Genomic DNA, 54,707 nt, shown 5'->3' with positions numbered 1-54,707 from the left:
AGCCCCAAGCTGCGGGCGGTGCAGACCGCTGAGCTGCTGATCCCCCTGCTGGAGAAGGGCCAAACCCGGGTTACCCCCCACCTGGCCGAACCACCGGGCGAAGCCCTGCTCGAGGAGCTGGAAGGCTCCTCGGTGGCCCTGGTGGGGCACGAGCCCTGGCTGGGCAGCCTGTGCGCCTGGCTGCTGGTTGGAAGCCCCCAGGGGGATGCCTTTCCCTTCAAGAAGGGGGGGGTGGCCCACCTGGAGGGCCACCCCAGACCAGGACAGATGCGGCTTTTGGGCTTCTGGCCACCCCGGCTGCTGCGTAAGCTGGCCTGAGCGGCCTACCCCAGCCTGAAAGGGCTTCGCTGGCCGGCCAGGGCAATCTCCCGAGCCTCCGCAGGCGCCCAGGAAAGCCCGAGCACCGCTTGGTAGGCTCGCAAAGCTCGCTCGCGCTGGCCCAGGGCGTCGGCAAGCTGGCCGTAGCGGGCCAAGGCGTAGCCCGGTAGGTAGGCCGGGTGGTTGAAATCTGTGTGCAGGAGCTCCTCCAGGAGGGTAAAGGCGTCCTCCAGTTGACCCGCCGCCAGGTAAATCTGGGCTGCGCAGTAGAGCGCCTCAGGCTCCCTCACCGCCTGAAGCCCTTCCAGCAAAAGGCCCCAGTCGTCCGATTCGCTAAGCCGCCAAGCCCGGTCCAGCAGGCTGCGCCAGCGCTCGAGCTCCGTAGGGGTGTGGGCCTGGGGAAAGCGGTACGAGCCCTCCGGTAAGGCCTCCACCAGCAGGGGGTAGTCCAGGACGTCCACCAGCACCACCGATCTCTCCCCACGGAGCGGGATGCGCTTGGCTACCTCGCGCATCCTGAGCGACCGAAAGCCAGTGGCAGGCCCCTCCCCAAAAAGCTCCACATACCCCTGGTGGTGGGCCCGCAAAGCCTCTATGGTGCCCCCCTGGGCCAACCGCTCCGGGGTCATCGGTTCGGTGAGGAGCGCTCGCAAGGCCTCCTCTAGGGGAGAGGCCCGCCGCAAAAACTCCTGGCCGCGCGGGTACTGCTCCAGGGCTTGGCGGAACTCCAAGGCCTGACGGCGTAGGTGCTCAGCCTCATCCAAGGCCACCACGGGCAGGCCTACCCTTTCCGCCCAGGGCAAGACGTGAAAGAATGAAAGCTCGTTCTGGTCGCGCCAGCGCTGCGCGCCCAGCTCTTGCGAGCTGTAGGAAGCCAGGTACAGGGTTTCGGGCTGATAAAGCCGCGTCAACTCTAAGACGGTCACCCCATTGTAGCGCGGGTGCAGGATGTGAAAGGGGCCCAGGGTGGGAACGAGCAAAACCGACACGCCCGGTATTCTAGACCTTCGCGACAAAAGCTACCGTCTGGCGATGCTCAATGGCTGGCTGGTGCTGCTTGGCGACGCCTTTTTCAACGGCTCCATTGTGCTGGCCTCGTTTGCAGCCAAACTGGGGGCAGCTAACTGGGTGGTGGGGCTGTTGCCGGCTTTGCTCACCGCAGGTTCCATGGTTCCACAGGTTTTTCTGGCCCCCTACGTGGCCCGGCTGCCCGTGAAAGTGGTGCTCTACCGGCGAATGGCCACCCTGCGGGTGGCCAGCCTGGCCCTGGTGGCCATAGGAGGTTTCTTACTGGGCAATCGGCCCGACCTTCTGCTTTGGGTTTTTGTGGTGGGGCTTGGCCTAAACGGCCTCTTCACCGGCTTTTCCAGCCTACCCTTTTGGGAAACCATCGCCAAAACCATCCCCATGGAGCGACGGGCAGCCCTCTTTTCCATGCGCAACCTGGTCGGCGGGGCACTGGCCTTCCTGGCCGGTCTGCTGGTGCGGCAGGTGCTCGAGCTGCCCCTACCCTTCCCCTATCCCTACGCCATCCTCTTTACCCTGGGCACCCTGGCCTTCGCCTACGGATGGCACCTGTTCGGCCAAATCGACGAGCCGCCGGACAGGGAATTCCGGAGCGAACGGCTTTCCCTGACCCTACCCTTTCGCGACTTTTACTTCCGCCGCTTTCTGCGGGTGCGAGTCCTTTTGGCAGTTGCCAGCATGGTAGAGCCTTTCTACGCCGCCTATGCGGTGCGCAACCTGGGCCACAAGGGGGAGGTGGGTATCTACCTGATGGTCTACACCCTGGCCTCGGTGCTTTCCAACCTGTTTTGGGTGCGCCTCTCCCGGCGCTTCGGCTCCCGGAGCCTAATCCTCACAGGCGCAGCCCTGGGTGCCCTGACCCCTTTGCTGGCCCTGATGCTGCCCGCCCCGTCCTTCTGGCTGGTGTTTGCCTTGCAGGGGGTTTACCTATCGGCCATCGGGGTGGGCACAGCCACCTACCTGGTCAACCTGGCCCCCACCGAGGCGCGCAGCTCGTATATTGGTCTTTCCAACACCATCGTGGGGCTGCTCTCCTTCTCCCCGGTGCTGGGGGGGCTCCTGGCCGACCGGGTGGGTTACGCAGGCCCGATGCTGGTAGCGGCGGTCTGCTATGCCTGGGCCCTCTATGCCGGTCGGCGGCTTAGGCTTCTAGAAACGACAGCCATAGGTCAGACCCCATAGAGGGCGGTGAACTTGCGCTCCAGGTGGGCCAGGAGGTAGCCCGGATTCAGGTCTTCCGCGGTTACCTGCCGAAGGAGGTCGCGGGGCCAGTAGCGGCTACCCTGGTGGTGGATGTTCCGTCTGGTCCACTCCAGAAGGGGGAGAAAATCCCCCCGGGCAAACTGCTCCTCCAAAGGCCCCAGCTCCCGCTCAGCCTGCGCAAAGAACTGCGCGGCGTAGAGGTTGCCCAGGGTGTAGGTGGGGAAGTAACCGATGAGCCCCGCCGCCCAGTGCACATCCTGCATCACCCCATCCCCAACCTTAGACGGGCGAACCCCCAGGTACTGCTGGTACCTAGCATCCCAGGCCTCCGGGGCCTCCTCCACGGAAAGCTCACCCCGCAAAAGGGCCCGCTCCACCTCAAAGCGAATCAGAACGTGCAGGTTATAGGTCACCTCGTCGGCCTCGACCCGGATTAGGCTGGGCTCGACGGCGTTGATGGCGAAGTAGAAGTCCTCCAACCGCACGTCCCGCAGGGCCTCAAAGTGGTGCTGGGCCCGGGGCCAAAAATACCGCCAGAAGCCCAGGCTGCGGCCGACCAGGTTCTCCCAGGTGCGGCTTTGCGACTCGTGGATGCCCAACGAAACCTCGCTCCCCATGGGGGTGCCGAAGTGCTCGGGCAACAGCCCCTGCCCGTAGAGGCCGTGCCCCATCTCGTGCACGGTGCTGAAGAAGCCGGCGTTGAAGTAGTCCGGGTGGTAGCGGGTGGTGAGGCGCACATCCCCAGGACCGATGCCCTGCATGAAGGGATGGGCCACCACATCCAGCCGACCCGCCTCGAGGTCAAACCCCAGCCGAGCGATCACCTCTTTGCCGAAGGCCTCCTGGGCGGGGACGGGAAAGTGGCGGTGGAGGATGGCGGTGTCGGGGCGGCGGTGGCTGGCCTGAATGCGCCTCAGGAGAGCCACACTGGCCTCGCCCACCTGTTTGAAGACGGGCTCGAGCTGGGCGGCGGTGACCCCCGGCTCGTACAGGTCCAGCAGGGCATCGTAGGGCTCCTCCGGGTAGCCCAGCGCATCGGCGAGCTCACGGGTCAGGGAAAAAATCCGCTTCAGGATGGGCCGGAAGGCCTCCCAGTCGTCCTTAGGACGGGCTTCTTCCCAGATGGCCTCGCCCTCGCTGGTGGCCTGGGCCAGCTCCACCACCAGCCGCTCGGGAATGCGGGTGGCGCGGTCAAAAGCCCGCCGCCACTCCCGCACATTCACCGCCTCCACCGAGGCAGGTTGGAGCCAGCTCGAGCCCTCGAGAAGGGCCAGCATCTCCCCTACCCGGGGGTCGGTGGCCCGCCGGTGCAGCAGCCCAGCCAGCGCAGCCTGCATCCGGGCCCGGTGGGGGTGGCCCTTTTTGGGGATGCAGGCGGCCTGGTCCCACGCGGCCAGCTTGGCGAAGGATTCCAGGTAGGCACTCTCCCGGCTATGCTCCAAAAGCCACTGATACGCTTCCTGGGCGGTCATACCCGCCCATCATAGCCACCCCGCGCGGTTTTGCCAGCCTGGGGGCAGTCCGCTATCCGTCCCACTCGGCCCAGGCCTCCCCCGAGCTCAGGTTCAGGCGCAGCACTCCGTCTTGGTAGGCCAGGCCCACCCCACGGGACGGCGGAGCCACCCCCCGCACCTCGGCAAAGACCGCTTCGCGGGGGTGGCTCGAGCGGTCCACAAAGCGCAGCTCGAGCCGCTGGCCGTCAAAGCTACCCAGAAGCTCGCTCCAGGCTCCCAGGGTCTCCCCTTCCCCCTCGTCCTCATAGACCCGCCCACGAATTTCCCGTCCCAGGGCCACCCTGAACTCGAGGTGGGCCCAGCGGGCCGAACGGGTGGGGGCGTGGGGCTCGGTGAGGGGCAGGGCAGTGCCCGCCCGTTGAAAGAGGGGCAGCCGCTCCAAAGGGGCCTCCACCCCAAGCCGCCGGGGGCCCTCCCAGAGAGCGCCCTCCCAGAAGTCCTGCCAGCCCCCCGGCGGCAGGTAGACCTCGCGGGCGCGGGCCCCCTGCCACAGCACCGGTGCCGCCAGCAGGGCTTCCCCCAGCAGGAACTCGTCGTCGCGCCGGGCCTCCGGCTCCTCCGGCCAGTGCAGGAAAAGCGGCCGCCAGAGGGGCAGGCCCTCCTCGTGGGCCTGCCGGGCCAGGGAATAGAGGTAAGGAAGCAGCCGGTAGCGAAAGCGCAGGGCCTCGCGCATCCTGGAGGTCCAGGGCTCGCCGAAGGCGTAGGGCTCCTGGCGGCGGGTGCCCAGGGCGCTGTGGTTGCGGAAAAAGGGGTAAAGCGCCCCGAGCCAGGTCCAGCGCAGCAACAGCTCGGGCTCGGTGTCCAGACCAAACCCACCCACGTCCGTCCCGGCAAAGGGCACCCCCGAAAGCCCCAGCGAGAGGAGCATGGGGACCGAGAGGGCCATATCCTCGTAGCGGCTTTCGTTGTCCCCCGTCCAGACAAAGGCGTAGCGCTGGATGCCGGGGAAGCCGCTGCGGGTGAGGATGAAGGGGCGGCGACCCAAGGCGGCCAGGCCCCGGTGGGTGGCCTCGGCCATCCCCAGGGCGTAGAGGTTGCGGGCCTCGAGGTGGCTCTTTCCCCCCTGGCGGGCGGTGAGGGGTAGGGCCTTATCGGGGGGCTCAGCACCCCCAAGCTCCAGCACCGCCGGCTCGTTCATGTCGTTCCAGATGCCGGCAAAGCCGTTTTCCTCAGCGAAGGCCCGCACCTCCTCGGCCCAGAAGGCCCGGGCCTCCTCCCGGCTAAAGTCGGGCCAGACCGCCCGCCGGGGCCAGACTCCCCCCACCAGGGGCTCGTCCCGGTCGTCCAGAATGAAAACCCCTCGCCGCTTCCCCTCTTCAAAGACCCGGTAGCCCTCCTCCACCTTCACCCCCGGGTCTACGATGGGCACCAGCCGCACGCCCTCCTGAGCCAGCTCGTCCGAGAGGGCCCGGAAATCGGGGAAGCGGTGCGGGCTTAGGGTGAAGACCTTGTACCCCTCCATGTAGTGGATATCCAGCCAGACCGCCTCCAGGGGCAGGTCGTGGGCCTTGAACGCTTCCACCACCTCCCGCACCGCCTGGCTGTCGGCATAGCTGTAGCGGCACTGGTGGTAGCCCAGGGCCCACAAGGGGGGCATGGCGGGCCGACCGGTGAGCAGGGTCAGGCCCCGCACCACCTCCAAGGGGCTTCCCTCCCAAAGGTAGAGGTCGAGGTGCGGCCCCGCCACGGCGATGCGGCCCTCGGCGGGGTGGGCGTGGCCCAGGTCAAAGAGGCTCGGGTGGCTCTCGTCCAGCAGGAGGCCCAGGGCCCGCCCCTCCTCCAGCCGCAGCAGAAAGGGGCTGGCCTGGTAGAGCGGGTCGCGGCCGGGGCGGGGGGGCTGGTCCATGGTGAAGTTCCAAAAGCGCCGGCTCCGCCGCTCGAGCCCTCCGGTTCGCTCACCCAAGCCGTAGTAATGGGCTGCCCCCAGGGCGAAGCGCAGCGCTAAAAGCGGGTAGGGCACCCCGTCGGAAAGGAGCCGCAGGAGGGGCAGGGCCTCGAGGTGGGGCAGGCCCCAAAGGGTGAGCTCGAGGTCCCCCAAGCGCACCCTCCCCTCACCCAGCGCCAAGGGTGGAAGCCCCTCGGCCCGGTAGACCCCCTGGGCTTCCTCCATGGGCAACGGCCTTGCCCCCTGCACCGCCGGCCCCGCCTTGGCCCGGTCGCGCGGCCTTTGGGTGAAAAGGAGCCGCCAGGCCCGCACCCCCTCCTTCTCCACCGCCTGCACCCTGACATCCGCCAGGGGCAGGCCCTCCAGTCGGTCAAAAGGGATGTCCCAGTCCAGTAGCTCGTTCACGCTTACCCCCTCTGGAGCGCCCCTAGGCTCCCCACCGGCCCCGCCCAGGGCCGAAGGACCATAACCCTCCTCGGCACCCCTTCTCCCCTGGGCCTAGCCCTTCACCGCACCCGCGGTGAGCCCCGCCACGATGCGCTGCTGGAAGACCAGCACCAGGATCACAAGCGGCACCGTGACCACCACACTGGCTGCCATGATGGAGCCCCAGGGAATCTCAAAGGGCGTGGCTCCGCCGAAGAAGGCAATGGCCGGAGGTACGGTGCGCACCGCATCGCTTACGGTAAAGGTGAGGGCGAATAGGAACTCGTTCCAAGCCGCAATGAAGGCCAGAAGCCCAGTGGTCACCAGGCCGGGCCCGGTGAGCGGGAGCATCACCCGAAGGAGGGTCTGCAACGGGGTGGCCCCGTCCACGTAGGCCGCCTCCTCCATCTCCCGCGGCAGCCCCCGGAAGTAGCCCACCAACACCCAGACCGTGAAGGGCAGGGTAAAGAGCATGTAGCTTAGAATCAGCCCAGCATGGGTATTGAAGAGGCCCACCTGCCGCAAAAGCACAAAAAAGCCCCCCAGCACGGCAATCTGAGGAAACATGGTCATGGAGAGCACGATGTAGAGCACCGCGTTTTTCGGGGGAAAGCGCAACCGACCCAGGGCGTAGGCCGCCAGCACGCCCAGCACCAGCGAGAGGAGGGTGGCCCCCCCCGCCACGATGAGGGAGTTCAGCAGGTTGCGGCCAAAGGCGGTGCCCACGAAGACGTTGCGGTACTGCTCAAGGGTAAAAGGAATTGGCAGGAAGCTCGGGTCAGGGGAGAAAAGCCCGCTGGAGGGTTTGAAGCTCGAGATGACAGCCCAATAGAAGGGGAAGACGCTGTAGATCACCACGAAGACCACCAAGAGGTAGAAAAGCACCCGGTTGAGCCAAAAAAGGGCGCGCCTCATCTCAGAGCCTCCCTCCCGATGCTGCGCATGTAGAGGATCACGAAGGCAAAGGTGACGATGAGAATGGCCACGCTGATGGCCGAGCCGTAGCCCAGGTCCTGGAAGTCAATGAGGTTCTGCCGGTTGTAGACCGCCAGGGTGCGGGTGGCCGGGTTGACCCCGGTCATCACGTAAATCACATCGAAAACCCGAAGCGCATCCAGGGTGCGGAAGATGAGCGCCACCACTAGGGCCGGGGTGAGGAGGGGCAGGGTGATGGTCCAGAACTGCTGCCAGCGGGTAGCCCCGTCAATGCTGGCCGCCTCGTAGAGCTCCTCGGGGATGAGCTGCAGGCCAGCCAGGAGGAGAAGAGCCATAAAGGGCGTAGTCTTCCAAACATCCACGGCGATGATGGCAGGGAGCATGAGCTCAGGCCGGGCCAAGAAGGCCACCTTCTGCGAGAGGATGCCAAGCTTGACGCCAATGACGTTGATCACCCCGTAGACATCATTGAGCATCCACTGCCACATCTTGGCCGAGACCACGGTGGGGATGGCCCAGGGAATGAGAATGGCGGTGCGCACCAAACCCCGGCCTCTGAAGTTGGAGTGGATGATAAGGGCGATGACCAGGCCCAGCACGGTCTCAATGCTCACCGAGAAGACGGTGAACTTCACGGTGTTCCACAGGGCCTCACGGAAGTCGGGGTCCCGCAGAAGGAAGAGGTAGTTCTCAAAACCCACGAACTCCGGCGGGTCTACCAGGGCAATATCGGCCTTGTAAAACGACCAGTAGAAAACCTGGGCCAGGGGGTAGCCAGCTACGAAAACCACCACCAAGAGGGTAGGTAACACCAGCAGCCAGGCCAGTCGAACCTGCCTTTGAACGAGCATGTCTTTCCCCTTAGAGCAGACCCGGGGAGCTTGGGCCCCCCGGGCAAAGGGTTAGGTTAGCGCAGAATACGGCGCAGGCGAGCCTCGAGGTCCCGCACCGCCGCCTCGCCCGTCTTGCGGCCGGTGAGTGCGCTGTGAACCTCGGTCCAGATGGCCTCAGAGACCTGGTTGTAGCGGGCCCCGGCCACATCCGAAGGCCGCGAGACCGCGTTCTGGAAGACCGGGAGCAGGTCCCTAAACCAGGGCGTGCGGGCCAGGATGTCCCGGTCGTTGTAGAGAGCCGGACGGGTGGGCAGCCAGGAGAGGTTCAGGGCGAAGTCCTTCTGGCTTTCTGCCGAGGTCAGGAAACGCACCAGCTCCACGGCTTCCTTGGGGTAGCGGCTGTAGGCCGAAACCATGAGCTGCCAGCCACCCAGGGTGGCGGCGTTGGGGGCGTCGGCCGCCCCTTTGGGCAGCACCGTTACCGCGAACTTGCCCCTGATGGGGCTGTTCTCGGCCTGTCCCAAAGCGTAGGCGTAGGGCCAGTTGCGCATGAAGAGGGCGTTGCCCTGCTGCCAGACGTTCCTGGCCTCCTCCTCGGCGTAGCTGGTAACCCCCTGGGGCGCAATGGTGCCCACAAAGCGGCGTACGGTGTTGAGTGCCAGGGCTGCCCTGCCGTTGTTCACGCTGATGCGCCCGTCGGGCTCCACGATGCGCCCACCGCCAAAGGAGTAGATCCACTCCAGCGCATCGCAAGTAAGGCCCTCGTAGGGCTTGCCCTGGAAGACAAAGCCGAAGAAGTCGCGGTTGCCAGCCTTGCGCTCCTCCTCCATCACCCGCTGGGCCATCTGGTTGAGTTCAGCCCAGGTGCGGGGGGGATTCCTGTAGCCGTACTTCTGCAGCAGGTCGGTGCGGTAGTACAGAATCCCGGCGTCGGTGAAGAAGGGGATGGAGGTGAGCTTGCCCCGGATGGTGTTGTTCTGGACAATGCGGGGGAAGAACTCCCTGAGCTCAGCCTCGGTGAAGTGCTGCTTGAGGTCGAGGGCGTGCGGCGCGATGATGCCGGGCCAAATCACATCCACCATGTAGACGTCAATGTCCGAGCTCCGCCCCGCCCAGTACTGCTGGTAGAGGGCCAGCTGGGCATCGGTATCGGTGGGGGCCTCAAAAACCTCGGCGCGAATGCCGGTGCGCCGGGTAAACTCGGCCAGGCGGGAGCGCATCCAGCGGGGCCCCTCCCCCACACCCCCACCCAGGGAAACCCGCAGGGTGGCCTGGCTTTGGGCCCGCACCCAGCCCTGGCTCACCAGCAAACCCGTGGCCAAACCCATGCCCGCCTTTTTGAGAAACTCCCTACGCTTCATATTTCCTCCTGAGCTTTGGAAGTGCTTCCATGAACTCAACCAGAGAGTCGCCCTACGCAACAGACCATTTTTGGAAGAACTCCTGCCGAGAGTCTACCGCAGCCCCTTCGGAAGTGTCAACCTTCGCCCAGGACCAGAAAGCGGCTCGACGCGCCAGGGCTCAGCCATTAGGCTGGAACCGATGGAATGGCTGGCAAACGTCCGCGTGGTGCTGGTGGGCAGCCAGGAACCCATGAACGTGGGAGCCACTGCGCGAGCTATGCAGAACTTCGGCTTCTCTGACCTGTGGCTGGTAGCTCCGGAACCCAGGGTACGCGAGGATCTGGCCATGGGTCCTGAGCGTTCCATGGCCTACCGCTTGGCGGTGCGGGCTGGCGAGATTCTGGACCACCTCAAGGTAGCGGCAACCCTTTCAGAAGCGGTGGCCCCAGCCCGGCTGGTGGTGGGCACCACCGTGCGGGAGAGGGAGATCTACACCGGTCCAGTGCTGGGGCCGCGGGCCATGGCAGAGGAGGTGGCCCGGGTAGCGCCACAAGGACAGGTGGCGTTGGTCTTTGGCCGAGAGACCTTCGGCCTGACCAAGGAGGAGATCGACCTCTCACAGGTCATTGTGCGCATTCCCACTGCGCCCAAGCAGCCCAGTCTAAACCTAGCTCAGGCTGTGTTGCTCCTCTGCTATGAGATTTTTGGAGTAGCCCACCACCCTCCCGAGCCTGAGGTAGCCCCGCTGGCTGAGCGGGAGGCCTTGGAGCGCCTCTTTGCCGACCTTCAGGAGTACGTCTTGCGCATCGGTTTTACCGATGAGCGGCGGCTGCCCTACACCATGCGCCGCTTCCGCCGTTTGCTGCACAAAGCTGCCCTGACCCCAGGGGAGGTGCAGTTCTTGCGGGGTTTCCTGCATCAAAGCCGCTGGTACGCAGCCCACGGCCGCCGTAAGTCCGAGCTGAAGTCGTAAGCTCGAGCCATGGAGGCCGCACCCAGCCTATACCGGCTTATCCGGCTCTACAGGCTCTTTTTGCCGGCTGCTATCGTCTTGGTGGTCGTGCTTTTTGAGCTTTCCCTAAAGCCCTACGAGGGCCTGCCGTCGGCCTTCTGGTTGCGCCTGGGCTTCTACGGGCTGGTGGGGCCTTTGGTGACCTGGATGACCCTGGAGTGGATTGCTCAACAGGTGCAGGAGCGCGAAGAGGTGCAACGGGCCCTGGAAGAAGCCAACCGCCGGCTCATGGCAGTAGGCAACATCCTAAGGCGGGCCTCGGTGGCGGATAACCTGGAACAAGCCCTAACCGCGGCGGTGCAGGAGGTAGCCCAAGCCTTGCGGCGGGAGGTGGCGCTCACCCTCGAGGGGGTGCGTGCTGCCTCGGCGGGGTTTGTCCCAGGCAGAGCGCTCAGGGTAGCCCTACCAGGCCTGGAAGGCCAGCTCGAGGTGGTTGCGGAACCCCCCCTTTCCAAGGACGAGCGAAGCTTTTTGGAGGTGCTGGCCGCCGAGGTGGCCGGTGCGCTGGAGGCGGTGCGCTCGCGCAGCCGCGACCTGCTTACCCTTTATGAGGTGGACCAGGCCCTTCGCGCCGAGGCCAACCTGGAAAGGCTTTTGGAAAGGCTTCTGGACCGCATTCTAGACTGGGCCAAGGCCAGCGGGGGCAGCGTGCTGCTCTTGGATGAGGAACACTTCCTCCGGCCTCAGGTAACGCGCCACCTCGAGCTGCCCCTCCGCGCCTTCCTGCCCCAAGGCCTCTGGAAGGAGGCCCTTGAAGCCCCGGTTTTCATCGAGAACGACCTACTTGCGGTTCCCCTTAGGGAGAAAGACGTGGTGGGGGTTCTGCTGCTGAGAGGGGAAGCCGAGAACCTGCGCCAGCGGCTGCCTTTTCTACGCTTCCTGGCCGCCCAGGTCACCCTTGCTGTCCGCAACGCCCAGGCCTACTTGCGGGCCGAGGAGCTAGCCCTGACCGAGGAACGCAACCGCATTGCCCGTGAAATCCACGACGGGGTGGCCCAGGCCCTAGCCTTCATGGCCCTCAAGCTGGACCTGGTGGAGCGCATCTGGCCGACCGACCCGAAGCGGGCCATAGAGGAGCTGCAGCAGGTTAAGGGCACCCTCCGGGCCCAGATTCGGGAGGTGCGCCGAAGCATCTTCGCCCTGAGGCCAATTGACCTCGAGCGCTACGGTTTTCTGGAGTCGGTGCGGCGTTATGCGCAGGCTTTCGCCGAACAGGCGGGCTTCAGACTCCGTCTCTCCTTACCGGAGAGGGTCGGTCTTTCCCAGGCCTCCGAGCTGGTCCTCTTCAGGGTTCTACAGGAGGCGCTGACCAACGCAGCCAAGCACGGGCGGCCCACCTTGGTGCAGGTCAGCCTGACCCCCATGGGGGAGCGGGGGGGCGTGCTGGAGATCCGCGACAACGGCCGAGGCTTCCAGACCGATGCTGCCCCAGAGGGTATGGGCGGCTTCGGGCTGACCCAGATGCGGGAGCGGGTGGAGGCCCGGGGTGGGCGGTTTTACGTAGAGTCGGTGGAGGGCCAGGGCACCCTAATCCGGGCCGAACTCCCCCTTTAGCAGCTGCTTTCCCTCACCTGGCTGGCCGCCGAGCGAGCTCACAGCGCGTTCAGGTTTGTCTGGGGCCGCGCAGGAACCCCACCAGAGGCGGGCCTCAAGGGAGACCCAGCGACGCATCAAACTCCCTTCCTGCCCACAAAGGGGGAGGACCAGCCCGCTGTATTGACAAAAAAATCGCCCCAGGCTAGCTTCAAAGCACAGCAGGAGGCCGCATGACGCCGGCTTTGCGTGAGCTCGAAATCCTCTTCCCCAAGGGCCTGCTGCACAGGCCAGGCGAGCTCGCTCCCTACGAGTCTGACGCCCTCACCGCTTTCCGAGCGCGCCCGCTGGCGGTGGTCCTGCCCGAGAGCCACGAGGAGGTGGTGGCGGCGGTGCGCTGGTGCCAAAAGCACCGGATTCCCTACGTGGCCCGGGGCTCCGGCACCAGCCTCTCGGGAGGCTCGCTACCGGTCGAGGGAGGCATTGTTATCGCGCTCAACCGGATGAACCGGCTCCTGCGGCTTGACCCCAAGGAGCGCACCGCAGTGGTGCAGCCCGGTTTTATCAACCTACAGGTCTCCCTAGCCGCAGCCCCATACGGCCTCTACTACGCCCCCGACCCCTCCTCGCAGCCGGTCTCTACCATCGGGGGAAACCTAGCCTTCAATTCCGGCGGGGCCCACTGCCTAAAATACGGCATGACCTCCAACCACGTCCTCGGGGCCAAGGTGGTGCTCCCAGATGGCGAAACGGCCTCCCTGGGAAGCGAGAGCCTGGAGGGGGTGGGGCCGGATTGGCTCGGCCTTTTCGTGGGCAGCGAGGGGCTTCTGGGCATCGCCACTGAGGTAACCCTGCGCCTTCTACCCAAACCAGAAGCCTACCACACCGTACTGGCAGCCTACGACACGCTGGAAAAAGCTGGGGAGGCGGTGGCGGCGGTGGTGGCCTCGGGGATCCTTCCCGGGGCCATGGAGATCATGGACTCCCTGGCCATCGAGGCGGCCGAGGCAGCGGTGGGGGCCGGGTATCCTCGAGAAGCCCGGGCGCTTTTGATTGTGGAGCTGGAGGGTGAGGCCCCGGAGGTTGAGGCCGAGGCGCATCACCTCGAACAGGTGATTCGCAGCTCGGGGGCCTACGAGGTGCGGGTGGCCCAAAGCGAGGCTGAGCGGATGAAAATCTGGAAGGGCCGCAAGGCCGCCTTCTCGGCGGTAGGCCGGCTCTCCCCCGACTACATCGTGCAGGACGGGGTGGTGCCGCGCTCCAAGCTGGGCCAGGCCCTGGCGGAGATTGAGCGGCTCTCCGAACGCTACGGCCTGCGGGTGGCCAATGTTTTTCACGCCGGCGACGGAAATCTGCACCCCCTTATCCTCTACAACGGCCGGGTGCCCGGTGAGCTCGAGCGAGCCGAAGAGCTGGCTGGGGAAATCCTCAGGCTCTGCGTGGCCTTGGGGGGCTCCATCACCGGCGAACACGGCGTGGGCATGGAGAAGCGGGCCTACATGCCGGAGATGTTCTCCCCGACCGACCTGGAGGCCATGCGGCGCATCCGCCAGGCCCTAGACCCCCTGGAGCTCTCCAACCGGGGCAAGATGTTCCCGGGCGGCGAGCCCAGGCCGCCTTCCGGCCCGCACCCGCTGGAGAGGGCCGGGGTGATCGTGCGTGAATAGCCTGCGGCCCACCCACCCAAAGGAGGTGCAGGAGGCGGTGCGAAGCCATCCGCGGCTCCTTCCGCGGGGCGGGGGGAGCAAACCCGCCCTCTCCTCCCCTAAGGAAGGGCAGGTGGCCCTCGAGCTCACCGGCCTCTCGGGGGTGCTCGAGTACAACCCGGGGGAGTACGTGGTGGTGGCTCGAGCCGGCACCGCCCTCGCCGAGCTGGAAGCGCTGCTCAGAGCCCATGGGCAGTACCTGCCCTTTGACCCTCCCTTTGTGGGGCAGGGGGCCACCTTGGGGGGCACTGTGGCGGCTGGGCTCTCGGGCCCCATGCGCAACCGCTACGGCGGGGTGCGGGACTTCATCCTGGGGGTTGAGTTTGTGGACGGCCTGGGCAACCTCGTGCGGGGGGGTGGCAAGGTGGTGAAGAACGCCGCAGGCTTTGACCTCCCCAAGCTGATGGTGGGCAGCCTGGGGAGGCTTGGCGTCCTCACCGAACTGGCCTTCAAGGTCTTCCCTTACCCGAAGGCCACCGCCACCCTCAAGGTGGCGTTTCCCAACCTGGGCGAAGCCCTAGAGGCCCTGTACCGCCTGGCGGCCTCACCCATCGAACTCTATGCCCTAGACCTGGTTCCCCCAAACAGCCTGGTCCTGCGCCTAGGAGGCCTACCCGAGGCCCTGCCGGCCCGGCTGGAACGCCTGGAGGGGTTTTTGGGCCGGCGGGGAGAAAGGCTCCAGGAAGAAGCCGAGAAGGCCTACTGGGAAGGGGTAAGGGACCTGCGCGATTTCGGCGAGGGCTACCTGGTCAAAGTGGCCCTCACCCCCCGGCACATCCCCGCCCTGGAGGCAAGGTTGGGAGCGGCACCCCGGCGCTACATGAGCGCAGGCCACCTGCTCTACCTGGCCTGGAGCGGGCCTGTGGAAGCCCTGGACGAGGCCCTGCGGGCCGAGGGTTTACCTGGACTCATTCTAAGGGGGGTTGTGGCAAACCCCAGGATTGGCCTAAACTCGGAGGGGACCTTCGGCCTGAAGGTCACCGCCGCCCTTGACCCCGAGGGGCGCTTTGAGCGTTATGCAGCACCGAATTGACCCGGAAAAAGTAGGCCCCCAGGGCGAGGTTATGGCCCACGCCATAGAGGCCTGCGTGCACTGCGGCTTCTGCCTGCCGGCCTGCCCCACCTACCAGGTGCTGGGGGAGGAGATGGACTCGCCCAGGGGCCGCATTTTCCTGATGAAGGAGGTGCTGGAGGGAAGCCTGAGCCTGGAAGAAGCCCAGCCCTACATTGACAAGTGCCTGGGCTGTTTGGGCTGTGTGACCGCCTGCCCCAGCGGGGTGCCCTACGGTGAGCTCATCACCAGCTTCCGGGCCTACAGCGAACCGAAGCGCCGCCGTCCCCTGTTCCAGAAGGCCTTTCGGATGGGGCTGCAGGAAACCCTTCCCTATCCCGCGCGCTTCCGCGCGGCCGCCCGTCTGGGCCGGCTGGCCCGGCCCCTAAAGCCCCTCCTGCCCTCTTTCCTGCGGGCTCCCCTGGAGCTGCTGCCTGCAGAGCTCCCTCCCCCCGAACCCCTGCCCGAGCGGGTTGCCGCCGAAGGGGAGCGCCGGGCCCGGGTGGCCTTCCTGGCTGGCTGCGCCCAGCAGGTGCTGCAGCCGGGCTTCAACCGGGCGGCCCTCCGGGTGCTGGCCCGCAACGGGGTGGAGGTGGTCATCCCCAAGGGGCAGGTCTGCTGTGGGGCGCTGGCCTTGCACACCGGCGAGCGCGAGCGGGCCCTGCGGCTTGCGCGGCAGAACCTGAGGGCCTTTAGCGGCGACTACGACGCCATCCTCACCAACGCCGCGGGCTGCGGCTCGGGACTCAAGGAGTACCCCCTGCTCTTCCGGGGAGAGGCCGAGGAGGAAGAGGCCCGGGCGCTGGCCCAGCGGGTGAAGGACATCGCCGTGTTTCTGGTAGAGCTGGGCCTGAGGGAGGTACCACCCCTCAAGGAGCCCCTCAGGGTGGCCTACCACGACGCCTGCCACCTGGCCCATGCCCAGGGGGTGCGGGCTGAGCCCCGGGCCCTCCTGCGGAGCATCCCGGGGGTAGAGCTGGTGGAGATTCCCGAAGGGGAGCTCTGCTGCGGCTCGGCGGGAACGTATAACCTCGAGCAGCCCCAGATTGCTGCCACCTTAGGAGAGCGCAAGGCCCGCAACATTCTGGCCACCGGAGCCCAGGTGGTGGTCACGGGCAATATCGGCTGCCACACCCAGATCCAGAACCACCTTAGAAAGCTGGGCCAGAACCTGCCGGTACTCCACACCGTAGAGCTTCTAGACAAGGCCTATGCTGGACAACTATAGGTCTGCGCCTGTGCTATACTCACCGAGGCCGCGCAAGTATGCCGGTCCTATGAGGAGGATCTTTATGAAGAGCAGACCCCTCGCGCTTCTCCTGGGACTATCCACCATCCTAATCGCTTGCCAGCCGGGCGGAGGAGGCACACCCAGCTCGGGGGGCACCCTCAGGATTGAGGGCTGGCCCAGCGGCCAGAGCGGCCGGATTGAGTTCTTCCTAGCTGGCTCCAGCACGCCGTTCGCCCAGAGCAACGTAGACGCCAACGGCAACACCACCTACAACCTGCCCACGCCTGCCCAAAACACGCTCGCTCCCCTCGACCTAAGCGTTCCTTCCGGCTGCACCGGCACCGTGAACGCTAACCCCACCAACGCAAATACCTCTCTATTTGTTTCCATCCTTGCGTATTTGGGCGGCTCCAACAGCCCCTCTGGCACGGTCATCGCAGCCAGCCGGGCACCCTCGTCCAACCTTGGTCAGCAGCAAGGCGATAAGGTGGGGCTCTTGTTGTACCTGGACCGCGACGTGTCCATCAGCGGCAACACGAGCTGTCCTGCCTCGGGCTCCAGCCCAGCTACCTCAACCAGCTTCAACATCAACTTCAAGCAGGGCTGGAACTACCTTATCCTCAGCACACAGGCCGCGAGCAGCAGCAGCATCCAACAGCAGGCTACCGCCTCCACCAGCCTGCCCCCTGACCTTCGGTGGTACTATTCCGCCGGAATCAGCGGAACGTCCCTCACCACCCCCCTCTGGCTGCGCTAAGCCAGCATGCCCCCGGCCCCCGGGCAGTAAACCCGGGGGCCCTGCTATCTTGATGCTGTGCGCGAGGCCCTGATTGGAAGCCTGCACCACGCCCTCACAGCCGCCCATCCCGCCCGACTCACCACCCCCCACCTGCCCGACGAGCCCCCAGCCCTCATCGTGGCGGTGGGCAAGGCGGCCCTGCCCATGCTCCAGGCGGCGCTAGCCCGCTTCCCGGGCACGCCCTACCTGGCCGTACCCAAGGCCGGCGCTGCCTTGCCCGCTCTCCCCCCTGGCGGGGAGGTGCTGCCCGGAGCACACCCGGTGCCCGACGGGCGGAGCCTAGAGGCCGCCCGGAGGGTCTTGCAGGCGGTGGCCCGGCTCAGGCCGGAGCAGCTCCTCCTGGTGCTGATCTCCGGCGGCGGCAGCGCCCTGCTATGCGCCCCCTGGGGGGTGGACCTGGCCACTCAGCAGGCCCTCACCCAGGCCCTTCTGCGCTCGGGGGCCGACATACAGGAAATCAACGCCCTGCGCAAGCACCTCTCCCAGGTCAAAGGGGGCCGCCTGGCCGCGGCCACCCGGGCCAGGGTGTGGGCCCTCTACCTTTCCGACGTGCCGGGGGACGACCTTTCGGTGATTGCCTCGGGGCCTACCGTGCCCGACCCCAGCACCTACGCCGAGGCCCTGGCGGTACTGGAGCGCTACGGGCTCGAGTTCCCTGCAGTGCGGGCGCACCTGGAGCAGGGCCTCCGGGGGGAGCTGCCCGAGACCCCCAAGCCCGGCGACCCCCTCTTCACGCGGGTGGAAAACCGGCTTATCGGCAGCAACCTGACCCTCCTGCAGGCAGCACGGGCCTACTGGCAGGAGCGAGGCTACCCCACCGTCATCCTCTCCGACCGCTTCCAGGGCGAGGCCCGCGAGCTAGCCCGCTTCCACGCCGCTTTGGTAGAGAGCATCCGGGCTTCCGGCGAGCCCTTCCGCCCACCGGTGGTGCTGCTTTCAGGCGGGGAGGCCAGCGTTAGGGTGCGGGGTACGGGCCGGGGCGGGCGCAACCAGGAGTTTCTGGGCTGGCTGTGCCACTACCTGGGCGAAAGGGGGGTGTGGGCCCTAGCAGCCGACTCCGACGGCATAGACGGCAATACCGAGGCGGCTGGTGCCCTTCTATCTCCCGACACCTGGGTGCGGGCGCATCGGTTCGGCCTAGACCTCAAGGCCCACCTCGAGCAAAACGACACCCACCACTTCTTCAGGGCCTTAGGCGATCTCCTGATCACCGGGGAGACCCAGAGCAACCTCAACGACTTCCGGGCGCTGCTCGTGGAGTAAACCCTTGACATTTTTTAGCTAAACCTAAAAAATAGGCGGTAGTAGATTTTGCTTACCCAAATCTACCGGGAGGTCTATGCCCCGCCCTCACCGCCCCCCCCTTTCCGAAGCCCAAGAGGACTACCTCAAGCAGGTCCTGCTGCTGGGTGGCAGCCGTGCAGGCACCTACCGCCTTGAAGAGACCCAGCCGGTCTCCACCCAGGCCCTGGCCCAGGAGATGCAGGTCAAGCCCGCCTCGGTAACCGGAATGCTCAAAAAGCTCTCCGAGATGGGTCTAGTGGTGTACGAGGCCTACCGGGGCGTGCGGCTCACCGAGGCCGGCTACCGAGTAGCCCTGGAGGTCCTGCGCCACCACCGGCTCCTTGAGACCTACCTGCACCAGGCCTTGGGCTACGGCTGGGAGGAGGTGCACGCCGAGGCAGAGCGGCTCGAGCACCACATCTCCGAGGCCCTGGAGGCCCGTATTGCCGAGTGGCTCGGCCATCCCTCTCACGACCCTCATGGCGATGCCATTCCCAGCGCTGACCTAAAGCTGCCCGATACCCTGCCCAGCCAAAGGCTGAGCACCCTGGCCCATGGCAGCCGAGGCACCGTGGCCCGGGTGGCCACCCAGGACCAGGATGCCCTCAACCTCTTCGCCCACCTGGGCCTCCGCCCCGGCGCGGAGGTTGAGCTTCTGGAGCACAGCCGGGAAGGAAGCCGGGTACGGGTGGGCAAGGAACGCTACCTCCTTCCCCAAAGCCTGGCCCAGGTGCTTTGGGTCCATCTCGAGGTGAAGAGCTATGTTTAGGCGCTTTTTCCCAGGTTTCCCAATAGGAAGCTGGGCCGCTCTGGCGCTGTGCGGCCTGGCCTGGGCGGCCCCCAGCAGCGGGCTCGAGCGGCTACAGCCCGCAGGAAAAACCCCGGTTCGCGTGGTGACCACGGTCAACTTCATCACCGACCTGGTTGAGCAGGTAGGGGGTCAGCGTGTGCGGGTGGAGGGCCTAATGGGCCCGGGGGTGGACCCGCACCTCTACAAGGCTTCTGCCGGCGATGTGCGGCGCCTGTCCCAGGCTGACCTGGTCTTCTACAACGGCCTCCAATTGGAAGGCAAGATGGTAGAGCTCCTGGAAAGGCTACCCAAGGCCGTCGCCCTCACCGACGCCATCCCCCGGGAACGCCTAATCCGGCTCGAGGGAGGCCAAGGCCGCTACAGTTACGACCCCCATGTCTGGTTCGACGTTTCCCTGTGGAAACTCACCGTAGACCGGGTAGCCGCCGCCCTAAGCCGGGTAGACCCCGCCGGCGCCTCCTACTACCAAGCCAACGCCAGAGCCTACACGCAACGGCTGGAGAGGCTAGATGCCTATATCCAACGCCAGATTGCCCGGATTCCCCCCCGCCAGCGGGTGCTCATCACAGCCCACGATGCCTTTGCCTACTTCGGGCGCCGGTACGGGCTGGAGGTACGCGGCCTCCAGGGCGTCTCCACCGTGGCCGAGGCAGGTACCCGCGATGTCCAGGAGCTGGCCCGGTTTATCGTCCAACGCCGCATCCGGGCCATTTTCGTAGAGTCCAGCGTACCCCGGAGGACGATAGAGGCGGTCATCGCCGCCGCACGGGCCCAGGGCTGGAGGGTGGAGCTGGGAGGAGAGCTCTTCTCCGACGCAGCGGGGCCTCGCGGCACCCCCGAGGGAACCTACATAGGTATGCTGGAGCACAACGTCCGCACCATTGTGGCCGGGCTTCTAGGAGACGCGCCATGACCCCTCCTCCCCTGGAAATTCTTGATTTGACCGTGATCTATCGCGATAGACCGGTGCTGTGGGACGTGGACCTGACCATCCCGGAAGGCCAGCTTTGCGCCATTGTGGGTCCCAACGGAGCGGGCAAGTCCACCCTAATCAAGGCCGCCTTGGGCATGGTGCCCAAAGCCTCGGGACGGGTGCGCTTCTTCGGCCAGCCCCTGGAACAGGTTCGCAGGCGCATTGGCTACGTTCCCCAGCGCACCTCCGTGGACTGGGACTTCCCTACCCACGTGCTGGATGTGGTCATGATGGGGCTGTATGGCCGCCTGGGGTGGTTCCGGCGACCGGGCAAGAAAGAGCGGGAGGCCGCCATGGAGGCCCTGGAACAGGTGGCCCTAAGCGACCTGGCCTACCGACAAATCTCCGAGCTTTCTGGAGGCCAGCAACAGCGGGTTTTCCTGGCGCGGGCCCTGGTCCAAGACGCCGACCTCTACTTCATGGATGAGCCCTTCGCCGGGGTAGACGCGGTCAGCGAGGAGGCCATTTTGAGGGTCTTGGAAGGGCTAAGGGCCCGGGGGAAAACCGCGGTGATCGTGCACCACGATTTGCAAACGGTGCGGGAGTACTTTGCCCACCTGACCCTCCTCAACGTGCAGGTCATCGCCAGCGGCCCAACGGAAAGCACCTTCACCCCCCGCAACCTGGAGCGCACCTACGGCAAGCAGCCCCTCCCCGGCCTCGATGGACAGGCTGAACCAGAGCGGGTATGGAACTCCTGAGTCAGGCCGTTCTCGACTACACCCTGCGCAACGTCGTCCTGGGCTCGGCCCTGCTGGGTCTAATCGGCGGGGTGCTGGGCGCTTTTGCCCTTTTGCGTCAGCAGAGCCTGTTTGGCGATGTGCTGGCCCACGCTGCCCTGCCGGGCATCTGCCTGGCCTTTCTGCTCACCGGCTCCAAGACCCCCTCGGTTCTGCTTCTGGGTGGGGGGCTAGCGGGGTGGGCTGCTGCCCTGTGGGTCCTGGCCGTGCTCCGCCACACCCGCCTGCCCCAGGACGCCGCTTTAGGGGTAGCGCTTTCCGGCTTCTTTGGCCTCGGGGTGACCCTGCTCACCTTCATCCAGCACGGCAACCAGGGCAACCCCGCCGGTCTCGACCGATTCATCTTCGGTCAGGCTGCAGGCCTGCTCGGCTCAGACGTGGTAGGCTTTGCGCTTCTGGGAGGGGTTACCCTAGCCCTGGTGGGGCTCTTCTACAAGGAGTTCAAGCTGATCACCTTTGACCCCGCCTACGCGACCAGCCTAGGCCTTCCAACAAGAGAGTTGGGTATCCTGCTCACCTCGCTCATCGTGCTGGCGGTGATGGTAGGCCTGCAGACGGTGGGGGTGGTGCTGATGGCCGCGATGCTCGTTGCCCCTGCCGCCGCCGCCCGGCAGTGGACCAACCGGCTGGGCCGGATGGTGTGGCTCTCAGGGTTGCTAGGCGCTTCGGCCGGGGTTGCTGGGGCGCTCCTTTCGGCCAGCCGCGAGAACCTACCGACCGGTCCCCTGATTGTTCTATCCATTACTGCGGTGGTGTTTTTTTCCCTCTTCTTTGCCCCCCTGCGGGGCCTGTTCTGGCAAGGGCTACGCACCCGGCAAAATCGGCGCCGAACAGCGCTAGAGCGCCTCCTCCTGGACGCCCACCTCCTCGCCAACCACGGACGCCTCACCCCGCAGGAGCTGGCTCTACACCGCGGGGAATCCCTCCCGAAAGCCTGGCGTCACCTGAACCACCTGAGGGTCCAAGGGTGGGTGGAGCCCGGAAAGGAGGGCTTCCGGCTAACCGAGCTGGGCCTGCGAAAAGCCCTGGCCCTTGAGGAAGCCCTGCGCCCAAGGAGCTAAGATGAGCCCTGACCTGGTCATCCTCCTCACCGCTGTTCTGGTCTCCACCGCTTCCGCGCTTCTGGGCAGCTTTTTAGTGCTCCGCCGCATGGCCCTAGTCTCCGACGCCATATCCCATGCGGTACTGCCCGGCATCGTGCTGGCTTACTGGCTTTCGGGGGGCAAGGCCACCCTACCCGCCCTGCTGGGGGCGGCTGGCTCGGGCCTCCTCACCGTAAGCCTGGTAGAGTGGCTCACCCGTACCGGCCGGGTTAAAAACGACGCAGCCATCGGCATTGTCTTCCCTGCCCTCTTCAGCTTAGGGGTGCTTTGGGTCTCCCTTTCTTTCCGCAACATCCACCTAGACCTAGACGCGGTGCTTTACGGCGAAATCGCCTATGCCCCTTTCAACACCCTCGAGCTTTGGGGGCTGACGCTGCCGGAGTCGTGGCTGGTAATGGGGGGATTGGCGCTTTTGAACCTGCTGTTCGTGCTCCTCTTTTACAAAGAGCTCAAGCTCTCCACCTTTGACCCCAGCCTGGCCGCCGCGCTGGGTTTCAGCCCTGGGCTTCTGCACTACGCTCTCATGGCCCTGGTCTCCCTGACCACCGTAGGGGCCTTTCAGTCGGTAGGGGCCATCCTAATCGTGGCCTTCCTAATCATTCCCCCGGCCACTGCCTACCTCCTCACCCGCAGGCTGCCGGCCTTGCTCGGCCTGGCAGTAGGAATAGGAATTCTCTCCAGCCTCCTGGGCTACCTTCTAGCGGTGTGGTTGGACACCTCTATTGCTGGCATGATGGCCGCAGTGGCCGGAGGATGCTTCGCCCTAGCCTTTCTCTTCTCCCCTACCCAGGGTTACCTCACCACCCGCCTCCGCCACAGGCAACAGCGGCTCGAGGTCACCGCCCGGCTGCTGGTGGCCCACCTGGCCCACCACAAAACCCCCGTGCCCGAGTCGGAAATACAGGAGGAGTTTGGCTGGGACGCCCGGTTTCTCCAGCGGGTAAAGCAGAAGGCCCTAGAGGAGGGATGGCTCGAGACAAGGGCAGAGGGGCTTGTCCCCAGAAACAAAGACTTAGGGATCCGCTAGGACAAACCAACCCCTACCGGGCCACCACCCGGCTCGCACGGTTCCCCGCCGCATCCACGGCGATGATCGTTACCTGCCTTACCGGTAGCTCCACGTAGAAGTTCACCTCCTTGCCCTTAGGTAGGGAAAGGGGGTTGTAGCGGTTGTTGTACTGCAGGGTTACCCGGTCCACCCCCGTATCGTCGAGCACCCGGCCAGACACCTGAAGAACGGAGGTGGTGCGGGCAGGGATCTCCTGCTCGGTTCCGTCGGGCAGGGTGCGTCTTTGGGCGGGCTGCACCACCGTGACCAGCCGCTCAACCCGCTCCACCACAATTTGCGGCGGCCGGGCATCCAACACCAGCGGCAGCCGTACCGTGCGGGTCTGGCCGTGGACGTCGGTAGCCTCTACTTTCACCTCTACCTGACCAGACTGCGGGGCCTGCACGCGGAAGCTGAAGCGGACCAGCTTCTGCCCCCGGCTGGCCTCGGGTAGCACCTCCTTACCGGAAGCCCTGATGCTCTGCACACCGGAATCGTCCAGCACATACCCTTGGACCTGAAAGGAGCGCTGGGGAATCACGCCGCTTTTGGGTTGGGTAATGCCGATTAGGGGTGGCTGGGTGTCGGTAGGCCTGGTGCAGGCCGAGAGGAGGAGCAAAAGAAAAAGGGGCGCATACCGCACCCCTTCATCCTAGCAGGCCCCTAGGGCCGGAAGATTAGGCCGGCTCGAGCGCTGAAGTCCAATCCGCCAATCACGCCCGAGAGATTGCCTAGACCCACCCCAAAACCCACCTGTAGCTCCGCATAGAGGCTAAAAGGCTGCATGGGGAAGGCGTACTCAATGCCCGCCAAACCGTGGGGGAAGAGATAAACACCACTGCTTCCCGAGACTGTCCAGAACCCCACTGAGGCGCCAGCCCCCGCGTACCAGCTCAGGTCAAAGCCTGGCGCAGCTGGAATGGCCTGTTCAAAGGGAATGAAGTCGGCTCCCGCAGCCAGGCCCGCAATGGCCAGACCGCCCCCCAGCCGGAAGCCGCTCACCTGATACTGCACGCCCACCCAGGTAGGCCAGCCCGAGTAAATACCAAACCCGGTCGACTGGGCCTTGCCTACCGAGGGCAACGCCAAGACCAAAAGGACAAACAACGGAACCAATCGATTCATAGCTTTTACCTCCTAGGCCAGTCTAGCATGCCCGAGTGCACGGGAGACTCCCTTCTCCCAGAAAGCGCTTCTGGAGGCGCTCAGGTGGTGTAAAGCGCGTTGATGCGGACATACTCCTCGGTCAGGTCGCAACCCCAAGCCATCCCCTGGCCCTCACCAAGGCCCAAGTCCGCCTCCACCAACACCTCTTCAGCCCGCATGGCCTGGCTGGCCCGGGCCCGGTCAAAGTCCAGCACCCGGCCATCGTAGAGGGGAATGCCCTGAAGGGTTATGCGCACCCTGTCCATCTGGAACGCCACCCCCGATTTGCCAAGGGCCATCATGATGCGACCCCAGTTGGGGTCGTTGCCGTAGAGGGCGCTTTTCCAAAGCGGACTGGCAGCCACCGCCAAGGCCGCTTTTCGGGCCTCGCCATCGCTCAGGGCACCCGTTACCCGGACCGTTAGCAACTTGGTAGCCCCCTCCCCGTCGCGGGCCAGCTTGCGGGCCAGCTCCACCGCCACCCCCTCCACAGCCCTCCAGAACTCCTCCAGGTCCACCGGCCCCGCCGCTCCATTTGCCATGAGCACCGCCATATCGTTGGTGGAGGTGTCAGCGTCCACCGTCACCTGATTAAAGGTCCGGTCCACCACACCTCTCCAGCCCCGGCGCAGCTCCTCCTGGGGCACTGCGGCGTCCGAGACGAGGTAAGCCAGCATGGTGGCCATATTGGGAGCAATCATCCCGCTGCCTTTGCACACCCCCACCACCCGGGCCCCACTGGACAGGGTAGCCTCTGCTACCTTAGGCACCAGGTCGGTGGTCATGATGGCCTCGGCAAAGGGCTCGGCCTCCGGCCCAAGGCAGATTCGGGGCAGCCCTGCCGCCACCTTCTCCACCGGCAAAGGCTGGCCTATAACCCCTGTAGAGCTGGTTAGGACCGCTTCAGGGGCCAGCTGCAACTGCTCCGCAGCCAACTCAGCCATCCGACGGTCGGCCCAAAAACCCGCCTCACCGGTGGCGCAGTTGGCGTTGCCCGCGTTAACCACGACCGCTTGCAAGGGCTGCCCCAAAGCGAACAGCTCCCGTCCTCTCAGCACACAGGGCGCAGCGGCCCGGTTTAGGGTACCTACGAAAGCCCAAGCACACGGCATCCCCGAGACCAGCAAGGCTAGGTCAGGCCTGCCGGATGGCTTGATGCCTGCTCGAGTAGCACCCGCCCGAAAACCAATCGGAAGCCGCATGGCAAAAGCATATCCCCATTGCCCGGGAATTGGCCAGGGGAACCACAGGCTCAAGCACCAGGCTCAATCAGACCATAATTCCCATCGCGACGGCGATAGATGACGTTGATCTCCTCGGTCTTGGCGTTGCGAAAGACAAAGAAATCGTGGCCCAAGGCCTCCATCTCAAAGGCAGCGTCCTCAGGGGTCATGGGCTTCATGTGAAAACGCTTGGTGCGCACGATACGTGGGGCCTCCTCCTCTTCCTCGGCTGCCTGCCCACCCGCAACCGCCGCTTCCGAAGCAAGTTGGCGGGCACGCTGAAAGCGACGCTCCTTGTAGCGCTTGAGCTGGTACTCAATGCGGTCCACAGCCCGATCAATGGCCGCGTACATGTCGGGGTCGGCCTCCTCCACCCGCACGATGCCCCCCGGAACGTTAACCTGGATTTCAGCCTTGGCCTTGCGCTCAATGCGAGGCCCCTGGGCCATGGAGAGCACCACCTTGGCCTCGGCATTGTCGTCAAAGTGGCGGTCCAGACGGGCCATCTTCTTGTCAAGGTAGTTTTTGAGGGCCTCGGTGATCTCAATTTGGCGACCAACCAGCTTATAGACGTTCATGTCCGCCCTCCAATCCTGTGGAGCTTACCGGGCTCTGGGCGTAGGGAGCACCAGGCCACCCTATCCGAGGCTTGGCCCCTTGAGCGCCCGCTCGCCAGGTAGCCCTATACTACCACCCCCAGATGAGGGAGTTTTGTCCACCCAAGCAGCGGTTCTCACAAGCTGTAGCGCCCCTCCCTTTCATCCCGGACGAGCTGTCCAGCCTTGAGCACCACCACCCGCTGGGGGTAGGCCTCTACCAGGTCCCGGGCATGGGTGGCTACGAGCACAGTAGCCCCGCGGGCATGCACCGCCTTGAAGATTTCCAACACAGCCAAGGCGTTGGCAGGGTCTAGGTTTCCGGTGGGCTCATCTGCCAAAAGCACGGGCGGGTCCCCCACCAAAGCCCGGGCGATGGCCACCCGCTGGGCCTCACCTACCGAGAGCTCCTCTGGGTAGGCCCGCTTCCTGTGGACCAACCCCACCTGGCGCAGCACCCGGGTCACCCGGGCCTCCCACTCTGACCTGGCTACCCCCAGCACCCGCAGGACAAAGGTAAGGTTTTCCTCCACAGTGCGGTCCTTGAGCAGGCGGTGATCCTGAAAGACCATCCCTATACGGCGCCGGTGAAGGGCCACGCGGTCGCCTCGCAGGGCCTTCAGGTTCTCCCCCGCAAAGTAGACAGCCCCCTGGGTAGGCTCGAGCCGCTTCAGAATCAAGCCCAGGAGGCTGGACTTCCCCGCCCCAGAGTGCCCCACCAGAAAGACGAACTCCCCCTTCTTAATCTCCAGGTTCACATCAAAAAGGGCCTTGGTCTTGGTGCGAGGGTACTCCAGGCTCACTCGGTGGAAGTGAATCATCCATCCAAAGCCTACAACATCAGTGGTGGCGCAGTGGATCAAAGGTTCGGATGAGCAAGGCCCCCACAACGAACCCCCCGATATGGGCCCAGAAGGCGATGCCCTCCTGGCCCATAAAGTCCCCCAGGAACTGAAGCAAAAGCCAGTAGCCGAGGTAGATCACCGCTGGCACCGGAACCGGAATCCAGCCGATTAGGGAGAGGATGAGGGCCCTGGGATAGAGCACCACATAGGCCCCAAGCAGAGCCGAGATGGCCCCCGAAGCGCCAATCATGGGAACATCCGCTAGTCCGCTTATGAGCCCCTGGGCAAAGGCCGCGGCCACGCCTCCCAACAGGTAGAACAGGAGAAACCGTCCATGCCCCAACCGGTCCTCCACGTTGTCGCCGAAAACCCACAAAAACCACAGGTTACCCAAGAGGTGCAGCAGACCCCCGTGGAGGAACATGCTGGTAAAGAGGGTCGGCCACTCCCCAAGGGGGTCCGCCAAAAAGCGGGCAGGGACAAAACCGTAGGCCTGGATAACGTAGGCGGGGTCGGTGAGGAAGTAGGTGTAGAAAAAGCCCCACAGGTTCAGAATCACCAACAAGTAGAGCACATAGGGGCGGCGGTGGGCCCGGTTGATGTCGTGCAGGGGAAACATGCCCCTAGGTTACCCCAAAGAGAAAAGCCCCCTGCTTCACAGGGGGCTAGGCCCAGGCTAGGTTACGGGGTGTCGACCCGGACCTCAATCCGGCGGGGCTGGGCCGCTTCAGCTTTGGGGATGTCGAGGTAGAGGATGCCGTGCTTGAAGCTGGCCTCAATTTTGGAGAGGTCGTAGGTGTTGGGTATCACGAAGCTGCGCTCAAACTTGCCGTAAGGCCCCTCGAGCCGCCACTGGTTGGCCCCTTCGGGCTTGTTGAAAGGCCGCTCCGCCCGGATGGTGAGGGTGTTGTTCTCGGTGGTCACCTCAACCTGGTTGGGCTCCACACCCGGCAGGTAAACCTGGAGGTGAACCCCCTGGGCGTCTTCCAGTGCATCTACCAAGGGAGTGTTGGTGCTCTCCGCCGTCGGGCTGAAGAAGCTGCGCAGGAGAGCGTTTTGGAGCTGCTCGATTTCCCGGAAAGGGTTGTAACGAATCATATCAACCTCCTTTACAAGAAGAAGTATAAAACTTGAGTAATATCTTGTCAAGTATGTTACAAAGACTTCACGCCATTCCCTCCAGCGCCCACAAAAAAGCCCCCCACAGCGGGGGGCACCACCTTGAAGCTCCACTACAGATGGGGAGCCAGCTTCTGCACCAGGGCAGCTTTGGGCAGGGCTCCCACCACGCGCTCAACCGGTTGCCCGTTCCGGAAAAGGATTAGGGTGGGGATGCCCTGCACATGGTAAGCGGCCTGGGCCAGCGGGTGGTGGTCTACGTTGAGCTTGACCACCTTAAGCCGCCCCGCGTACTCCCGGGCCAGCTCCTCCAGGATGGGGGCCACCATACGGCACGGGCCGCACCACTCAGCCCAAAAGTCCACCAGGACCGGAACGCTAGCCTGGAGCTCCGGGGTAAGGCCCTCTTTGGCGTTTACCAACCAGGGCAGCGGCTTCTTGCAAGCCCCGCACACCGGCACCTGGCCCGCAGGTGGCTTTCCCAGACGGTTCTTGGCACCACACTGAACACAAGCGACTATATCCTCGCCCATAACCCAACTCCGCTAAGCTACCGCCGGCGCGCGGACCTCAAAGGTAAGCCCCAGCGGCCCAGGAGCGGCGTAGACGTGTGCCCCGTCGCTCACCTCGCCAGCGAGAATCTTTCCCGCAAGGGGCGTCTCCAGCTCCCGCTGGATGACCCGCTTGAGGGGCCTGGCCCCAAAGACCGGGTCGTAGCCCCGCTGGGCCAGGAAATCCAGGGCCTCCTGGGACAGCTCGAGGGTTATGCGGCGCTCAGCCAGGCGTTTGCGCACCGCCTCGAGCTGAATCTCCACAATGGCCCCAATCTGCTCCTTGGTGAGCGGACGGAAGACCACGATCTCGTCCAGGCGGTTCAGGAACTCCGGGCGGAAGTGCTGCTGCAAGACCCCGAAGACCCGCTCCCGGATGCCCTCGTAGCTCAGTCCGGACTGGATGCCCTCCAGGATGAGGGGGGAGCCAATGTTAGAGGTGAGGATAATGATGGTGTTGCGGAAGTCCACCGTACGGCCCTGCCCGTCGGTCAGGCGGCCGTCATCCAGCACCTGTAGAAGGACGTTGAAGACATCCGGGTGGGCCTTCTCAATCTCGTCAAAGAGCACCACCGAGTAAGGCCGGCGGCGCACCGCCTCGGTCAGCTGTCCGCCCTCCTCGTAGCCCACATAGCCGGGCGGGGCCCCGATCAGCCGGGCCACGGTGTGCTTCTCCTGGTACTCCGACATGTCAATGCGCACCATGTTCTCCTCGGTGTCGAAGAGGCTGGCGGCCAGGGTCTTGGCCAGCTCGGTCTTGCCCACGCCAGTAGGCCCCAGGAAGAGGAAGGAGCCGATGGGCCGGCCGGGGTCCTTGAGGCCCGCCCTGGCCCGGCGGATGGCGTCAGCCACCGCGCGGATGGCCTCGTCCTGCCCCACCACCCGCCGGTGGAGTTCATCCTCGAGGCGCAGGAGCTTCTCCCGCTCACCCTCCATCAGCTTGGCCACGGGGATACCCGTCCAGCGGGAGACAATCGCAGCGATGTCCTCTTCGGTGACCATAGGCCGCACGAACTTGGCGTTCGCCATACGGTCGGAGAGCTCGTTGACCTCCTGCTCGAGCCGGGGCAGCTCGCCGTAGCGGAGCTGGGCCGCCTTGTTCAGGTCGTAGGCCCGCTCAGCCTGCTCAATCTGGGTACGGACCTCGTCTAGGCGCTGCTGGGCCGCGCGGAGCCTCTGCATCACCTCGCGCTCGGCCTCCCACTCGGCCTGCTGTTTCTTAATCTCGGCCTCGAGTTCGGCAATTTCCTTTTCCAGATCAGCGAGCCTAAGCTTGCTCTCAGCGTCGGTCTCCTTCTTCAGGGCCTCGCGCTCGATCTCGAGCTGGAGCTTGCGACGGTTCAGGGCATCAATGCTCTCAGGGGAGGACTCCAGGGCCATCCTGAGCCGGGCCGCCGCCTCATCCACCAGGTCGATGGCCTTGTCGGGCAGCTTGCGGTCGGCGATGTAGCGGTGGGAGAGCTGGGCCGCGGCAATCAGGGCCGGGTCGGAGATGCGCACCCCGTGGTGCACCTCGTACTTCTCCTTGATGCCCCTGAGGATGCTTACCGTCTCCTCCACCGTGGGCTCGTCCACAAAAACCGGCTGGAAGCGACGCTCCAGGGCTGGGTCCTTCTCTATCTCGCGGTACTCGTCCAGGGTGGTTGCGCCAATCAGGTGCAGCTCGCCCCGGGCCAAAGCGGGTTTGAGCATGTTGCCCGCGTCTACGGCACCCTCGGCCTTGCCCGCCCCCACCACGGTGTGGAGCTCATCGATGAAAAGGATAATCTGCCCCGCGCTCCCTACGGTCTCCTGGATGACCGCCTTGAGCCTTTCCTCGAACTCGCCGCGGTACTTGGCCCCGGCCAGAAGCGAGCCCATCTGCAGGCTCACGATGCGCTTGCCCTTGAGCCCCTCAGGCACGTCGCCCTTTACGATGCGCTGGGCTAGCCCCTCCACCACCGCGGTCTTGCCCACCCCCGGCTCGCCAATCAGCACCGGGTTGTTCTTGGTGCGGCGCAGGAGAATCTGGATGACCCGCCGGATTTCCTCGTCGCGCCCGATAACCGGGTCCAGCTTGCCCTGCTCGGCCTGGCGGGTCAGGTCGAGGCCGTACTGCTCCAGGGCGTTGTAGGTGCCTTCGGCATGTTCCGAGTTCACGCTGCGTCCTCCTCTCACCTCGAGCAAAGCCCGGCGGACCCCCTGGGCCTGCAGTCCCCCATATCCCGTCTCGGCCAGGGCCAGCAGCAGGGTGTCCAGGGCCACGTAGCGGTCCTTGAGCTCCTCCGCAAGCTTCTCGGCGCGGGAAAACAGCGAGGCCAAGCGGCCCGACAGGTACTGGCCGCCCTCACTGCCCGAGACCTTGGGCAGCCGGCCCAGCTCGCTCTGGGCCGCCTGGTAGACGCTTCTGGGGTTCTGCCCGGCCCTGGTCACAATCTGCGCCGCCAGCCCGGCCGCATCCCGCAACAGCACCGCGGCCAGGTGGGGCAGGTCAATCTGGGAGTGGGCGAACTCCCGCGCCAGCACCTGGCTCTGCGCGATGGCCTGACGGGCCTGCTCGGTGTAGCGCTCGAGATTCATACCACCCTTATTATGAAAGTTGAGTCTTTCATTGTCAATATTGGCCCTATACCGGCCGGCGGACAACCGAAAGGGCGGCCCGCAGGTCGTCCTCGCTAAAGGGCTTGGGGATGTGGGCGACCCGGGCCCCTCGAGCCCAAAACCCCCGGGGAGGATGCTCGGCGATAACCCAGAGGGGAAGGAAACGACCTGCCGGAAGGGCCCGCAACCCACGCACCTTCGCCCCCAGGTCCTCCCCCTCGAGCAGCACCCCACCCACCTGGTGTCCCTCCAGAATCCGCCGTGCCCCCTCCAGGTCCGAGGCCAGCGCCACCCGGTAGCGCTGGCGCTCCAGGGCTACCAGAAGCAACCGGCGTATCAGGCTAGAGTCCGCCATGACCAGAATCAGCGGGTCCTGCGGGCGCACCTCGGCTTCGGTTAGGATACCCCGGCTTTTCAGCTCGTGGAGCAGGTGGTAGACCTGCTCCTCGGGCAGGTCGCAGGCCAGGGCCACCGAGCGGGCCCGCCGAAGCCCGTCCACTGCCCCCAGCACTGCCCAGGCCTCAGGGGAAAGGGGGTGGCGGGTAGGGTCGCCCACCAGCCTGAGCACCGCGTCCGGCTCTACCCGTCCCCTGGCCCACTCGTCCAGGCGGCGCAGGGCTTCCATCAGCAGGGTGCCCGTATCGGCCACCCCGGGCAGCAGCACCTGCGAGGCGTCGGGGGGCAGAGGAAGGGCCAGAATTTCCCCCTCGCTCTGGGCCAGCAAGGTGGCCAGGCCCTCCAGTATCTGGGCGTGCAAGGCCTCGGCCAGCTCATCCTCGCCAATCATTCCCAGCTGCAGGGCCAGCACCCCCAGGGGGGTGCCGGGGTTCTCCCGGGCTTGCCGGCGCACCAGTTCTTGAACCTGCTCCAGAGCCAGGTAGTCAAAGCGCACCAGGTACTCGCCCAAGTGGGGGCCAGGGTGGGTCTGCACATAGGCGATTCTTCCCTCCCGCATGTGGATACGGCCCGTGAGGCGGGGGCAGGTCAGGTGAACCACCGCGCTCCTGCGGGCCCCCTCGAGGGCCCTAAGCAGGTCGCCCAGCTCTATTTCACCCAGCCTAGCCCGCAGCACCGCTCCCTCCCCCCATGGTAGCCGCCCACGCGGGAGCGAGGGTCGGGTCCTTAGCCCTCCAGCAGGCGGCTCCTCTCCGGGAGGGGGTAGCCAAGGTGGCGGTAGGCCCGCTCGGTGGCCTGGCGCCCCCGCGGGGTACGCTTCAGGAGGCCAAGCTGTATCAGGAAGGGCTCGTGGACCCCCTCCAGGGTCTCGGGGTCTTCGGACAGGGCCGTGGCCAGGGTCTCCAGGCCCACCGGCCCGCCTGAGAAGCGCTCGATTAGGGTTTGGAGAATCAGCCGGTCCCGGACCTCCAAACCCAGCGCATCCAACCCCAGCGCGTCCAGCGCCTCTCGGGTCCGCTCCACCCCCACCACCCGCTCTCCCGCTACCTCAGCAAAGTCGCGCACCCGCCGGAAAAGCCGCTTGGCGATGCGCATGGTGCCCCGGCTGCGCCGGCCTATTTCCAAAGCCGCCTCGGGCTCAATCTGCAGGCCCAGCAGGGCCGCATCCCGGGCGATGCCCTGGGCCAGCTCGTCCTCGGTGTAGTACTCCAGGTGCTCGATGATGCCAAAACGGCTGCGCAGGGGCCCGGAAATGAGGCCAGGCCGGGTGGTGGCCCCAATCAAGGTGAAGCGGGGCAGGTCCAGCCGCAGGGTGCGAGCGGCCGGCCCTGTGCCGATTACGATGTCTATCTTGAAGTCCTCCAGGGCTGGGTAGAGGTGTTCCTCCGCGGCCTTGGAAAGGCGGTGAATTTCGTCTATGAAGAGAATATCACCGTCCTCCAGGCTGTTGGTGAGGATAGCCGCCAGGTCCCCCGGCTTCTCTATGGCCGGGCCGCTGGTTACCCGAATGTTTACCCCCAGCTCATAGGCCACCACGTGGGCCAAGGTGGTCTTGCCCAACCCGGGCGGACCGAAAAGCAGCAGGTGGTCTAGGGCCTCACCCCGGTTTTTGGCCGCCTCCAGGTAGACCCGCAGCTTCTCCTTGAGCCGGGTCTGCCCCACGTACTCGTCCAGGCTTTTGGGTCTTAGGGTGAAGTCCGCTTCCACAGCCCTCATCATAGGCCCGGCTTTCCCGGCCCGCCTAGGCTCAAGGACAGAGGGTCCAGACCGAGTCGCGGTTCAGGTGGAGGGTACGGGCAAAGCGCAGGTGACCGGGCTGACCCGGCTGGGTTCCCTCCGCCCGCAGCTCATAGCGCCCCTCGCGAAGGCTGGGGAAGAGCTTGCTCCCCCGAACGATCCCCGCAAACTCCCCGTTGATGTAGAAAAACACCGCCTGGTTGGGCCCGGTGCACTGGTTTTGTACCAGCAGATCGAAGCGCCGGGGCTCGGTTAGGCCGGGGGCACAGGCCGAAAATATCGGCAACAGGAGCAGGTAAAAGCGCCTCATCCAGTGGGTCATACCTCGAGCCTCCCCGAAATGCATGAGGGACCCGGGCCATGGAACCCCACGGGGGCCCGGCATAGACTGGACCCATGCTCTTCGACCGACTGCAGCTAGAAGCCCTGGAGGACCGGACGCTCTCCCCCTATGCGGTGCGCTCGAGCCAGACCCGCGGTCGGGCCTACCCCGAACCCGAGTCGGCGTACAGAACCCCCTTCCAAAAAGACCGGGACCGGGTCAACCACACCACCGCCTTCCGCCGCCTCCAGTACAAAACCCAGGTCTTCGTGAACTTTGAGGGCGACTACTACCGCACCCGTCTGACCCACACCCTGGAAGTGGCCCAGGTGGCCCGCTCCATCGCGCGCGCACTGGGGCTTAACCTGGAGCTTACCGAGACCATCGCCTTCGCCCACGACCTGGGCCACCCCCCCTTTGGGCACGCCGGCGAGGCGGTGCTCAACGAGCTGATGCAGGGGCATGGGGGGTTTGACCACAACAAGCAGTCCCTGCGCATCGTAACCCACCTGGAGGAACGCTACCCCGGCTTCCGCGGCCTAAACCTGTGCTGGGAAAGCCGCGAAGGCATCATCAAACACGAAACCCGCTACGACCTGCCCGACGCCCAGGGATACGAACCGCACCTGAGGCCGAGCCTGGAAGCCCAGATTGTGAACCTGGCCGACGAAATTGCCTACAACGCCCACGACCTTGACGACGGCCTCCGCTCAGGGCTGCTGCAACCGGGGCAGCTTTCGGAGGTGGAGCTTCTGAAGGACCTGATGCGTGAGCTCGAGCTAAGGCCCGAGCGCTTTGACGAGCTTAGCCGACGGACCCTGGTCCGTGAGCTTCTAGGCCTCCTCATCACCGATACCATCCAGGCCACCCACAAGCTTTTGGTGGAGAACCGGATTGAAAGCTTGCAAGCCGTGCGGCAGCACAGCGGACCGCTGGCCGGCTATTCCAGCCAGCTCGCCCGGCAGCTTGAGGAGCTAAGGGAGTTTCTCTACACCCACTTCTACCGCCACTACTACGTGGTGCGGCAGGTGGGCAAGTCGCGCTTCGTGCTGGAGAAGCTCTTTGAGGCCTATACCCACGACCCCAAGGTTCTGCCCCCCCAGGTGCAGCGAGCTGCTGAAAGCGAGGGAATCCATCGGGCAGCCTGCGATTACATTGCGGGCATGACCGACCGATTTGCCCTGGACGAATACGCCCGCCTGTTCGAACCGGAGTTCTACCGCTAATGTTCAACAAACCTGCTTCAGGTCGGCCTCGGTAACCAACCGCCCCTGACCCCCCACAGCGGTCGCGGCCAACGAGCCCGCCAGGTTCCCCAGCCGGGCCGCGGTGAAGGGGTCTTTGCCTTGCAGGATGGCGTGCGCAAAAGCCGCAGTGAAGGCGTCTCCTGAGCCGGTGGTGTCCACCACCTCCTCCAGCGGGTAGGGCTCAACGAGTTCCTGGCGGGTAGGGGTGACCACAATTGAGCCCAGCGCACCCACCTTGACCACAGCGGTATTCAGGCCAAGGGCCTCCAACCGCTGCAACCCCTCGCTGATGGAGCCTGCGCCGGTGAGGGTAAGGAGCTCCACCTGGTTCATGAGCAGGTAGGGCACGCCCCGCAGAATATCCAGCAACTCCCGCCCTGCAGCCCGCACCGCACCGGTGCCCAGGTCCGCAAAAATGGGCAGCTCGCGCTTGCGCGCCGCGTCCAGCACGTTGATGGCGTACTGGCGCTGGGGCCCCCCCACGAAGGCGTAGGCCGACAGCACCACCGCATCCACCTGGTCGAGCATCCGGCCCTTGAACTCCGCCGCATCCAGGTACCGGCTGGCCCCTCCAGCCGAAACCATGGAGCGTTCACCTCCTGGAAGCAGCAGGATGAGCACCGAGGAGGTGGTCTGCTCGGGATCTACCTGGAGGTACTTCAGGTCCACCCCCACCTGCTCGAGCTGCGACAAGGCCACGCTTCTAAAGGGGTCGTTCCCCACCCGGCTGGCCAGGTAAACCTTGTTGCCCAGGCTGGCCAGGTGGGCGGCCAAGGTGCCCCCTGCCCCTCCTGGCTTCATCAAGGCTCGCTGCGCTGGTATCTCCTCGCCGGGATCGGGGATTCGCTCAAGAAAATAGATCAGGTCTACCGATACATCCCCCACAACAAAAAACCGCATCTCGGCCACCTAGCCTTTCTACCACCCAAAGGATTTACCACAATTTACGCCGCAGTTTACGGACCTTCACTAGCCTACCCTGGATACATGAGAAATCGCTATCAAAGTAGGCTAACTGATTTTAGCCAACAGCAGCTCAAACTGCGCCAGGCTCAGGGCCTCTGCCCGCACCTTGGGAGGAAGCCCCAGGGCCTGGAGGGCCTGAACCACCCTGCCCGGGTCGTAGCCTCCGGCCCTTAGGGCGTTCACCAGGGTCTTGCGCCTTTGGGCAAAAGCCTTCTCTATCAGGCAAAAGAGGGCCGGGTGATCAGGGCGGGTGTTTGGCCAGAGAACGACCGCCGAGCTCGTCACCTTGGGGGCCGGAAAGAAGGCCGAGGGCGGTAGGTCAAACAGCCGCTCGGCTCGAGCGTGGTACTGCACCCGCAGGGAGAACAGGCCATAGGCGGGAGTAGCCGGAGGCGCGGTCATCCGCAGGGCCACCTCCTTTTGGACCAGCACCACCATCTGACGGAAGCGGCCTACCCGCAGCAGCTCGGTGATGAGGGGGGTGGCGATGTTATAGGGCAGGTTGGCAGCAAAGAGGCTGTTTCGCGGAAGGCTTTGCCAGTTGAAGCGAAGTGCATCCTCCCAGTGCAGCTCCACCGCCAGGCCAGCCAGGGTCTCCGCGTACACGGGCTCCAGCCGCCGGTCCATCTCAACGGCCACCACCTTGGCTCCGGCTTCGGCCAGGGCACGGGTCAGGGTGCCCAAACCGGGGCCTACTTCCCAAACCGTCTCCCCCGGCTGAAACCTAAGGGCCTCCACGATTCGCTTCAGGTAGGCGGCTTCCACCAGAAAGTTCTGGCCCAAGCGCCTGTCCGCCCAAAGCCCGTAACGGGCCAGCAGGTCGCGCACCGTTGCTGGGGAGGCAAGGTTCACGAAATGGAAGCCCCCGAAGCGGGGATACGGACAATCTCCCAGTCTAAGCGGTCCTCGTCTAGGAGGAGCTCGAGGTACTGGTCCTGGTCAAGGGCATCGATAAGGGCTAGTTTATCCTTGACCAAGATGCCGTTTCTCATCACGGTATGCCCATAAACCCCAAAGCGGTAGCCCATCCGCTCCACATAGTCAGTGTTGTGGAGCCACCACTCCTTGGGTTCCCGGCTGCTGTAGAACAGCTCATCGTAGGTCTGCAACCAGGGCACCGGACCCACGTGGGCGAAGTTTACCCCATACAGATTCAGCTCCTTGGGAAAGGTCTGAAACCAGCTCTTAATCTCCTGGGGAAGCTCTACCCCCCCAAGCTCAGGGTGGAACTCCCGGTGCTCGAGCTGGGCGTTGCCCAAGACCATCTCCCCGGTCAGCACCGCGTGGTCGTGGTTTCCCAAAAGGACGGTGACATACTCAGGAGCAGCCTCCTGAAAACGCTTGATGCGTATCAGCTCCCGGATCTGAGCCTTGGCCGCTGTCCGCAGGTGGTGGGGATTGAAAGGGTCGTAGTCCTCCAGGCCAGTCAACCGGCGGTAGTCGGCAAGCAGCTTGGGGTGCACCAGATCGCCCATTAGGACCACCCGGTAAACCCCTCGCCGCAAGGGATCGGAGGGCAGCCAATCTTCCCCTACCGCATAGGAGTTTTTCAGGGCTCGCCAAAGCTTGGGGAATTCGGCATGCAGGTCGCCAATGGCAATTACCTTTATCACGGCATCCCTTACGAAGTGCTTCCCTTCAGCAAAGCCCTTAGCTCCCCGTAGAGCCTGCGGGTTTCCTCGGGGTGCTTCCCGTAACCGCCGTACTTCACCACAATCTGGGCGGCCTGTCTGCCCAGGCCAGCCTGCTTTAGCCGCTCCAACAGGCGGTCTATAAGGACCTGGGGCTCGAGCTTCTCCGAAGAAGGCCCTGAGGCACCCTCCGGCAGGGTTTGAGGAGCGCCCTCCAACTCCCGGTCAACCCAACGCCTCTCTCCTGCTAAAAACCGCCCCACGCCAAACTTGAGCGCAGCCTGCCTCAAGGCATCGGCGAAAGCGGCCTGCAGACTCTCGCCCTCCCCCACATCCTCCTTGGAAACCCCCTGGATGGTGAGCCTGCACTTCACCGCGTAGCGCCCGCCCACCCCCGGGACCTGGAGCAGCTCATAGTGGTCCTGCCAGCCCTGAGGGCCCAACACCTCGTCCAGGCGATCCAGAACGGCCTGCACATCCACGCAGCGAGCCAGCAACACGCGCTTACCATCCTTGGAAACAGCCTCCACCCGCCAGCTCAGGTCCTCCGGTGGGAAAGGCTCACCCAACATCTGCCACAACTCATCCATTAGGGCGTATTTTAGCAGGAAGCCGCATCTCCGGGCGAAATATCGAGCTACACAGCACCCACCCGGCCTCGAAGCTCCTCGTTGGGCAGACCAAGGACAAAGCCTAAAGAGACCAGCACAAACAGAGCAGCGTAGAGAAATATATCCCGCTCCGCATTGGTAATACCCTGGCTCAAAGCCCCGTGAAGCTTGCGCTTGGTCTCCTCAAGCTGCTCCACCAACCGCTGCGGCACCTCCTCCAGGGCCTTCTTCTCGGCAGACCGCAAGCTCTCATGAAGGGCCTGCTCGGCTTTTTCCAAAGCGGCGGCCTGGGCTTTCCGCAAACCCTCTCGCAGCGAGGCTAGAGCCTGATCAAGGGCCCGGGCCTGGGCTTGCTCCAGTTCGGTCCGAATTTGGGCAATGGCCTGCTGGGTCGCTACAGCCGCAACCCGGGCTGCCTGGGCTTCCAAAGCCGCCTGTACCTGGGCCAGCACCATCGGCCGGGCTTCAGCGGGGGGCGGGTTATCCAACAAACCCCGAAGCGAATCCAAGCCAGGAGTCGCCTGAAGAGCTCGCTTTGCCTGCTCATCGCCCTGCAAAGCAGCCTCAAACCGGCTCAGCGTTTCCCGAAACCGGGCCCGTACCTGAGCCGCTACCCCGCCTTGGGGAATCCGGCCCTTGAACTCGCTAGGAATCCGGGGGTCCTGCTGCACAGCCTGATAGGCCTGGGCATCTCCATTTATAGCTGCGACGAGGCGCTGCTCGAGGGAACGGAACTGCGCAGGTATACCCCCTTTCACCAACCTGGCCTTGTACTCCTCCGGCAGGTTTGGGTCCCGCATCAGCTCCGCATAGGCCTCCTCGTCCCCCCTCAGCGCAGCCACCATCAGCCGCTCCATCCGGGCAAACTGCGCAGGTATACCCCCTTTCACCAAACTCTCTTTAGCCTGCGGGGGCACCTCGGAATCCCGCATCAAGGCCTCGTAGGCTAGGGTATCGCCCTTGAGGGCGGCCACAATCTGGGTCTCAAGCCTTGCGAACTGCTCATCCAGGTTCAGGCCAGCGGCCCCCTCGCTGCGCTTGACCAACGCCCCGGGCTTGCATGAGGCGTTCTCTGGGAAAACCTTACAGGTCTCTGCGGTCAGGTGATGGGTCAGCACCGTGCCCAATAGGGCAATACCAATGGTAGAACCAATCTGGCGCATAAGCTGGGTAAAAGCCGTGGCCGAACCCAACCGCTCGGTGGGCACGTTGTTCTGGGCAGCAAGCTGCAAGAGCGACTGCGCTGGGCCCAACCCAAGCCCCAACAAGAAGAAAAACAACACCGCCAGCCAAAGGGGGGTCTCTACGCTAAGCAAGAAGTGCAGGGCCAGGAAGGTCGCCAACAGCCAGATCGTGCCCAGCAACAAAAGGGGCTTGAAGCGACCCATCCGCCCCGAAAGCAACCCACTGGTGCTGGCCCCAAGCACCACCCCTAGGGTGAGGGGCAGCACCGTCAAGCCCGAAGCTGAGGCCGAAACCCCCTTTACCACCTGCAAATAAAGCGGAAGGAAAGCCACCGCTCCTAAAAAGGCCGGGCCAAAGAAAAAGGTTGCCGCCGAGGCTAGGCTAAAAGTACGCACCCGCAAAAGGGAGAGGTCGAAAAGCGGGTTTGGCTGGCAATTTTGCGACCAAACCCAAAGGGCCAAGGACAAGGCGCTCAGGACAAAAAGCCCCAGGATGGGAGCGCTCAGCCAAGGATAGGTGCTCCCTCCCCAGGAAAAAGCCAGCATTAGGGGAACAGTCCACAACGCCAGCAGGAAAGCCCCCAGGAAGTCAAAGCGCTCCCGGCGCTCTGGAGAAAGACGCGGCATGTAGCGCAGAATAAAGGCAAGCGCCACCGCTCCTACCGGCATGTTGATGTAGAACACCCAGTGCCAGGAAAGGTGGTCAGTGAGCACCCCCCCAAGCCAGGGCCCCACCGCGCTACTCACCCCAAAGACGGCCCCGAAAAGCCCCCCCACCCGGCCCCGTTCCCGCGGCGGGAAGAGCACCGCAATGGTGGTCAGGGCCAAGGCGAAAAGCGCCCCCCCACCAATGCCCTGCAAGCCACGAAAAGCAATAAGTTCGGGCATGTTTTGGGCCAGACCGCACAGGGCCGAACCCATCAGGAATACCACAATAGCCACAAGCAAAACTGCCTTTCGGCTGAACAGCTCGGTCAGTCGGCCAAAAATAGGCGCGGACACCGTGGAAGCCAGAAGGTAGGCGGTGGTGACCCATGCGTAAAGCTCCGTGCCATCGAGGTCGGCGATAATTCTGGGGAGAGCGGTAGAAACGATGGTCTGGTCTAGGGCAGCCAGAAACAACCCAAGCAGTATGCCAATTAGGGTCAGCCGCCTTTGTTGAGCAAAGCGTTCGTCGGGAACCTGGGGTATCGTTTTCATGGTTGCTCCCTTGGGGCCTGGGCATCCTCAGGCTGGGCCAGAACCTCCAGCCACTCAGCAAACCGGCGACGCTCTCCGGGGGCCAGCCGGTTGAGCCGGCGCTCCATGGCCTGGAGGATGTGTTTCCGGCTTTCCTCCAGAAGAAAGCGCCCCCGCTCGGTAAGCTCAAAGCGGTAGCGGCGCAAGTCGGTGGGGTCAAGCGAGCGCGTGACCAAGCCAGCCTGCTCGAGCCGCCTGAGCATCTGGCTAACGGTGGGAGCCGGTATCTGCATGGCCCGCACGGCTTCGGTAGGGTATCGGTGTCGCTCAATCTCGGCCAACAACCAGGGGTCGGTGGGTGCCAAACCCAGGCGTTCCAAGTGAGGTGTCACCTCCTCCCGCAGCTCCCGGGTCAACTTCCACAAATGGGTGAGGATGCCCCAGGTCATACTGGGGGTAATATATTTCCAAAACAAACTATTGTCAAGAAAAACTTTTCACTCTTGAGACGCAACCCCCAACCCTTCGGTTGCCCCAGGCAGAACCGCCGGTTAGTCTGATAGCAAGATGTCGGTATCAAAACCCAAAGACCTCCAAGCGGTCAGCAAGGCCCTTCCCCGTCTTCCCCAGGTTCAAAGGGCCTCCGAACTGCTGAAAGCCATTGCCGATCCCACCCGGATGCGCATCCTCTCAGCGTTGCAACTGGGGGAGCTGTGCGTATCGGAAATCTCCAAGGTGGTCGGGATGAGCGAGTCGGCGGTTTCCCACCAGCTTCGGGTGCTGCGGAACACCCGGCTGGTGGCCGGCCGCAGGGAAGGTCGGTCGGTCCACTACCGCCTGGCCGACGCCCACGTGCGGGCAATCCTTCAAGCCGCGCTCGAGCACGCCAGCGAGTAGCCCTCGCAAGAGGATAGAGCGCTCTCAAACACTTGAACATACGTTCATATATTGCTACAATCCGGAGTAGCCAGGCGACCGCTCCGGAAGCGGCTTCCAAGGACACGTATGCGCTTTTCCTTTCCCATACGAAAAACCCTACCCAGCGCGGCAGACTGCCCTGAGTGCCAAAGCCTCCTTCGCTCAGCCCTCCTAGCGCTCCCCGGGGTGCGGGAAGTCTCCTTTGAAGGGGGCATAGTCCACCTCGAAGCCACCCAGAACCCCAGCCCCAGGTTCCCCGAGGCCATCCGGCAGGTTCAGGCCGTCCACACCCACCAGACCTTCTGGGTGGAGGGCATGGACTGCGCCAGCTGCGCCCGGACGGTAGAGGGTGTAGCGGGCCGCATTCCGGGGGTGCGGCTACTTGAGCTCAATCCCCTGACCAGAAGAATTGAGCTGGCCTACGACCCCCGCCAGCCCGCACTGCAGGAGTTCCAGCACTCAGTGGGGCAGCTGGGCTACGCCATCAGACCGGCTTCCCCGCCCCAAAGCACCACCCCATCAAAGTCTGAAGGACGCTCTATGAGCCGCTCAGTGGCGCTCACGGGGGGTATGCTGGCCCTGGCCTGGGGCCTCTCAATGGCCAAACCAGAACTTTCCGGGTGGGCCTACACTGCCGCCGTCCTGGCCGGGGGCTGGCCCCTTGCCCTCAAGGCCCTACGGGGGGTTCAGGCAGGCCACCCCTTCAGCATACACACCCTGGTAACCGCCGCCGCTCTGGGGGCTGTCCTCATCGGCGAGGCTGCAGAAGCGGCGGTGGTGGTGTTCCTGTTTGGGGTAGGCGAGCTTCTGGAAAGCTGGGCAACCGAGCGGGCCCGCTCGAGCATCCACGCCCTGGTCGCTCTAGCCCCCAAAACCGCGCTGCTCCTAGAGGGCACAGGACCTCGCGAGGTACCTGTCGAGTACCTTCAGAAGGGAAATCGGGTGCTGGTCCTGCCCGGAGGCCGGGTACCCGCCGATGGCGTGGTGGAGGAGGGGCACTCCGCCCTAGACGAGTCGCCCATCACCGGGGAGTCAGCGCCGGTAAGCAAGGGCCCTGGTGCCGCTGTGTACGCCGGCAGCATCAACACCGAAGGTGCCCTCACGATTCGGGTGGAAAGGGCCGGGCAGGACACCACTTTGGCCCGCGTCCTTTGCCTCGTGGAGGAGGCTCAGGCCAACAAGGCTCCCACCGAGCGCTTCATAGACCGCTTCAGCCGCTACTACACCCCCTGGGTGATGTTGGGAGCCCTTCTGACGATGCTGGTTCCCCCGCTCCTCGGGGGCGACGGACAGGAGTGGCTTTACAAGGGGTTGGCCCTCCTGCTCATCGGCTGCCCCTGTGCGCTCGTCCTCTCTGTACCCACAGCCGTATCAGCAGGCCTAGCCGCCGGAGCCCGACGGGGCTTGCTGGTGAAGGGTGGCGCAACCCTTGAAACCCTCGGGCAGCTACGCATCGTGGCCTTTGATAAAACCGGCACCCTGACCGAAGGAAGACCTCAGGTAACCGATGTGATTCCCCTGGCTCTGCCTGAGGATGAGCTGCTGGGGCGGGCCGCTGCAGTAGAAACCGGCTCAAACCACCCCCTGGGCCGGGCCATCCTCCGTCGGGCCGCCGAGGCCGGGGTAAGGGTTTTTCCCAGCAGCGAGCACAGAACTCTTCCAGGCCAGGCGGCCACCGCGCTGGTAGAGGGCGAGCCCCACACAGTGGGTTCACCCCAGCACGCGGCTGAGCTGGCCCCGCTCCCACCGGACCTCCTGGACCAGATCGCGCGGCTCGAGGCCCAGGGCAAGACCGTGGTGGTGGTCCTCCGCGGCACTACCCCAATCGGCCTACTGGCCCTGCGGGACGAGCCGAGGGCAGAGGCCAAGGAAACCCTGGAGCGGCTGAAAGCTCTGGGGGTGCACAGCGTAATGCTGACTGGGGACAATCCCCGAACCGCCCATGCCATTGCCAGCGAGCTGGGCCTGAAAGCCTGGGCTGGGCTGCTGCCCCAGGATAAGCTCCACCGCATTGCAGCCTTGAGGAGAGAGGGCAAGGTAGCAATGGTGGGTGATGGCATCAACGACGCTCCCGCGCTGGCCCAGGCCGACGTGGGCATAGCCATGGGCGATGGGACTGAAGCGGCTCTAGAGACCGCTGACGCAGCGCTGCTTGCCAACCGGCTCACGGGGGTGGCGGATCTGATACAGCTCTCGCGGGCCACCCTAGGGGTTATCCGCACCAACATCGCGCTGGCCCTGGGCCTGAAGGCCGCCTTCCTAATCACCACCCTGACCGGTGCTACGGGTCTTTGGATGGCTGTTCTGGCCGACACAGGCGCCACCGTGCTGATCACCGCCAACGCCCTGCGTCTGCTGGGGTTTACCAAACGGCTAGAATAAGCCCATGCGCACAGCCGCATTGGCCCTTTTGCTGGCCTCCCCAGCAGCGGCCCAGCTCTGCGACCAACCCTTCTCCCCCACCCGGCCCGGCTGGGTATGGCAGTACCAGGTGATCGGAGAGCGAAGCTACACCTACACCATCCGCAAAACCCAGATCACCCCCAACGGCTATACCCAGGTTCGCGAAGGCCCTGGCGGGCAGGAGGAGTCGCGCTACCGCTGCACGGAGCAGGGCATCTACCCTGTGGACTTCGGCAGCCAGGGCGCCGGCCGGGCCGAGATGGGAGGGCAGCCCGTAAGCTACAACCTCGAGGTCGTCAGGGTAACTGGGGTGGCTATCCCCGACTACGACGCCTGGGCGGTGGGCAACAGCTGGAAGCTGACCCTGGAGGTACGAGGCAGCGGCCAGCAAGGCCCTCTTCGCTTTAGCCTCAGCGGCACCCTCGAAACCACCTACAAGGTGGTCGCCCAGGAGACCGTGGTCACCCCTGCGGGGCGCTTTCTAGCCTACCGCTTACAAACGCAGTTCAGCACCCGACTGCGGGCCAGCACAGGGCCTTTGAGCCTCCCCTTCAACTTCGACAGCCAGGGGACAAGCTGGTACGCCGAGAACGTGGGGCTGGTGAAGAGCATCCAGAAGACCCGCGAGGGCGAAAGCGTGACCGAGCTGGTGGCGCTCAGGAGGTAGCCAAGGGCAGGTAGGGCGCGGCGGGGAGGTAGAGGTCGCCTTCTGAGCGGCGGTCCAGGGTATGCCAGGCGGCTAGGGCTATCATGGCCCCGTTGTCGGTGGCCAAGCCTCGAGGGGGAAAGCAAAGCCGGAGCCCCATACCTTCTAGGCGGGCCCTAAGGGCTCGATTCTGGGCCACCCCTCCCGTGACCAAGAGGGTGGTGTGGCCGGTTTTCCGGGCCGCGCGTCCCACCACCTGGGCGATGTGCTCCACGACCACCTCCTGAAAGCGGGCGGCAATGTCGGCGGGGGCATAGCCCTTTTCCAAGGCCCGGGCCACCGCGGTTTTGAGGCCCGAAAAGCTGAAGGAAAACCCCTCCTGATCGCTCAAGGGCACGCTCAGGGGCACCCGCCCGGGGTCGCCCTGGACCGCCAGCCGCTCAATCTCCGGCCCACCGGGGTACCCCAGGCCCAAAAGCCGGGCCGCTTTATCAAAGGCCTCCCCTGCTGCGTCGTCCAGGGTTGCGCCCAAAAGGCGGTAAGCACCCCAGGCCGGCACCTCGAAGAGGTGGGTGTGCCCCCCCGAGGCCACAAGGGCCAAGAAGGGTGGCCGAACCTCGGGGTGCTCGGCTAGGGCTGCGTAGATGTGGCCCTCGAGGTGATGCACCGCAATAAAAGGCTTGTGTAGGGCAAAAGCAAGACCTTTAGCATAGGTGAAGCCCACCAGCAAGGCACCGATGAGGCCTGGCCCCCGGGTAGCGGCCACCAGGTCCAGCGCCTCCAACCCCAACCCAGCCTCCCGGAGAACCTCCTCCACCAACCCATCAATCACCTGTACGTGCTCTCGCGAGGCCAGCTCGGGCACTACCCCCCCGTAGCGCCCGTGCAACAGGGTCTGCGAGGCCACCCGGTTCACCACCACCCGCCCGTCCTGCACCAGGCCCACCCCGGTGTCGTCGCAGGAGGTGTCAATCCCCAAAATCCACACCCTCAATTCTCCCCCCCCTGAGGCGGTGGGTCAACCTAAGGGGCCGCACCTTATACTCAAGCCTGTGCGAGCCGCCCTAAAAGCCCTGGAAGAAACCCTAAGAAGCGTCCTTTTCGGCCAGGAGCGGGTCATCCGCGAGCTACTGGCCACTGCGGTGGCTGGGGGGCACGCCCTCCTGGAGGGGCTACCTGGACTGGGTAAAACCCTCCTGGCCAAGGCCTTTGCTGAGGCCAGCGGCCTCTCCTACCGGCGCATCCAGTTCACCCCCGACCTCCTGCCGGCCGACGTAACCGGCACCGAAATCCTGGAGGATGGGCAGTTTGTGTTCCGCCCAGGGCCCATCTTCGCCCAGGTGGTGCTGGCTGACGAGGTCAATCGGGCCACCCCTAAAACCCAGTCGGCCCTCCTGGAGGCGATGCAGGAGCGCGGGGTCACGGTAGGCGGGGTGCGCCATCCCCTGCCTGAACCCTTCCTTGTCCTCGCCACGCAAAACCCACTGGAGCTCGAGGGTACCTATCCCCTTCCCGAGGCCCAGCTTGACCGCTTCACGGCGAAAATTGCCTTCTCTGCACCGCCGCGCGCCACCTGGGTGCGCATCCTCTCCGAAGAGCCCCAAACCCCTCAGGCGGTTCCGGGGTTAGACCTCCTGGTAGCCCGTGCTGAAGCGGCCCAGGTGGTGGTGAGCCAGCCTGCCTTGGAGGCCATCGCCAACACCGCTCAGCTCTCCGGCGAGGAAAAACACCTCCGCATGGGCCTTTCCCCCCGCGGGGCCAAGGCCTGGCTGGGGCTGGCTCGAGCCCTGGCCTATCTGGATGGGCGGGCTCACGTGGACTGGGAGGACCTACGCGGCTCAGCCCTTCCCGCCCTTTCCCACCGCTTGTTGCTCACCGAGGAGGCCCAGTTTGAGGGCCTGCGGGTGGAGCAGGTAATCCAGGACCTGCTCAGACGGACCATGCCCAAGTAGGCCGCTTAGCCTGCCTGGGCCACCTTCTGGTACTCTAGAGCCGATAGGAGCTCCGAAAGACCGGAAGGGTTGAACCTCATCTTGAAGAGCCAGCCCTCACCGTAAGGGGACTGGTTTACCAGCTCGGGCTTGTCAGAGAGCGCGCTGTTTACCTCGAGGATCTCCCCCTCCAAGGGGGCGTAGATGTCCGAGGCGGTTTTGACCGATTCCACCACCGCCACCGCCTCTCCAGCCGCAACCTTCCTCCCCACTGCGGGTAGCTCCACATACACCACATCGCCCAGGGCGTCCTGGGCAAAGTCGGTAATGCCCACTACGGCCACATCCCCCTCTAGGCGCACCCACTCGTGGGTCTTGGTGTACTTAAGTTCGCTTGGGTAGTCCATGCTCGCTCCTCGCTCAAGGTTTAGTCTACCGGCTTCCAAGGTTCACCCCCACAGGCGCTTATCGCCTGAGGAAGGGTAGCTCCACCACCACCGCGGGCAAGGCCCGCCCCCGCACCTCCACCTCCAGCCGGGTGCCTGGCCCGGCCAGCTCAGCCCGCACATAGGCCATCGCAATGCCCTTTTTGAGGAGAGGGGAGTAGGTCCCCGAGGTGAGGCGGCCCACCTCTTCGCCCCCGTGCAATACCCGGTAACCCTCCCGGGGGACCCCCTCTTCCAAGGCGAGCCCCACCAACCGCTGGCCGCAGTCCTGACCCAAAAGGGCCTCCTTCCCGTAGAAGTCCTTCTGGGCCTTTACCACCCAGGCAAAAGGGGTGCAAAGGGGGCTGGTCTCCTCGGTAAGCTCGTGGCCGTAGAGGGGGAAGCCCGCCTCGAGCCGCAGGGTATCCCGTGCGCCAAGGCCACAGGGGGTCACACCAACGGACCGCAGAGCCTCCCAGACCGCCTCAGCCTCGTCGGGAGCAACAAACACCTCGTAGCCATCCTCGCCAGTGTAGCCGGTGCGGGCGAAACGCACCCACTTCCCAGCCAGCTTGCCCATGAAGGTATCGTTCTTCCTGGGCGAGAGGAGGTCGGTATCGGTGAGGCCCTGCAACGCACCCACCGCCTGGGGCCCCTGCACAGCGATCAGGGCGAAGAAATCGGAGGCGTTCTCAAGCTCCACATCAAAGCCCTGGCTCAGTGCAACCAGGTGAGCCCAGTCTTTACCAATGTTGGCCGCGTTCACCACCATCAGGTACTCGCCCTCAGCCGTGCGGTAGAGGTAAACATCGTCCACCACACCCCCTTGCGCACTGGGCAGCATAGAGTACTGGGCCCGCCCCACCCTGAGCTTGGCGACGTCGTTGAGGGTCACGTACTGCAAAAAAGGGAGGGCCCCCGGCCCCCGCACCCAGAACTCGCCCATGTGGCTCACGTCAAACATACCCGCCCCCTCCCGCACCGCCCTGTGCTCAGCGGTGATGGAGGCGTATTGCAGGGGCATCTCGTATCCGGCAAAGGGCACCATCCGGGCCCCCAGGGCCAGATGGGCCTGGTAAAGAGGGGTGGTCCTCATGCCCCCTCCAGCTTACCAGGGAGGGGGTTCATCGGTCATAATTTCACCATGAAAGCACTTCAGCTCGGCTTGGGGCTGCTCGCACTTACGGCCCTGAGCCAGTCCAGCTTCAACATTGTGGAGATGCACCTGCACGTGGCCGGCCGAGGGCATTACCTGGTCGCCGCGCCGGGGGCTACCGAACAGACCGTGCGGATCCGCGGACCGCAGGGCGAGCAAACGCTCGTCTTCCAGTCGGACACCTTCCTCGAGCTGCCCCATGGCCCAACCCAGGCCCAGCCGGGCGAGGGTCGCCGCTGGCTCTACGACGGACGATGGTTCTCCGACCAGGGCTACTGGCACCGGCAGGCCTTTGAACTGGAGTTGGCCACCCCGGTGGAGTCGGCCGCTGCGCAGGCCTGGATTGAACGGCTGGGCCTGCCCCTACCCCTGCTGGTCCTCGAGGAGGCCGGCCGGGCCACCCTGCCTCCCCTGACCTATGCCCCTGAGCCCGGAGGGGTGCTGCACACCAGCCTTTGGGTGTGGCCTGGAGAGAGCCAAGCCCTAGACAAGCCCCGTCTGCTGGAGAATCGGTCGGTACGCAGCGGTGGGCTCAGAAGCCGAGGGGGTTTCCTGGCGGGTCCGGGCGAGCTCGAGCGGCTCTGGCGAGAGCTGGGCCTGGGCGAACTCCCCCCCGCTCGGTTTGAGGCAAAGGTGGGCTACTTCTTCTCCGGGCTACGGGCCGAAAGCGATTTCCGGCTCAAGGTGGTGGGGATGTCGCTCCGGGAGACAACCTTGCTGGTCACCCTGGAGGCAAGCCGCAGCCCGGGCCTCACCGCCCAGACCAACGGGGTTGTGCTGCTGTTTGAGGCCCCACCCCGGGTTGCCCGGGTTGAGCTCCGGGACGACCAAGGCCGGCTCTGGGGAAGCTACTGAACAGCCCGGGTAGCCCCTCAGCTCGAGGCCACCCGCGAGAGCACCTCGCGGCTCACTGCCTTGAGGGTTTCAAAGACCCCCATTCCGGTGGTGGCTACAGCCTCGAAAATGGGGAAGCGCTTCTCGGGGTCTATCACGGCCTGAATCATCTCCACCGGCAGGGCATCGGGGGTGTCCCGCTTGTTGGCCTGGAGCACGATGGGGATGTCCTCGAGCTTGATGCCGTACTCGGCCAGGTTCTCGCGCAGGTTGCGCATGGACTCAGCGTTGGCCCGCAGGCGGTTGGGGGCTGAGTCGGCCACAAACACGATGCCATCCACCCCACGCAGGATTAGCTTGCGGCTGGCGTTGTAGAAGACCTGGCCCGGCACCGTGTAGAGGTGAAAACGGGTCTTAAAGCCCTTGACCTCCCCCAAGTCCACCGGGAGAAAGTCAAAGAAAAGGGTGCGCTCGTCCTCGGTGGCCAGCGAGACCATCTCCCCCTTGCGGTTCTGGGGTATCTGCTGGAAAACCCACTTGAGGTTGGTGGTTTTCCCAGACATACCCGGGCCGTAGTAGACAATCTTGAAGTTGATCTCCCTTGCGGCAAAGTTAATCGTGCTCATTTCAGTTCCCGAACAGCTCGTCTAAAAGGGCGCTCGCCCCCTCTCGGTACTCGCTGTCAATCCCCAAGGTGCCGGGGCTGACCACTGCCTCCTGGGTAATGCCCTCCAGGGCCTGCGCAGCCCGCTTCCCATACAGCTTGACCCGACCCACCGGGGCCGAGCTGTCAAAGACGATCACCAGCAGGGCCAGCTCACCCACTTCTTCCACGTACAGCCCATGGGTGGATCCCTGGTGCAGCAGCTCGTTGAAGCGGGGCTCGCCCAACATTCTGGCCAGAGCCTGGGTAGCCGCAGCGTTGCCTGCAATCAGGGTGGCCAGGGAGTCCAGGGCAGGGGGTTTAGGCGCCCACAACGCCTCTTTGTGAACCAGCACAAACCCCTTGCGGTCCAGCAGCAGGGTGTAGCGGGCCCCACTCTCCCGCAAAAGCTCCTCGAGGACACGGGCTGCCTTCTCGTAGGCCTCCCCGAAGAGCGCGACGGCAGGCTCAACCATAACAGACCCAGTCTAGCACGGGCGCACCCTGAGCCTGTGATGGATGCCGAGGGGTCAGGGGTCCTCGGCCAGGGGCTCCTCCTCGAGCCGGGCCTCAGGGTCGCGCTTCATCACCTCACGCAGCACCGCTGTAGCGTAGGCCCCCTTGGGCAGAAAAAAGGAAACCCAAACCCCCTCAGGAACCGCCTCCACATCCCACTCCGTAAGGGGCAGGCGGATGGGGCGGCGGTCGCCCCTGCGGCGGGCAAAGTGCTGGCGGGTAAGGCCGTACTTCTCCAACACCTGGTCCTCTAGGGCGCGGGCCGCGCCCCGAGCCTCCCTGTACTTCCTGCCAAAAAGGGCACCGGTGGCGCTAATCTCAAAGCGCTGGGCCCGCGGGTTCTCCGCTCCAGCGTCCTCCACCCAAAACTCCCCTCCAGTGTCGTGTTTCTTGGCCACATCACCCTCCACCACCCGGTCAAAAAGGCCCAGTTTCATCCGCAAAGCCAGCCAGTCGTTGAAGAGGAGGCTCTGCAGGCTGGCCAGCAGGAACCTCCCAAGCCAAGGGGGGGTGTGGGCCTTGCCCCGGGTGGCCAGGGCGTAGCCCTTCTGCGGGTTCAAACCGCCGAGGCCAAACCGCTGAGGGCCGTAGTAGTTGGGCACCCCCTGCTGGGCCAGCCGGCTCAGCACAGCCCTTACCCGTTCGGCCGAATCCGGCGCCGTGGCTCCGCGGATGAGGATGCGAAAACGGTTGCCCTTCAGGTGACCCACCCTGAGCTTGTGGGGGTGGCGCGCCCAGTGCAGGAGCCGAAGCCCCGGCAGCTCCTGCAGAACCTCCAGCCTGGCCTCGTAGCGAGAGGGAAGGCTAATCCACTGCTGGGTGAGGGCGTGCTTGTCTTTGAGCCCAGCCACCCCAATCTGTTCCTCGGAAACCCCTAGGCGGTCGCGCAGAAACTCCAGCACTGCCCGGGTGGTCAGACCCCTTTTTTCCAGGAGCAAGAACAGGTGCTCGCCCTCCCCCCTGGGCAGGTAGGCTGGCACCTCACAGACCTGGAACTCCTCTGGACGGCTGCGGATGACCCCTTCCACCCCAGGCAGGTCGGCCGTCAGGTAGGGATAGGCGTTAAAGTCGAAGCGCAAGGAGACCATCCTCTATAGCATATAGGCGTGGACTCAACCGACCTGGAAAGGCTCGAGGCCTGGTTCGCCAACCACCTGACCCGCCTGGTGCCCGAGGGCGTGCTGGTGGCAGCGGTTTCGGGTGGGGGGGACTCGGTAGCGCTGCTCCTCCTGCTCACCTCCACCCCTCGCAAGGTGGTGGTGGCCCATCTAGACCATGCCCTACGGCCAGACTCGGCCCGCGACGCCCTGTGGGTCAAGGCCCTGGCCGAGCGGTTGGGCTATCCCTTTGAGGGGGAGCGGCTCGAGGTAGCCCGTATCGCGGCCGAGCGGGGGGGGAACCTCGAGGCCACTGCCCGCGAGCTGCGCTACGGCTTTTTAGCCAAAGTAGCCAAAAAGCACGGCGCCCAGGCGGTTCTGACCGCCCACACCGAGGACGACCAGGCTGAAACGGTGCTCCTGCAGCTCCTCCAGGGCACCGGAAGGGGCCTAGGGATGCGGCCCAAGCGGGGTAAGGTGGTGCGCCCCCTGTTGGAGATAAGCCGCCAGACGCTGAGGGAGTACCTGAGGGGTAAGGGCCAGGACTGGCTCGAGGACATCACCAACGCTGACGTAACCCTCGACCGCAACTTCCTGCGCCAAGAAATCCTGCCCCGCCTAGCCGAGCGCTTCCCGCAAGCCCAGGCCGCGCTGGCCCGCTTCGCGGGCATCTCCCAGGTCGAGGATGAGGCGCTGGACCCCCTGGCCCGCCTGCTCCTGCTGCCCGACCGACGCTGGCCCTGCCCAGCCTACCGGGTCGCCCCTCTGCTACAAGCCCCCCCAGGCCTCCGGCGGCGGGCCCTGCGGCAGATGCTGGAGGAGGTTGGGGTGCGGCCCGAGAGCAGCTGGATACTCCAGCTCGAGCGGGCCCTGCAGGGCGAGGCCTTTACCCTGCCCGGAGGCTGGCAGGTTCGCCGACGCGATGGAACGCTCTTCCTCATTCCCCCGGTGGTGGAGAGCTTTCCCCCCTGGCGCGGCTCAAGGCTCCCCAGACCCGGGGACCAGATCCATCTCCCTACCGGGCGGGTCCGACTGGTGGATTTCCTGGCCGGGCATGGGGTGCCCCCCGAGCTCAAGCAGGTCTGGCCGGTGCGGGCCGTGGGTGAGGAGGTCCAGGAGGTCTGGAACCTCTGGCCTGAGCCCGAGGACCTCGTGTACATGCGGATGGCCCTAAGCGAAGCAGAGCGGGCCGAGAAAAAAGGAGAGGTGCCCATCGGCGCGGTGGTGGTGCAGGACGACCAGGTGCTTGCCAGGGCTCACAACCAGGTGGAACACCTGCGGAGCGCCACCGCCCACGCCGAGCTTCTAGCGCTGCACCAAGCGCTGCTCAAAAAGGGCGAAAAGGTCATACCTGGGGCTACCGTCTACGTAACGCTGGAGCCCTGTCCGATGTGCTTTGGGGCCCTGGCCGAGGCGCAGGTGCGGCGGGTGGTCTATGCGGTGGAAAACCTGAAGGCCGGGGCCCTCACCGTACACCGGCTTACCCCCCCCTTCGCCTGGGAGGGTGGCTGGCTCGAGCGGGACGCCACCAGGCTCCTAAAGGGCTTCTTTTCCCAAAAGCGCACCCCGTGACATGAGGCCTCGGTTGTGCTAGAGTCTTTATCCGGCCCGGAGGGGTGCCGGAGTGGTTGAACGGGCCGGTCTCGAAAACCGGTATAGGGGTCTCCCCCTATCGAGGGTTCGAATCCCTCCTCCTCCGCCAGCTAGGCCCCTGGAAGGCCCGCCTTCCGGGGGCCTCTCATCCGGCCATCCCGCACAGCTGGCCCTCCCTTACCCGGCGGACCATCTCCTGGACGGCAACCCGGGCGTGCTCCCGCCCGTTCTCAATGAAGACACTGCGGGTATCCGAGCCGAACCCGGCGCTGCCCGCCACAAAAAGCCCCCTCAGGCTGGTCTCGAACACCTCAGAGAGCACCGGGGCGTCCCCTTTGTAGGCCACCCCCGCAGCCCGGAGCAGACCATCCACCGCCTTGTAGCCAATGTGGACCAGCACAAAGTCGGCGGGAACAACCCGCTCCTCCTGGCTCCCCCCAGGCCCGAGCACCTCGATCCACACCTCCTGCGGCCCTATCTCCCGAACCCTGGCGTTCAGGAGAAGCCCGATGGCTCCCTCCCGCACCCGGTTGTCGAAGTCGGGCCTAAGCCAGTACTTGACGCTGGGGCGAATCTCAGCCTCCCGGTGCACCACCGTAACCCTGGCCCCTCCCCGGTAGAGCTCGAGCGCCGCCTCCACCGCGCTGTTGGAGCCCCCCACCACCACCACCCGTTGGTTCCAGTAGGGGAGGGTCTCCTCCCATCCGTAGCGCACGTGCGGCAGGTTCTCCCCGGGCACCCCTAGGCGGTTGGGGTTGTCGTAGTAACCGGTGGCGACCAGCACAAAACGGGCCTCATAAGCCCCCTCCCCCATCCGGTCGCGGTACGAGACCCGAAACCCCCCCGGCCCCGGCTGAACCGCCGTGACCTCGGTGTAGGTGCGCACATCCAGCCCTTCCACCTCGGCTACCCGCCGGTAGTAGACCAGGGCCTCCCGGCGGGTGGGCTTGGCCGAGAGGGAGGGAAAAGGGTGCCCCCCTATCTCGATGTTTCGGGCTTCGCTGAAAAACACCGTCTCTCGGGGCCAGCGGTAAATGGTGTTCACGAGGGTGCCCTTCTCCAACACCACCGCCCGTAGGCCGGCCCGCTTGGCCTCTACCGCCGCCGCGAGGCCCACCGGCCCAGCCCCCACCACGACCAAATCCCACATACCCCTATGCTACAGCCTCTGGACCGACCGGTTATCCCAGACACCCAACAGGCCTACGCGTTGATGCAAAACTACCCTCCAGGTGGACCGGCTTCCAGCTCCTTCAAGACCGCACCCAAAGCCCTAAGGAGGGAGCGGATTTTTCTGTCGGGAACCCGGCTAAGCATCCGGACAACCTGCTCCAGGATGGCCTGGTCAAACTGCTGGGTAACCGAGCGGCCCTGCGGGCTTAGCTGCACCAGCTTCTCCCGGCGGTCCGCGGGGTTTTCGGTGCGCTCGAGCAGCCCCTGCTGTACCATCCGCTCGACCATCTGGCTCGCTGCTGCCCTGGAAAGTCCGGTTCGCACAGCAATCTCGGAAACCCTAAGCGGGCCATCTGCGCTCAGTTCGTAAAGCGTGTTGATCTCACGCAGGGTAAGGCCGTGGGTCTGGGCGATTTCGGTCATCCGGCCGGTCCAGTCGGCAAAGGCCTTCTCGCTCAGCCGCCACAGGGCCTGGGCCAACTCCTGCCGCAGGGCATCCACTCCTCTATCTTAGGCCAAAAAGGCGTTCGGTTTGGCAAACCGATGCTTGTGGATTACCAAATTGTTTGACAAACCAAACTTTAGGGGCTAGATTGAGCCCATGGCGCGCTCGGGCCTGCCGTGGGTTCTGGCCATCCTGTTCGTGGACATCGCGGGTGAGGGAATGGTCTACCCCATCACGCCGGGCTTCCTACAAGCACTGGGGGGCGGCACCGCCCAGGAAGCGGCCCGTCTGTATGGCTGGTCGCTGGCGCTGTACGCCGGGCTGACCCTGTTCTTCGCCCCGGCTTGGGGCGTGCTCTCCGACCGCTACGGGCGCAGGCCCATTCTGCTGCTGTCGGTAGCAGGGGCAGCCCTGGGCAACCTGCTCACCGCCGTTGCTCAGAACCTCGAGCTCTACTTCCTGGGCCGTGTTGTCGCAGGAGCAACCAGCGCCAACCTGGTGGTGGTCAACGCCTACCTGGTCGACGTCTCGCCTCCCGAACAGCGGGCCCGCAGCTTTGGCCTTCTAGGGGCGGTCTTTGGCTTCGGCTTTGTGATTGGGCCCGCTTTAGGCGGGCTGGTAAGCGACTGGGGGCTGCGGGCGCCCTTCTGGGCAGTCGCGGGGCTCTCGGCCCTCACCTTTGCGCTGGCCCTGGCGCTGCTACCCGAATCTTTGAGGCCAGAAGATCGCAAAAAGACGCTGCGCTGGCTCGAGGCCAACCCGTTCGGGGCACTGGCCGCTCTAGCCCGCTACCCGCTGCTGCGCCCGCTGGGCTGGACC

The 54,707-nt window shown here is 65.0% G+C and carries 54 protein-coding genes and 1 tRNA gene; 23 read left to right on the top strand and 32 right to left on the bottom strand.

Annotation, left to right across the window (positions count from 1 at the left end; all coding sequences use genetic code 11):
* Positions 1–318 (top strand): histidine phosphatase family protein (locus NZ849_RS03210; RefSeq protein ID WP_295404100.1); only part of this gene is annotated, 318 nt, incomplete at its 5' end.
* 5 nt (positions 319–323) lie between these two features.
* Here NZ849_RS03210 and NZ849_RS03205 read toward each other — a convergent pair.
* A complete protein-coding gene (locus NZ849_RS03205; protein ID WP_295404096.1) occupies positions 324–1,307 on the bottom strand; it encodes a hypothetical protein in 984 nt (327 codons plus the stop codon).
* On the opposite strand from NZ849_RS03205, the gene NZ849_RS03200 reads away from it, so the two are divergent.
* Entirely contained in the window at positions 1,285–2,526 is a 1,242-nt protein-coding gene (locus NZ849_RS03200) for an MFS transporter (protein ID WP_295404091.1), read from the top strand. The two genes, NZ849_RS03205 and NZ849_RS03200, sit on opposite strands and share 23 nt — an antisense overlap.
* Here the strand turns inward: NZ849_RS03200 and NZ849_RS03195 are convergent.
* The 5 genes from NZ849_RS03195 to NZ849_RS03175 all read right to left on the bottom strand — a co-directional run bounded on the left by NZ849_RS03195 (position 2,514) and on the right by NZ849_RS03175 (position 9,502).
* Positions 2,514–4,019: a carboxypeptidase M32 gene (locus NZ849_RS03195; RefSeq protein ID WP_295404088.1), complete on the bottom strand. Its 1,506-nt coding sequence runs from the start codon at positions 4,017–4,019 to the stop codon at positions 2,514–2,516. The two genes, NZ849_RS03200 and NZ849_RS03195, sit on opposite strands and share 13 nt — an antisense overlap.
* 52 nt (positions 4,020–4,071) lie before the next feature.
* The gene (locus tag NZ849_RS03190; protein WP_295404083.1) at positions 4,072–6,351 is read right to left on the bottom strand and encodes a glycoside hydrolase family 31 protein; all 2,280 of its coding nucleotides are present in this window, start codon (positions 6,349–6,351) and stop codon (positions 4,072–4,074) included.
* Between the two features lie 93 nt (positions 6,352–6,444).
* Positions 6,445–7,287, bottom strand: coding sequence for a carbohydrate ABC transporter permease (locus NZ849_RS03185; protein WP_295404079.1), 843 nt, complete (start codon positions 7,285–7,287; stop codon positions 6,445–6,447).
* Complete coding sequence (locus NZ849_RS03180; protein WP_295404076.1) at positions 7,284–8,159, bottom strand: carbohydrate ABC transporter permease; 876 nt, start codon at positions 8,157–8,159, stop codon at positions 7,284–7,286. The genes NZ849_RS03185 and NZ849_RS03180 overlap by 4 nt, the downstream gene beginning before the upstream one ends.
* A gap of 56 nt (positions 8,160–8,215) precedes the next feature.
* On the bottom strand, positions 8,216–9,502 hold the full coding sequence (locus NZ849_RS03175) for an ABC transporter substrate-binding protein (protein ID WP_295404072.1): 1,287 nt from the start codon (positions 9,500–9,502) through the stop codon (positions 8,216–8,218).
* Positions 9,503–9,683: 181 nt separating this feature from the next.
* Between NZ849_RS03175 and NZ849_RS03170 the strand changes: the two genes are divergently transcribed.
* From NZ849_RS03170 to NZ849_RS03115, 12 genes are all read left to right on the top strand, one after another.
* On the top strand, positions 9,684–10,457 hold the full coding sequence (locus NZ849_RS03170; protein WP_295404068.1) for an RNA methyltransferase: 774 nt from the start codon (positions 9,684–9,686) through the stop codon (positions 10,455–10,457).
* A 9-nt stretch (positions 10,458–10,466) separates the two neighbouring features.
* Positions 10,467–12,050 (top strand): sensor histidine kinase, encoded by a 1,584-nt coding sequence (locus NZ849_RS03165; RefSeq protein ID WP_295404064.1) that lies wholly within the window; start codon positions 10,467–10,469, stop codon positions 12,048–12,050.
* A 212-nt stretch (positions 12,051–12,262) separates the two neighbouring features.
* Positions 12,263–13,696, top strand: coding sequence for an FAD-linked oxidase C-terminal domain-containing protein (locus NZ849_RS03160; protein ID WP_295404061.1), 1,434 nt, complete (start codon positions 12,263–12,265; stop codon positions 13,694–13,696).
* Entirely contained in the window at positions 13,689–14,768 is a 1,080-nt protein-coding gene (locus NZ849_RS03155) for an FAD-binding protein (protein WP_295404058.1), read from the top strand. The genes NZ849_RS03160 and NZ849_RS03155 overlap by 8 nt, the downstream gene beginning before the upstream one ends.
* Positions 14,752–16,014 (top strand): glycolate oxidase subunit GlcF, encoded by a 1,263-nt coding sequence (gene glcF / locus NZ849_RS03150; protein ID WP_295404053.1) that lies wholly within the window; start codon positions 14,752–14,754, stop codon positions 16,012–16,014. The genes NZ849_RS03155 and glcF overlap by 17 nt, the downstream gene beginning before the upstream one ends.
* Positions 16,015–16,078: 64 nt before the next feature.
* Entirely contained in the window at positions 16,079–16,774 is a 696-nt protein-coding gene (locus NZ849_RS03145; protein WP_295404050.1) for a hypothetical protein, read from the top strand.
* Between the two features lie 57 nt (positions 16,775–16,831).
* On the top strand, positions 16,832–18,079 hold the full coding sequence (locus NZ849_RS03140) for a glycerate kinase (RefSeq protein ID WP_295404047.1): 1,248 nt from the start codon (positions 16,832–16,834) through the stop codon (positions 18,077–18,079).
* A 76-nt stretch (positions 18,080–18,155) separates the two neighbouring features.
* The gene (locus NZ849_RS03135) at positions 18,156–18,869 is read left to right on the top strand and encodes a metal-dependent transcriptional regulator (RefSeq protein WP_295404044.1); all 714 of its coding nucleotides are present in this window, start codon (positions 18,156–18,158) and stop codon (positions 18,867–18,869) included.
* Positions 18,862–19,824, top strand: a complete 963-nt coding sequence (locus NZ849_RS03130) for a zinc ABC transporter substrate-binding protein (RefSeq protein ID WP_295404041.1) — start codon at positions 18,862–18,864, stop codon at positions 19,822–19,824. The genes NZ849_RS03135 and NZ849_RS03130 overlap by 8 nt, the downstream gene beginning before the upstream one ends.
* Positions 19,821–20,585 (top strand): metal ABC transporter ATP-binding protein, encoded by a 765-nt coding sequence (locus NZ849_RS03125; protein WP_295404038.1) that lies wholly within the window; start codon positions 19,821–19,823, stop codon positions 20,583–20,585. Before NZ849_RS03130 ends, NZ849_RS03125 begins: the two co-directional genes overlap by 4 nt.
* The gene (locus tag NZ849_RS03120) at positions 20,573–21,685 is read left to right on the top strand and encodes an iron chelate uptake ABC transporter family permease subunit (protein WP_295404035.1); all 1,113 of its coding nucleotides are present in this window, start codon (positions 20,573–20,575) and stop codon (positions 21,683–21,685) included. The genes NZ849_RS03125 and NZ849_RS03120 overlap by 13 nt, the downstream gene beginning before the upstream one ends.
* A gap of 1 nt (position 21,686) precedes the next feature.
* Complete coding sequence (locus NZ849_RS03115) at positions 21,687–22,754, top strand: metal ABC transporter permease (protein ID WP_295404032.1); 1,068 nt, start codon at positions 21,687–21,689, stop codon at positions 22,752–22,754.
* Positions 22,755–22,767: 13 nt separating this feature from the next.
* On the opposite strand, the gene NZ849_RS03110 is transcribed toward NZ849_RS03115, so the two are convergent.
* The 12 genes from NZ849_RS03110 to NZ849_RS03055 form a co-directional block, all read right to left on the bottom strand.
* Positions 22,768–23,418 carry a hypothetical protein gene (locus NZ849_RS03110; RefSeq protein ID WP_295404029.1) on the bottom strand — a complete coding sequence of 217 codons (651 nt, stop codon included), beginning with the start codon at positions 23,416–23,418 and terminating at the stop codon, positions 22,768–22,770.
* A 20-nt stretch (positions 23,419–23,438) separates the two neighbouring features.
* Entirely contained in the window at positions 23,439–23,900 is a 462-nt protein-coding gene (locus NZ849_RS03105) for a hypothetical protein (RefSeq protein WP_295404026.1), read from the bottom strand.
* A gap of 80 nt (positions 23,901–23,980) precedes the next feature.
* On the bottom strand, positions 23,981–25,123 hold the full coding sequence (gene argJ, locus NZ849_RS03100) for a bifunctional glutamate N-acetyltransferase/amino-acid acetyltransferase ArgJ (RefSeq protein WP_295404020.1): 1,143 nt from the start codon (positions 25,121–25,123) through the stop codon (positions 23,981–23,983).
* 50 nt (positions 25,124–25,173) lie between these two features.
* A complete protein-coding gene (gene raiA / locus NZ849_RS03095; protein ID WP_295404017.1) occupies positions 25,174–25,722 on the bottom strand; it encodes a ribosome-associated translation inhibitor RaiA in 549 nt (182 codons plus the stop codon).
* A gap of 155 nt (positions 25,723–25,877) precedes the next feature.
* Positions 25,878–26,561: a cell division ATP-binding protein FtsE gene (gene ftsE / locus NZ849_RS03090; RefSeq protein ID WP_295404014.1), complete on the bottom strand. Its 684-nt coding sequence runs from the start codon at positions 26,559–26,561 to the stop codon at positions 25,878–25,880.
* A 19-nt stretch (positions 26,562–26,580) separates the two neighbouring features.
* Complete coding sequence (locus NZ849_RS03085) at positions 26,581–27,204, bottom strand: rhomboid family intramembrane serine protease (protein ID WP_295404011.1); 624 nt, start codon at positions 27,202–27,204, stop codon at positions 26,581–26,583.
* 62 nt (positions 27,205–27,266) lie between these two features.
* On the bottom strand, positions 27,267–27,683 hold the full coding sequence (locus NZ849_RS03080) for an Hsp20/alpha crystallin family protein (RefSeq protein ID WP_295404008.1): 417 nt from the start codon (positions 27,681–27,683) through the stop codon (positions 27,267–27,269).
* Positions 27,684–27,817: 134 nt separating this feature from the next.
* Positions 27,818–28,237 carry a thioredoxin gene (trxA, locus tag NZ849_RS03075; protein WP_295404005.1) on the bottom strand — a complete coding sequence of 140 codons (420 nt, stop codon included), beginning with the start codon at positions 28,235–28,237 and terminating at the stop codon, positions 27,818–27,820.
* A gap of 12 nt (positions 28,238–28,249) precedes the next feature.
* Positions 28,250–30,814, bottom strand: coding sequence for an ATP-dependent chaperone ClpB (clpB, locus tag NZ849_RS03070; RefSeq protein WP_295404002.1), 2,565 nt, complete (start codon positions 30,812–30,814; stop codon positions 28,250–28,252).
* Positions 30,815–30,860: 46 nt separating this feature from the next.
* Positions 30,861–31,907, bottom strand: a complete 1,047-nt coding sequence (locus NZ849_RS03065) for a response regulator (protein ID WP_295403999.1) — start codon at positions 31,905–31,907, stop codon at positions 30,861–30,863.
* Between the two features lie 50 nt (positions 31,908–31,957).
* Positions 31,958–32,950 carry a Holliday junction branch migration DNA helicase RuvB gene (ruvB, locus tag NZ849_RS03060; RefSeq protein WP_295403996.1) on the bottom strand — a complete coding sequence of 331 codons (993 nt, stop codon included), beginning with the start codon at positions 32,948–32,950 and terminating at the stop codon, positions 31,958–31,960.
* 28 nt (positions 32,951–32,978) lie between these two features.
* On the bottom strand, positions 32,979–33,290 hold the full coding sequence (locus tag NZ849_RS03055) for a hypothetical protein (RefSeq protein WP_295403993.1): 312 nt from the start codon (positions 33,288–33,290) through the stop codon (positions 32,979–32,981).
* 74 nt (positions 33,291–33,364) lie between these two features.
* Between NZ849_RS03055 and NZ849_RS03050 the strand changes: the two genes are divergently transcribed.
* Positions 33,365–34,516, top strand: coding sequence for a deoxyguanosinetriphosphate triphosphohydrolase (locus NZ849_RS03050; protein ID WP_295403990.1), 1,152 nt, complete (start codon positions 33,365–33,367; stop codon positions 34,514–34,516).
* A gap of 3 nt (positions 34,517–34,519) precedes the next feature.
* Here NZ849_RS03050 and NZ849_RS03045 read toward each other — a convergent pair whose 3' ends face one another.
* The 6 genes from NZ849_RS03045 to NZ849_RS03020 all read right to left on the bottom strand — a co-directional run bounded on the left by NZ849_RS03045 (position 34,520) and on the right by NZ849_RS03020 (position 40,557).
* Positions 34,520–35,437, bottom strand: coding sequence for a carbohydrate kinase family protein (locus tag NZ849_RS03045; RefSeq protein WP_295403988.1), 918 nt, complete (start codon positions 35,435–35,437; stop codon positions 34,520–34,522).
* A gap of 111 nt (positions 35,438–35,548) precedes the next feature.
* Positions 35,549–36,355 carry a 16S rRNA (adenine(1518)-N(6)/adenine(1519)-N(6))-dimethyltransferase RsmA gene (rsmA, locus tag NZ849_RS03040; protein WP_295403985.1) on the bottom strand — a complete coding sequence of 269 codons (807 nt, stop codon included), beginning with the start codon at positions 36,353–36,355 and terminating at the stop codon, positions 35,549–35,551.
* Positions 36,352–37,113, bottom strand: a complete 762-nt coding sequence (locus tag NZ849_RS03035) for a metallophosphoesterase (RefSeq protein ID WP_295404104.1) — start codon at positions 37,111–37,113, stop codon at positions 36,352–36,354. Before NZ849_RS03035 ends, rsmA begins: the two co-directional genes overlap by 4 nt.
* 11 nt (positions 37,114–37,124) lie before the next feature.
* Positions 37,125–37,724, bottom strand: coding sequence for a Rad52/Rad22 family DNA repair protein (locus NZ849_RS03030; RefSeq protein ID WP_295403982.1), 600 nt, complete (start codon positions 37,722–37,724; stop codon positions 37,125–37,127).
* A 47-nt stretch (positions 37,725–37,771) separates the two neighbouring features.
* Positions 37,772–40,129 carry an MDR family MFS transporter gene (locus NZ849_RS03025; protein WP_295403979.1) on the bottom strand — a complete coding sequence of 786 codons (2,358 nt, stop codon included), beginning with the start codon at positions 40,127–40,129 and terminating at the stop codon, positions 37,772–37,774.
* Positions 40,126–40,557 carry a MarR family transcriptional regulator gene (locus tag NZ849_RS03020; protein ID WP_295403976.1) on the bottom strand — a complete coding sequence of 144 codons (432 nt, stop codon included), beginning with the start codon at positions 40,555–40,557 and terminating at the stop codon, positions 40,126–40,128. The genes NZ849_RS03025 and NZ849_RS03020 overlap by 4 nt, the downstream gene beginning before the upstream one ends.
* Positions 40,558–40,675: 118 nt before the next feature.
* Here NZ849_RS03020 and NZ849_RS03015 point away from each other — a divergent pair, with 118 nt between their 5' ends.
* From NZ849_RS03015 to NZ849_RS03005, 3 genes are all read left to right on the top strand, one after another.
* Positions 40,676–41,005 (top strand): helix-turn-helix transcriptional regulator, encoded by a 330-nt coding sequence (locus NZ849_RS03015; RefSeq protein ID WP_295403973.1) that lies wholly within the window; start codon positions 40,676–40,678, stop codon positions 41,003–41,005.
* 108 nt (positions 41,006–41,113) lie between these two features.
* On the top strand, positions 41,114–43,408 hold the full coding sequence (locus NZ849_RS03010) for a cation-translocating P-type ATPase (protein ID WP_295403970.1): 2,295 nt from the start codon (positions 41,114–41,116) through the stop codon (positions 43,406–43,408).
* A gap of 4 nt (positions 43,409–43,412) precedes the next feature.
* Positions 43,413–44,096 carry a hypothetical protein gene (locus tag NZ849_RS03005; protein WP_295403967.1) on the top strand — a complete coding sequence of 228 codons (684 nt, stop codon included), beginning with the start codon at positions 43,413–43,415 and terminating at the stop codon, positions 44,094–44,096.
* Here the strand turns inward: NZ849_RS03005 and tsaD are convergent.
* Positions 44,086–45,063 carry a tRNA (adenosine(37)-N6)-threonylcarbamoyltransferase complex transferase subunit TsaD gene (gene tsaD / locus NZ849_RS03000; protein ID WP_295403965.1) on the bottom strand — a complete coding sequence of 326 codons (978 nt, stop codon included), beginning with the start codon at positions 45,061–45,063 and terminating at the stop codon, positions 44,086–44,088. The two genes, NZ849_RS03005 and tsaD, sit on opposite strands and share 11 nt — an antisense overlap.
* A gap of 64 nt (positions 45,064–45,127) precedes the next feature.
* Here tsaD and NZ849_RS02995 point away from each other — a divergent pair, with 64 nt between their 5' ends.
* Positions 45,128–46,027, top strand: coding sequence for an AAA family ATPase (locus NZ849_RS02995; protein WP_295403962.1), 900 nt, complete (start codon positions 45,128–45,130; stop codon positions 46,025–46,027).
* Between the two features lie 5 nt (positions 46,028–46,032).
* Here NZ849_RS02995 and gcvH read toward each other — a convergent pair whose 3' ends face one another.
* On the bottom strand, positions 46,033–46,413 hold the full coding sequence (gene gcvH, locus NZ849_RS02990) for a glycine cleavage system protein GcvH (RefSeq protein WP_295403959.1): 381 nt from the start codon (positions 46,411–46,413) through the stop codon (positions 46,033–46,035).
* A gap of 58 nt (positions 46,414–46,471) precedes the next feature.
* Positions 46,472–47,527 carry a glycine cleavage system aminomethyltransferase GcvT gene (gene gcvT, locus NZ849_RS02985; protein ID WP_295403957.1) on the bottom strand — a complete coding sequence of 352 codons (1,056 nt, stop codon included), beginning with the start codon at positions 47,525–47,527 and terminating at the stop codon, positions 46,472–46,474.
* A 48-nt stretch (positions 47,528–47,575) separates the two neighbouring features.
* Here gcvT and NZ849_RS02980 point away from each other — a divergent pair, with 48 nt between their 5' ends.
* The gene (locus NZ849_RS02980) at positions 47,576–48,442 is read left to right on the top strand and encodes a hypothetical protein (RefSeq protein WP_295403953.1); all 867 of its coding nucleotides are present in this window, start codon (positions 47,576–47,578) and stop codon (positions 48,440–48,442) included.
* Between the two features lie 17 nt (positions 48,443–48,459).
* On the opposite strand, the gene NZ849_RS02975 is transcribed toward NZ849_RS02980, so the two are convergent.
* From NZ849_RS02975 to truD, 3 genes are read right to left on the bottom strand one after another with little or no spacing between them, the layout of a single operon-like run.
* Complete coding sequence (locus tag NZ849_RS02975) at positions 48,460–49,047, bottom strand: ATP/GTP-binding protein (protein WP_295403950.1); 588 nt, start codon at positions 49,045–49,047, stop codon at positions 48,460–48,462.
* Position 49,048: 1 nt separating this feature from the next.
* Positions 49,049–49,540 carry a roadblock/LC7 domain-containing protein gene (locus NZ849_RS02970; protein ID WP_295403947.1) on the bottom strand — a complete coding sequence of 164 codons (492 nt, stop codon included), beginning with the start codon at positions 49,538–49,540 and terminating at the stop codon, positions 49,049–49,051.
* A 54-nt stretch (positions 49,541–49,594) separates the two neighbouring features.
* Positions 49,595–50,668, bottom strand: coding sequence for a tRNA pseudouridine(13) synthase TruD (gene truD / locus NZ849_RS02965; protein WP_295403945.1), 1,074 nt, complete (start codon positions 50,666–50,668; stop codon positions 49,595–49,597).
* A gap of 18 nt (positions 50,669–50,686) precedes the next feature.
* Here truD and tilS point away from each other — a divergent pair, with 18 nt between their 5' ends.
* Together tilS and NZ849_RS02955 are read left to right on the top strand one after the other, a co-directional pair.
* On the top strand, positions 50,687–52,249 hold the full coding sequence (gene tilS / locus NZ849_RS02960; protein WP_295403942.1) for a tRNA lysidine(34) synthetase TilS: 1,563 nt from the start codon (positions 50,687–50,689) through the stop codon (positions 52,247–52,249).
* Positions 52,250–52,287: 38 nt separating this feature from the next.
* Positions 52,288–52,379, top strand: a tRNA-Ser gene (locus NZ849_RS02955).
* A gap of 36 nt (positions 52,380–52,415) precedes the next feature.
* On the opposite strand, the gene NZ849_RS02950 is transcribed toward NZ849_RS02955, so the two are convergent.
* On the bottom strand, positions 52,416–53,420 hold the full coding sequence (locus tag NZ849_RS02950) for a YpdA family putative bacillithiol disulfide reductase (protein WP_295403939.1): 1,005 nt from the start codon (positions 53,418–53,420) through the stop codon (positions 52,416–52,418).
* Between the two features lie 71 nt (positions 53,421–53,491).
* Positions 53,492–53,944: a MarR family transcriptional regulator gene (locus NZ849_RS02945; RefSeq protein WP_295403936.1), complete on the bottom strand. Its 453-nt coding sequence runs from the start codon at positions 53,942–53,944 to the stop codon at positions 53,492–53,494.
* Positions 53,945–54,044: 100 nt separating this feature from the next.
* Here NZ849_RS02945 and NZ849_RS02940 point away from each other — a divergent pair.
* Positions 54,045–54,707, top strand: a 663-nt coding sequence (locus NZ849_RS02940; protein WP_295403932.1) for an MFS transporter, incomplete at its 3' end; no start/stop codon positions are given.

Origin of the sequence: Meiothermus sp. (assembly GCF_025060375.1) — a bacterium.
In the GTDB taxonomy this organism is placed as follows: domain Bacteria; phylum Deinococcota; class Deinococci; order Deinococcales; family Thermaceae; genus Meiothermus.
Note: the sequence above shows the minus strand (reverse complement) of the source record. Positions and strands in the feature narration are given on the sequence as shown.

Excerpts from the sequence above, each read along its gene's own strand:
- NZ849_RS03195 (WP_295404088.1), bottom strand. The coding sequence starts at position 4,019 with ATGACCGCCCAGGAAGCGTATCAGTGGCTTTTGGAGCATAGCCGGGAG.
- NZ849_RS03185 (WP_295404079.1), bottom strand. The coding sequence starts at position 7,287 with ATGAGGCGCGCCCTTTTTTGGCTCAACCGGGTGCTTTTCTACCTCTTG.
- NZ849_RS03180 (WP_295404076.1), bottom strand. The coding sequence starts at position 8,159 with ATGCTCGTTCAAAGGCAGGTTCGACTGGCCTGGCTGCTGGTGTTACCT.
- NZ849_RS03175 (WP_295404072.1), bottom strand. The coding sequence starts at position 9,502 with ATGAAGCGTAGGGAGTTTCTCAAAAAGGCGGGCATGGGTTTGGCCACG.
- NZ849_RS03170 (WP_295404068.1), top strand. The coding sequence starts at position 9,684 with ATGGAATGGCTGGCAAACGTCCGCGTGGTGCTGGTGGGCAGCCAGGAA.
- NZ849_RS03165 (WP_295404064.1), top strand. The coding sequence starts at position 10,467 with ATGGAGGCCGCACCCAGCCTATACCGGCTTATCCGGCTCTACAGGCTC.
- NZ849_RS03160 (WP_295404061.1), top strand. The coding sequence starts at position 12,263 with ATGACGCCGGCTTTGCGTGAGCTCGAAATCCTCTTCCCCAAGGGCCTG.
- glcF (WP_295404053.1), top strand. The coding sequence starts at position 14,752 with ATGCAGCACCGAATTGACCCGGAAAAAGTAGGCCCCCAGGGCGAGGTT.
- NZ849_RS03145 (WP_295404050.1), top strand. The coding sequence starts at position 16,079 with ATGAAGAGCAGACCCCTCGCGCTTCTCCTGGGACTATCCACCATCCTA.
- NZ849_RS03135 (WP_295404044.1), top strand. The coding sequence starts at position 18,156 with ATGCCCCGCCCTCACCGCCCCCCCCTTTCCGAAGCCCAAGAGGACTAC.
- NZ849_RS03130 (WP_295404041.1), top strand. The coding sequence starts at position 18,862 with ATGTTTAGGCGCTTTTTCCCAGGTTTCCCAATAGGAAGCTGGGCCGCT.
- NZ849_RS03125 (WP_295404038.1), top strand. The coding sequence starts at position 19,821 with ATGACCCCTCCTCCCCTGGAAATTCTTGATTTGACCGTGATCTATCGC.
- NZ849_RS03120 (WP_295404035.1), top strand. The coding sequence starts at position 20,573 with ATGGAACTCCTGAGTCAGGCCGTTCTCGACTACACCCTGCGCAACGTC.
- NZ849_RS03115 (WP_295404032.1), top strand. The coding sequence starts at position 21,687 with ATGAGCCCTGACCTGGTCATCCTCCTCACCGCTGTTCTGGTCTCCACC.
- NZ849_RS03105 (WP_295404026.1), bottom strand. The coding sequence starts at position 23,900 with ATGAATCGATTGGTTCCGTTGTTTGTCCTTTTGGTCTTGGCGTTGCCC.
- argJ (WP_295404020.1), bottom strand. The coding sequence starts at position 25,123 with ATGCGGCTTCCGATTGGTTTTCGGGCGGGTGCTACTCGAGCAGGCATC.
- raiA (WP_295404017.1), bottom strand. The coding sequence starts at position 25,722 with ATGAACGTCTATAAGCTGGTTGGTCGCCAAATTGAGATCACCGAGGCC.
- ftsE (WP_295404014.1), bottom strand. The coding sequence starts at position 26,561 with ATGATTCACTTCCACCGAGTGAGCCTGGAGTACCCTCGCACCAAGACC.
- NZ849_RS03085 (WP_295404011.1), bottom strand. The coding sequence starts at position 27,204 with ATGTTTCCCCTGCACGACATCAACCGGGCCCACCGCCGCCCCTATGTG.
- NZ849_RS03080 (WP_295404008.1), bottom strand. The coding sequence starts at position 27,683 with ATGATTCGTTACAACCCTTTCCGGGAAATCGAGCAGCTCCAAAACGCT.
- trxA (WP_295404005.1), bottom strand. The coding sequence starts at position 28,237 with ATGGGCGAGGATATAGTCGCTTGTGTTCAGTGTGGTGCCAAGAACCGT.
- clpB (WP_295404002.1), bottom strand. The coding sequence starts at position 30,814 with ATGAATCTCGAGCGCTACACCGAGCAGGCCCGTCAGGCCATCGCGCAG.
- ruvB (WP_295403996.1), bottom strand. The coding sequence starts at position 32,950 with ATGATGAGGGCTGTGGAAGCGGACTTCACCCTAAGACCCAAAAGCCTG.
- NZ849_RS03055 (WP_295403993.1), bottom strand. The coding sequence starts at position 33,290 with ATGACCCACTGGATGAGGCGCTTTTACCTGCTCCTGTTGCCGATATTT.
- NZ849_RS03050 (WP_295403990.1), top strand. The coding sequence starts at position 33,365 with ATGCTCTTCGACCGACTGCAGCTAGAAGCCCTGGAGGACCGGACGCTC.
- NZ849_RS03045 (WP_295403988.1), bottom strand. The coding sequence starts at position 35,437 with ATGCGGTTTTTTGTTGTGGGGGATGTATCGGTAGACCTGATCTATTTT.
- NZ849_RS03030 (WP_295403982.1), bottom strand. The coding sequence starts at position 37,724 with ATGGATGAGTTGTGGCAGATGTTGGGTGAGCCTTTCCCACCGGAGGAC.
- NZ849_RS03025 (WP_295403979.1), bottom strand. The coding sequence starts at position 40,129 with ATGAAAACGATACCCCAGGTTCCCGACGAACGCTTTGCTCAACAAAGG.
- NZ849_RS03020 (WP_295403976.1), bottom strand. The coding sequence starts at position 40,557 with ATGACCTGGGGCATCCTCACCCATTTGTGGAAGTTGACCCGGGAGCTG.
- NZ849_RS03015 (WP_295403973.1), top strand. The coding sequence starts at position 40,676 with ATGTCGGTATCAAAACCCAAAGACCTCCAAGCGGTCAGCAAGGCCCTT.
- NZ849_RS03010 (WP_295403970.1), top strand. The coding sequence starts at position 41,114 with ATGCGCTTTTCCTTTCCCATACGAAAAACCCTACCCAGCGCGGCAGAC.
- NZ849_RS03005 (WP_295403967.1), top strand. The coding sequence starts at position 43,413 with ATGCGCACAGCCGCATTGGCCCTTTTGCTGGCCTCCCCAGCAGCGGCC.
- gcvH (WP_295403959.1), bottom strand. The coding sequence starts at position 46,413 with ATGGACTACCCAAGCGAACTTAAGTACACCAAGACCCACGAGTGGGTG.
- gcvT (WP_295403957.1), bottom strand. The coding sequence starts at position 47,527 with ATGAGGACCACCCCTCTTTACCAGGCCCATCTGGCCCTGGGGGCCCGG.
- NZ849_RS02980 (WP_295403953.1), top strand. The coding sequence starts at position 47,576 with ATGAAAGCACTTCAGCTCGGCTTGGGGCTGCTCGCACTTACGGCCCTG.
- NZ849_RS02975 (WP_295403950.1), bottom strand. The coding sequence starts at position 49,047 with ATGAGCACGATTAACTTTGCCGCAAGGGAGATCAACTTCAAGATTGTC.
- NZ849_RS02970 (WP_295403947.1), bottom strand. The coding sequence starts at position 49,540 with ATGGTTGAGCCTGCCGTCGCGCTCTTCGGGGAGGCCTACGAGAAGGCA.
- truD (WP_295403945.1), bottom strand. The coding sequence starts at position 50,668 with ATGGTCTCCTTGCGCTTCGACTTTAACGCCTATCCCTACCTGACGGCC.
- NZ849_RS02950 (WP_295403939.1), bottom strand. The coding sequence starts at position 53,420 with ATGTGGGATTTGGTCGTGGTGGGGGCTGGGCCGGTGGGCCTCGCGGCG.